General features: G+C 39.2%; 57 protein-coding genes and 2 pseudogenes (1 of these 59 cut by a window edge). 36 read left to right on the forward strand and 23 right to left on the reverse strand.

Annotated elements, in window-relative coordinates:
• Positions 1-257 precede the first annotated feature (257 nt).
• Both nadC and argS read left to right on the forward strand, forming a co-directional pair.
• Positions 258-1,139 (forward strand): carboxylating nicotinate-nucleotide diphosphorylase, encoded by an 882-nt coding sequence (gene nadC, locus ACE1CC_RS35450; RefSeq protein WP_413275136.1) that lies wholly within the window; start codon positions 258-260, stop codon positions 1,137-1,139.
• Positions 1,140-1,173: 34 nt separating this feature from the next.
• On the forward strand, positions 1,174-2,931 hold the full coding sequence (argS, locus tag ACE1CC_RS35455) for an arginine--tRNA ligase (RefSeq protein ID WP_413275137.1): 1,758 nt from the start codon (positions 1,174-1,176) through the stop codon (positions 2,929-2,931).
• A 38-nt stretch (positions 2,932-2,969) separates the two neighbouring features.
• Here the strand turns inward: argS and def are convergent, their stop codons facing one another.
• Together def and ACE1CC_RS35465 are read right to left on the reverse strand one after the other, a co-directional pair.
• Positions 2,970-3,494, reverse strand: coding sequence for a peptide deformylase (gene def, locus ACE1CC_RS35460; protein WP_413275138.1), 525 nt, complete (start codon positions 3,492-3,494; stop codon positions 2,970-2,972).
• 59 nt (positions 3,495-3,553) lie between these two features.
• Positions 3,554-4,759 (reverse strand): HhoA/HhoB/HtrA family serine endopeptidase, encoded by a 1,206-nt coding sequence (locus ACE1CC_RS35465; protein WP_413275139.1) that lies wholly within the window; start codon positions 4,757-4,759, stop codon positions 3,554-3,556.
• Between the two features lie 248 nt (positions 4,760-5,007).
• Here ACE1CC_RS35465 and dnaA point away from each other — a divergent pair, with 248 nt between their 5' ends.
• Both dnaA and ACE1CC_RS35475 read left to right on the forward strand, forming a co-directional pair.
• The gene (gene dnaA, locus ACE1CC_RS35470; protein ID WP_413275140.1) at positions 5,008-6,378 is read left to right on the forward strand and encodes a chromosomal replication initiator protein DnaA; all 1,371 of its coding nucleotides are present in this window, start codon (positions 5,008-5,010) and stop codon (positions 6,376-6,378) included.
• 327 nt (positions 6,379-6,705) lie between these two features.
• Positions 6,706-7,422 (forward strand): Uma2 family endonuclease, encoded by a 717-nt coding sequence (locus ACE1CC_RS35475; protein WP_413275141.1) that lies wholly within the window; start codon positions 6,706-6,708, stop codon positions 7,420-7,422.
• A gap of 130 nt (positions 7,423-7,552) precedes the next feature.
• On the opposite strand, the gene ACE1CC_RS35480 is transcribed toward ACE1CC_RS35475, so the two are convergent.
• The 4 genes from ACE1CC_RS35480 to ACE1CC_RS35495 all read right to left on the reverse strand — a co-directional run bounded on the left by ACE1CC_RS35480 (position 7,553) and on the right by ACE1CC_RS35495 (position 11,450).
• Positions 7,553-7,840 (reverse strand): CHAT domain-containing protein, encoded by a 288-nt coding sequence (locus tag ACE1CC_RS35480; protein WP_413275142.1) that lies wholly within the window; start codon positions 7,838-7,840, stop codon positions 7,553-7,555.
• Entirely contained in the window at positions 7,827-9,425 is a 1,599-nt protein-coding gene (locus tag ACE1CC_RS35485; RefSeq protein ID WP_413275143.1) for a tetratricopeptide repeat protein, read from the reverse strand. Before ACE1CC_RS35485 ends, ACE1CC_RS35480 begins: the two co-directional genes overlap by 14 nt.
• Before the next feature lie 302 nt (positions 9,426-9,727).
• Positions 9,728-9,949: a hypothetical protein gene (locus ACE1CC_RS35490; protein WP_413275144.1), complete on the reverse strand. Its 222-nt coding sequence runs from the start codon at positions 9,947-9,949 to the stop codon at positions 9,728-9,730.
• Positions 9,950-10,256: 307 nt separating this feature from the next.
• Entirely contained in the window at positions 10,257-11,450 is a 1,194-nt protein-coding gene (locus ACE1CC_RS35495) for a caspase family protein (protein ID WP_413275145.1), read from the reverse strand.
• 625 nt (positions 11,451-12,075) lie between these two features.
• Here ACE1CC_RS35495 and dnaN point away from each other — a divergent pair.
• From dnaN to sppA, 4 genes are all read left to right on the forward strand, one after another.
• Complete coding sequence (gene dnaN, locus ACE1CC_RS35500) at positions 12,076-13,242, forward strand: DNA polymerase III subunit beta (RefSeq protein ID WP_413275146.1); 1,167 nt, start codon at positions 12,076-12,078, stop codon at positions 13,240-13,242.
• A gap of 118 nt (positions 13,243-13,360) precedes the next feature.
• A complete protein-coding gene (pyrR, locus tag ACE1CC_RS35505; RefSeq protein WP_413275147.1) occupies positions 13,361-13,897 on the forward strand; it encodes a bifunctional pyr operon transcriptional regulator/uracil phosphoribosyltransferase PyrR in 537 nt (178 codons plus the stop codon).
• 83 nt (positions 13,898-13,980) lie between these two features.
• Complete coding sequence (fni, locus tag ACE1CC_RS35510; protein ID WP_413275148.1) at positions 13,981-15,009, forward strand: type 2 isopentenyl-diphosphate Delta-isomerase; 1,029 nt, start codon at positions 13,981-13,983, stop codon at positions 15,007-15,009.
• A gap of 86 nt (positions 15,010-15,095) precedes the next feature.
• Positions 15,096-16,931 carry a signal peptide peptidase SppA gene (gene sppA / locus ACE1CC_RS35515; protein ID WP_413275198.1) on the forward strand — a complete coding sequence of 612 codons (1,836 nt, stop codon included), beginning with the start codon at positions 15,096-15,098 and terminating at the stop codon, positions 16,929-16,931.
• Between the two features lie 52 nt (positions 16,932-16,983).
• Here sppA and ACE1CC_RS35520 read toward each other — a convergent pair whose 3' ends face one another.
• Entirely contained in the window at positions 16,984-17,676 is a 693-nt protein-coding gene (locus tag ACE1CC_RS35520; protein WP_413275149.1) for a helix-turn-helix transcriptional regulator, read from the reverse strand.
• Between the two features lie 108 nt (positions 17,677-17,784).
• On the opposite strand from ACE1CC_RS35520, the gene ACE1CC_RS35525 reads away from it, so the two are divergent.
• Positions 17,785-18,048: a hypothetical protein gene (locus ACE1CC_RS35525; RefSeq protein WP_413275150.1), complete on the forward strand. Its 264-nt coding sequence runs from the start codon at positions 17,785-17,787 to the stop codon at positions 18,046-18,048.
• Between the two features lie 2 nt (positions 18,049-18,050).
• Here the strand turns inward: ACE1CC_RS35525 and ACE1CC_RS35530 are convergent, their stop codons facing one another.
• Entirely contained in the window at positions 18,051-18,674 is a 624-nt protein-coding gene (locus tag ACE1CC_RS35530; RefSeq protein ID WP_413275151.1) for a GDYXXLXY domain-containing protein, read from the reverse strand.
• A 113-nt stretch (positions 18,675-18,787) separates the two neighbouring features.
• A complete protein-coding gene (locus tag ACE1CC_RS35535) occupies positions 18,788-20,161 on the reverse strand; it encodes a DUF2157 domain-containing protein (RefSeq protein WP_413275152.1) in 1,374 nt (457 codons plus the stop codon).
• A 289-nt stretch (positions 20,162-20,450) separates the two neighbouring features.
• Between ACE1CC_RS35535 and ACE1CC_RS35540 the strand changes: the two genes are divergently transcribed.
• A complete protein-coding gene (locus ACE1CC_RS35540) occupies positions 20,451-21,416 on the forward strand; it encodes an RsmB/NOP family class I SAM-dependent RNA methyltransferase (protein ID WP_413275153.1) in 966 nt (321 codons plus the stop codon).
• Here ACE1CC_RS35540 and ACE1CC_RS35545 read toward each other — a convergent pair whose 3' ends face one another.
• Positions 21,417-23,111 (reverse strand): mechanosensitive ion channel family protein, encoded by a 1,695-nt coding sequence (locus tag ACE1CC_RS35545; protein WP_413275154.1) that lies wholly within the window; start codon positions 23,109-23,111, stop codon positions 21,417-21,419.
• Positions 23,112-23,281: 170 nt separating this feature from the next.
• Here ACE1CC_RS35545 and ACE1CC_RS35550 point away from each other — a divergent pair, with 170 nt between their 5' ends.
• The 7 genes from ACE1CC_RS35550 (at position 23,282) to ACE1CC_RS35580 (ending at position 31,750) form a co-directional block, all read left to right on the forward strand.
• Positions 23,282-25,708, forward strand: coding sequence for a dynamin family protein (locus ACE1CC_RS35550; protein ID WP_413275155.1), 2,427 nt, complete (start codon positions 23,282-23,284; stop codon positions 25,706-25,708).
• Between the two features lie 192 nt (positions 25,709-25,900).
• Positions 25,901-26,413 carry a KGK domain-containing protein gene (locus ACE1CC_RS35555; RefSeq protein ID WP_413275156.1) on the forward strand — a complete coding sequence of 171 codons (513 nt, stop codon included), beginning with the start codon at positions 25,901-25,903 and terminating at the stop codon, positions 26,411-26,413.
• A 26-nt stretch (positions 26,414-26,439) separates the two neighbouring features.
• On the forward strand, positions 26,440-26,805 hold the full coding sequence (locus ACE1CC_RS35560; RefSeq protein WP_413275157.1) for a KGK domain-containing protein: 366 nt from the start codon (positions 26,440-26,442) through the stop codon (positions 26,803-26,805).
• 265 nt (positions 26,806-27,070) lie between these two features.
• On the forward strand, positions 27,071-28,270 hold the full coding sequence (locus ACE1CC_RS35565; protein ID WP_413275158.1) for a DUF2252 domain-containing protein: 1,200 nt from the start codon (positions 27,071-27,073) through the stop codon (positions 28,268-28,270).
• Positions 28,271-28,351: 81 nt separating this feature from the next.
• Complete coding sequence (locus tag ACE1CC_RS35570) at positions 28,352-28,597, forward strand: HNH endonuclease (RefSeq protein WP_413275159.1); 246 nt, start codon at positions 28,352-28,354, stop codon at positions 28,595-28,597.
• Positions 28,598-28,719: 122 nt separating this feature from the next.
• Positions 28,720-29,595, forward strand: coding sequence for a PhnD/SsuA/transferrin family substrate-binding protein (locus tag ACE1CC_RS35575; RefSeq protein WP_413275160.1), 876 nt, complete (start codon positions 28,720-28,722; stop codon positions 29,593-29,595).
• A gap of 253 nt (positions 29,596-29,848) precedes the next feature.
• A complete protein-coding gene (locus ACE1CC_RS35580) occupies positions 29,849-31,750 on the forward strand; it encodes a sensor histidine kinase (protein ID WP_413275161.1) in 1,902 nt (633 codons plus the stop codon).
• A gap of 168 nt (positions 31,751-31,918) precedes the next feature.
• Here ACE1CC_RS35580 and ACE1CC_RS35585 read toward each other — a convergent pair whose 3' ends face one another.
• From ACE1CC_RS35585 to ACE1CC_RS35600, 4 genes are all read right to left on the reverse strand, one after another.
• A complete protein-coding gene (locus tag ACE1CC_RS35585; protein WP_413275162.1) occupies positions 31,919-32,281 on the reverse strand; it encodes a BON domain-containing protein in 363 nt (120 codons plus the stop codon).
• A 392-nt stretch (positions 32,282-32,673) separates the two neighbouring features.
• Positions 32,674-33,033: a phage holin family protein gene (locus ACE1CC_RS35590; RefSeq protein ID WP_413275163.1), complete on the reverse strand. Its 360-nt coding sequence runs from the start codon at positions 33,031-33,033 to the stop codon at positions 32,674-32,676.
• A 72-nt stretch (positions 33,034-33,105) separates the two neighbouring features.
• Positions 33,106-33,630: a hypothetical protein gene (locus ACE1CC_RS35595; RefSeq protein WP_413275164.1), complete on the reverse strand. Its 525-nt coding sequence runs from the start codon at positions 33,628-33,630 to the stop codon at positions 33,106-33,108.
• A 304-nt stretch (positions 33,631-33,934) separates the two neighbouring features.
• Positions 33,935-34,915, reverse strand: a complete 981-nt coding sequence (locus ACE1CC_RS35600) for an aldo/keto reductase (protein ID WP_413275165.1) — start codon at positions 34,913-34,915, stop codon at positions 33,935-33,937.
• Between the two features lie 100 nt (positions 34,916-35,015).
• Between ACE1CC_RS35600 and ACE1CC_RS35605 the strand changes: the two genes are divergently transcribed.
• From ACE1CC_RS35605 to ACE1CC_RS35615, 3 genes and pseudogenes are all read left to right on the forward strand, one after another.
• The gene (locus ACE1CC_RS35605; RefSeq protein WP_413275166.1) at positions 35,016-36,470 is read left to right on the forward strand and encodes a Rieske 2Fe-2S domain-containing protein; all 1,455 of its coding nucleotides are present in this window, start codon (positions 35,016-35,018) and stop codon (positions 36,468-36,470) included.
• A 42-nt stretch (positions 36,471-36,512) separates the two neighbouring features.
• Complete coding sequence (locus ACE1CC_RS35610) at positions 36,513-37,115, forward strand: 2OG-Fe(II) oxygenase (protein ID WP_413275167.1); 603 nt, start codon at positions 36,513-36,515, stop codon at positions 37,113-37,115.
• Between the two features lie 55 nt (positions 37,116-37,170).
• Positions 37,171-37,732: pseudogene (locus tag ACE1CC_RS35615) on the forward strand (Uma2 family endonuclease).
• A 1-nt stretch (position 37,733) separates the two neighbouring features.
• Here ACE1CC_RS35615 and ACE1CC_RS35620 read toward each other — a convergent pair.
• Together ACE1CC_RS35620 and ACE1CC_RS35625 are read right to left on the reverse strand one after the other, a co-directional pair.
• Positions 37,734-38,066, reverse strand: a complete 333-nt coding sequence (locus tag ACE1CC_RS35620) for a hypothetical protein (RefSeq protein ID WP_413275168.1) — start codon at positions 38,064-38,066, stop codon at positions 37,734-37,736.
• 377 nt (positions 38,067-38,443) lie between these two features.
• Positions 38,444-38,617 carry a hypothetical protein gene (locus tag ACE1CC_RS35625; RefSeq protein ID WP_413275169.1) on the reverse strand — a complete coding sequence of 58 codons (174 nt, stop codon included), beginning with the start codon at positions 38,615-38,617 and terminating at the stop codon, positions 38,444-38,446.
• A 27-nt stretch (positions 38,618-38,644) separates the two neighbouring features.
• Between ACE1CC_RS35625 and ACE1CC_RS35630 the strand changes: the two genes are divergently transcribed.
• Positions 38,645-38,848 carry a hypothetical protein gene (locus ACE1CC_RS35630; RefSeq protein ID WP_413275170.1) on the forward strand — a complete coding sequence of 68 codons (204 nt, stop codon included), beginning with the start codon at positions 38,645-38,647 and terminating at the stop codon, positions 38,846-38,848.
• Between the two features lie 2 nt (positions 38,849-38,850).
• Complete coding sequence (locus ACE1CC_RS35635; protein WP_413275171.1) at positions 38,851-39,117, forward strand: type II toxin-antitoxin system RelE family toxin; 267 nt, start codon at positions 38,851-38,853, stop codon at positions 39,115-39,117.
• Positions 39,118-39,400: 283 nt separating this feature from the next.
• Here ACE1CC_RS35635 and ACE1CC_RS35640 read toward each other — a convergent pair whose 3' ends face one another.
• The 3 genes from ACE1CC_RS35640 to ACE1CC_RS35650 all read right to left on the reverse strand — a co-directional run bounded on the left by ACE1CC_RS35640 (position 39,401) and on the right by ACE1CC_RS35650 (position 41,336).
• Positions 39,401-40,069, reverse strand: a complete 669-nt coding sequence (locus ACE1CC_RS35640) for an HAD family hydrolase (protein ID WP_413275172.1) — start codon at positions 40,067-40,069, stop codon at positions 39,401-39,403.
• 315 nt (positions 40,070-40,384) lie between these two features.
• Positions 40,385-40,660 (reverse strand): hypothetical protein, encoded by a 276-nt coding sequence (locus tag ACE1CC_RS35645; RefSeq protein ID WP_413275173.1) that lies wholly within the window; start codon positions 40,658-40,660, stop codon positions 40,385-40,387.
• A gap of 34 nt (positions 40,661-40,694) precedes the next feature.
• Positions 40,695-41,336: a Uma2 family endonuclease gene (locus tag ACE1CC_RS35650; protein ID WP_413275174.1), complete on the reverse strand. Its 642-nt coding sequence runs from the start codon at positions 41,334-41,336 to the stop codon at positions 40,695-40,697.
• Between the two features lie 88 nt (positions 41,337-41,424).
• Between ACE1CC_RS35650 and ACE1CC_RS35655 the strand changes: the two genes are divergently transcribed.
• The 3 genes from ACE1CC_RS35655 to ACE1CC_RS35665 all read left to right on the forward strand — a co-directional run bounded on the left by ACE1CC_RS35655 (position 41,425) and on the right by ACE1CC_RS35665 (position 43,088).
• Entirely contained in the window at positions 41,425-42,003 is a 579-nt protein-coding gene (locus tag ACE1CC_RS35655; RefSeq protein ID WP_459563960.1) for a hypothetical protein, read from the forward strand.
• 134 nt (positions 42,004-42,137) lie between these two features.
• Entirely contained in the window at positions 42,138-42,380 is a 243-nt protein-coding gene (locus ACE1CC_RS35660) for an acetyltransferase (protein WP_413275176.1), read from the forward strand.
• Between the two features lie 108 nt (positions 42,381-42,488).
• Complete coding sequence (locus tag ACE1CC_RS35665; RefSeq protein ID WP_459563959.1) at positions 42,489-43,088, forward strand: Uma2 family endonuclease; 600 nt, start codon at positions 42,489-42,491, stop codon at positions 43,086-43,088.
• 164 nt (positions 43,089-43,252) lie between these two features.
• Here the strand turns inward: ACE1CC_RS35665 and ACE1CC_RS35670 are convergent, their stop codons facing one another.
• Positions 43,253-44,341: a peptidoglycan-binding protein gene (locus ACE1CC_RS35670; RefSeq protein ID WP_413275177.1), complete on the reverse strand. Its 1,089-nt coding sequence runs from the start codon at positions 44,339-44,341 to the stop codon at positions 43,253-43,255.
• Positions 44,342-44,717: 376 nt separating this feature from the next.
• On the opposite strand from ACE1CC_RS35670, the gene ilvA reads away from it, so the two are divergent.
• Both ilvA and ACE1CC_RS37065 read left to right on the forward strand, forming a co-directional pair.
• Positions 44,718-46,229, forward strand: a complete 1,512-nt coding sequence (gene ilvA / locus ACE1CC_RS35675) for a threonine ammonia-lyase, biosynthetic (protein WP_413275178.1) — start codon at positions 44,718-44,720, stop codon at positions 46,227-46,229.
• 58 nt (positions 46,230-46,287) lie between these two features.
• Positions 46,288-46,377 (forward strand): annotated as a pseudogene (locus tag ACE1CC_RS37065) (type II toxin-antitoxin system RelE/ParE family toxin); the annotation flags it as partial.
• 132 nt (positions 46,378-46,509) lie between these two features.
• Here the strand turns inward: ACE1CC_RS37065 and ACE1CC_RS35680 are convergent.
• Positions 46,510-47,265 carry a CCDC34 family protein gene (locus ACE1CC_RS35680; protein ID WP_413275179.1) on the reverse strand — a complete coding sequence of 252 codons (756 nt, stop codon included), beginning with the start codon at positions 47,263-47,265 and terminating at the stop codon, positions 46,510-46,512.
• A 212-nt stretch (positions 47,266-47,477) separates the two neighbouring features.
• Between ACE1CC_RS35680 and ACE1CC_RS35685 the strand changes: the two genes are divergently transcribed.
• The 7 genes from ACE1CC_RS35685 (at position 47,478) to ACE1CC_RS35715 (ending at position 51,756) form a co-directional block, all read left to right on the forward strand.
• A complete protein-coding gene (locus ACE1CC_RS35685; protein WP_413275180.1) occupies positions 47,478-47,999 on the forward strand; it encodes a hypothetical protein in 522 nt (173 codons plus the stop codon).
• 77 nt (positions 48,000-48,076) lie between these two features.
• Positions 48,077-48,418 (forward strand): type II toxin-antitoxin system RelE/ParE family toxin, encoded by a 342-nt coding sequence (locus ACE1CC_RS35690; RefSeq protein WP_413275181.1) that lies wholly within the window; start codon positions 48,077-48,079, stop codon positions 48,416-48,418.
• 4 nt (positions 48,419-48,422) lie between these two features.
• Positions 48,423-48,737, forward strand: coding sequence for a helix-turn-helix domain-containing protein (locus ACE1CC_RS35695; RefSeq protein ID WP_413275182.1), 315 nt, complete (start codon positions 48,423-48,425; stop codon positions 48,735-48,737).
• A gap of 431 nt (positions 48,738-49,168) precedes the next feature.
• The gene (psb28, locus tag ACE1CC_RS35700; RefSeq protein WP_413267593.1) at positions 49,169-49,510 is read left to right on the forward strand and encodes a photosystem II reaction center protein Psb28; all 342 of its coding nucleotides are present in this window, start codon (positions 49,169-49,171) and stop codon (positions 49,508-49,510) included.
• Positions 49,511-49,575: 65 nt separating this feature from the next.
• Positions 49,576-50,127 (forward strand): MogA/MoaB family molybdenum cofactor biosynthesis protein, encoded by a 552-nt coding sequence (locus ACE1CC_RS35705; RefSeq protein ID WP_413275183.1) that lies wholly within the window; start codon positions 49,576-49,578, stop codon positions 50,125-50,127.
• A complete protein-coding gene (locus ACE1CC_RS35710; RefSeq protein WP_413275184.1) occupies positions 50,099-50,797 on the forward strand; it encodes a YdcF family protein in 699 nt (232 codons plus the stop codon). The genes ACE1CC_RS35705 and ACE1CC_RS35710 overlap by 29 nt, the downstream gene beginning before the upstream one ends.
• 14 nt (positions 50,798-50,811) lie before the next feature.
• Positions 50,812-51,756 carry a glycosyltransferase family A protein gene (locus ACE1CC_RS35715; RefSeq protein WP_413275185.1) on the forward strand — a complete coding sequence of 315 codons (945 nt, stop codon included), beginning with the start codon at positions 50,812-50,814 and terminating at the stop codon, positions 51,754-51,756.
• A gap of 59 nt (positions 51,757-51,815) precedes the next feature.
• Here ACE1CC_RS35715 and recJ read toward each other — a convergent pair whose 3' ends face one another.
• On the reverse strand, positions 51,816-54,176 hold the full coding sequence (recJ, locus tag ACE1CC_RS35720) for a single-stranded-DNA-specific exonuclease RecJ (RefSeq protein WP_413275186.1): 2,361 nt from the start codon (positions 54,174-54,176) through the stop codon (positions 51,816-51,818).
• A gap of 30 nt (positions 54,177-54,206) precedes the next feature.
• Positions 54,207-54,860, reverse strand: a complete 654-nt coding sequence (locus tag ACE1CC_RS35725; RefSeq protein ID WP_413275187.1) for a GNAT family N-acetyltransferase — start codon at positions 54,858-54,860, stop codon at positions 54,207-54,209.
• 87 nt (positions 54,861-54,947) lie between these two features.
• Here ACE1CC_RS35725 and ACE1CC_RS35730 point away from each other — a divergent pair, with 87 nt between their 5' ends.
• Together ACE1CC_RS35730 and ACE1CC_RS35735 are read left to right on the forward strand one after the other, a co-directional pair.
• Positions 54,948-55,610: a Uma2 family endonuclease gene (locus ACE1CC_RS35730; protein WP_413275188.1), complete on the forward strand. Its 663-nt coding sequence runs from the start codon at positions 54,948-54,950 to the stop codon at positions 55,608-55,610.
• 51 nt (positions 55,611-55,661) lie between these two features.
• Positions 55,662-56,254: the 5' portion of a Uma2 family endonuclease gene (locus tag ACE1CC_RS35735; RefSeq protein ID WP_413275189.1), read on the forward strand. The gene runs 64 nt beyond the window's last position; the window shows 593 of its 657 coding nt (coding positions 1-593); the start codon lies at positions 55,662-55,664; the stop codon falls past the right edge of the window.

Below are 56,254 nucleotides of genomic sequence, written 5' to 3' on the forward strand. Positions count from 1 at the left end.
GAGAAACTTTATAAATTTCTTTGACGAGCTTGGCTTTTTTTGGCTTTCAAACTATACTTTTTTCTAGGTTCGGGCGCGTCTTGGAGTGCTTCGCTTGCGCTGGGCTTTCTCTCGACCGCTTTACTAATGTATCAATCCTATTCGGCTTTGTCAACACTTTTTCTAAACTTTTTTTGGCAGGTTCAAAAGTCGCTTTTGGAAAGGGTTTTGAGTTAAGTTAACTCTAGAAGAGTTAAAGTTAAAGAGGAAAAATTTAAGTGGTTAGTTCTACTGCTGTTTTGCCATCTTGGTTGGTTTTGGATTCTATCCTTCAGAATTGGTTGTTGGAGGATTTGGGTCGAGGCGATCGCACTACGCAAAGCCTATTATCAGGTCAGGTGCGAGTGGGTAGGGCAGAGTGGATTGCTAAAGAAGCAGGTATCATCGCTGGATTACCCATTGCTTCTAGGGTTTTTCAGTTTATGAGTCAGCAAGTGCGCTTTGTGCCAATAGTTGCGGAGGGAACTTGGTGCGAGAAAAGGGACGTGATTGCGCGGATACATGGCCCTGCTGATGCCTTGTTGATGGGAGAACGGGTGGCTTTAAATATAGTTATGCACTTGAGTGGGATTGCGACTCTGACTCGGCAGTATGTAGATAAAATTGCAGATTTACCTGTGAAATTAGTCGATACTCGCAAAACTAGGCCAGGTTTGCGATTATTGGAAAAGTACGCCTCGCAACTTGGGGGGGCGGTGAATCATCGCATGGGTTTGGATGATGCGGTGATGATTAAGGACAATCATATTCAGGCGGCTGGTGGAATTGCAAATGCGATCGCCCGGATCCGTGCTCAAATGCCTTTTCCACTGACAATCGAAGTGGAAACGGAAAACATTAATCAAATCAAAGAAGCTCTAGAACATGGCGCAGATATTATCATGTTGGATAATATGCCAATAGAAATGATGTACCAAGCGGTAGAGATTATCCGTCAGTGTAATCATCGAATCAAAATTGAAGCGTCAGGCAATATTACCTTGGAAACTATCCGTGCAGTAGCCGAAACTGGGATAGACTATATCTCCACCAGCGCACCGATTACTCGTTCTACTTGGTTAGATGTGAGTATGAAGCTGGATATGAATACCATGAATTAAAAGACAAGCTGCTTATTTTGTAGCAAAGACTCTCATGAATTCCACTATTGAACAACTAAAAACGCAGTTTCAGCAAGCCTTGATTGCAGCTTTTGGCTCGGATTATGCTGAAGTAGATCCGATGTTAGTAGCTGCTAGCAATCCGAAATTTGGTGATTATCAATCTAATGCTGCTTTGGGACTTTCCAAGCAGTTGAAACAAGCACCAAGGACGATCGCAGAAAAAATTACTCAGCATCTTGAAATAGCAGAAATTTGTCTGACTCCCGAAATAGCTGGGCCTGGTTTTATTAACTTGACAGTTAAACCAGAATATTTAGAAGGGCAAATAAATGCAATTCAAACAGATCCTGGGTTAGGAATTTCTCCAGCGAAAAATCCTCAACGAGTAATTGTTGATTTTTCCAGTCCTAATATTGCTAAAGAAATGCACGTTGGGCATTTACGTTCAACTATTATTGGTGATTGTATTGCCCGGATTTTAGAATTTCAAGGAGAAGATGTTCTCCGACTTAATCATCTGGGAGATTGGGGAACTCAATTTGGAATGTTGATTGCTTATTTGAGAGAAGTTTGCCCAGAAGCATTGACTACTGCTAATGCAGTTGATTTAGGGAATTTAGTCGAATTCTACCGTAAGGCTAAAAAGCGGTTTGATGAGGATGAAAATTTCCAAGAAACGGCGAGAGAAGAAGTTGTAAAACTCCAGTCTGGTGCGGAAGATTCGCGTCGCGCATGGCAGTTACTTTGCGAACAATCTCGGCGGGAATTTCAAGTAATTTACAATTTGCTGGATGTTAAACTAACGGAAAGGGGAGAGTCTTTTTATAATCCTTTGTTACCAGATGTTGTTGAGGATTTAGCAAAGACAGGATTACTGGAAGAAGATGCTGGTGCTCAGTGTGTTTTCCTCGAAGGATTTAGTAACAAAGAAGGTCAACCTTTGCCTTTGATTGTGCAAAAATCTGGGGGAGGTTATAACTACGCAACTACTGATTTAGCGGCGCTGCGTTATCGGATTTTTCAGGATCGTGCTGAAAGGATTATTTATGTTACTGATGCAGGACAAGCAAATCATTTTACACAAGTTTTTCAAGTGGCAAAACGGGCTGGTTGGATTCCTGATACTGTAGAATTGGTTCATGTTCCTTTTGGTTTGGTACTTGGTGAAGATAATAAGAAGTTAAAAACTCGTTCTGGGGAAACTGTACGGTTAAAAGATTTGTTGGATGAGGCGATCGATCGCGCCCGTGCAGATTTAGAATCTAGACTGAAAGATGAAAATCGCCAAGAATCTGAAGAGTTTATTGCTAATGTTGCTCAAGTAATTGGTATTAGTGCGGTTAAATATGCTGACTTAAGCCAAAATCGTAATAGCAATTATGTCTTCAGTTTCGATAAAATGCTTTCTCTTCAAGGGAATACGGCACCTTATTTACTTTACGTTTATGCGCGGATTTGTAGCATTGGACGTAAGGGTAATATAGACTTTGAGCAACTGGAAAAAGATGCTAAAGTGTTATTACAAGAAGATGAGGAGTTGGTATTAGCAAAACATTTGCTACAACTTAGCGAAGTTCTCAAAAATATCGAGCAAGACTTGTTACCTAATCGTCTTTGTGAGTACTTGTATGAACTGAGCAAAAAATTTAACAAGTTTTATGAAGAATGTGAGGTTTTGAAAGCAGAAGAACCGCAAAGAAGTTCTCGGTTAATTCTTTGCGATATTACTGCTAGAACTCTTAAGTTGGGATTGTCTTTGTTGGGGATTCAAGTGTTGGAAAGAATGTAGTTAATTGGTGCGTTAACGCAGTGTAACGCACCCTACGGTTAGATAATGATTTTTTGGTATTCTTGTTCGGTGATGATATCTTTGGTGGTTTCTAGACGATCTAAAAATACCATACCTTCTAAATGATCGTATTCATGTTGGAAAATTCTGGCGACGAAATCGGTTAATTCTTGTTTTTCTAATTTGCCATCTCTGGTGGTATATTCAACTTCAATTGTCTGATATCTGGGAACTAAACCGCGAATTCCCGGAACGCTTAAACAACCTTCCCAATCTTTTACTACCTCTGTTGAATGTCCAATGATCCGGGGATTAATCATTGCTGTTGGGGATATTGAGGGGGCGTTGGGATATCTGAGAGTAGGACGAGACGCAACAATAAATAGACGATACGATCGCGCTACTTGGGGTGCAGCTATCCCAACGCCGTTTTGAGCAACAGCAGTATCGATCAAATCATCAATTAGTTTTTGAATTCGTTCATCATGAACATCGTGAATAGGTTGGGCTTGTTGGCGTAAGATGGGATTACCAAGTTGGGAGATTTGCAAAATTTCAGACATGGTGATTCCAGATTTGGGATTAATGCAAACTGCAAGTAATATAGTAACTAACTACTAGTTTAAGGTTCTTCATTCATTGTTGCGGTAGTGGGGAGAGTGCCAAGTTGGACTTGTAAATTTTCGGTTTTGTTGTCGCGTTGGACTTGGATGGGTAAACGATCGCCAACCTTGTATTTCTCAATTTCGTCCTGTACTTGGTCGGATTTGGTGACGGTGCGATCGCCAACTTTTTGAATTATATCTCCAGGTTTAATTCCTGCCTTAGTTGCGGGAGAATTGCGTACAGTGCGAACAACTAAAACTCCTCGATCGGCAGTAATATTAATTTCGCCATTGCTAGCAGCTTTCAACCTTTCTTTAACTTCAGGAGTTAAACTTACCATTTGTACACCGATGAAAGGATGATCGACTTTTCCTTTAGTAATTAATTGTTGCGCGATTTGTTGGGCTCGATTAATTGGAATTGCAAAACCTAAACCTTGAGCACCTCCAATAATTGCTGTATTAATGCCAATTACCTCACCACGAGAGTTTAACAAAGGCCCTCCAGAATTACCTGGATTAATAGCTGCATCTGTTTGAATAAAACCAATGCGTTTGTCAGGAACACCTACTTGAGAACTGCTTCTATCAGTAGCACTAATTACACCCACAGTAACAGTTTTATCTAAACCTAGAGGATTGCCAATTGCGATCGCCCATTCTCCTGGTTGTAACCTTTCCGAATTACCTAAAGCAACCGTAGGCAACTTATTAGCATTAATTTTTACTACTGCAATATCAGTTACTTTGTCTTCACCTAAAACTTTACCTGCAAAACTACGACCATCACTAAGCGTTACCTTAACTGTATCCGCACCATCAATCACATGAGCATTAGTCAGAACTTGTCCTTCAGCATTAATCAAAAAACCAGATCCAGTTCCTTGTCGTACTCTGGGAGAAGGTGGAGGTGCGCCGAAAAATCTGCGAGAAAATGGATCTCCGTATCCTTCAGCTATATCTCTCCTAACGCTGCGGGAAGAGTCAATTCTTACCACTGCTGGGCCAACTTTTTCCACCGCTTCTACAATAAAGTTAGAAGTTCTGGAATTTGTTTGGGAAACTGGAAGGGGAGAGTTTTGGTTTTGATTGTCTGGTGGATCACTTTCTCTTTTTAAAGCGGAAGGTTGAGAACAGCCTGATAAAAATGCTATCCCAGCTGCTAGCACTAGCAACACTCGCTCAATAGTTAGTTTTCTTCCCGGAAAATTGACCAATATCATGGTTTTGTCAAATCAAGCATCTAATCTTATCTTGCACGAACAACGATTAACTGAGATCTTGCACTCCTGAGCGGAGCCTCTATTTCTCGTTCCCCGGTTCAACCGGGGAACGAGGTGAAAGGAGGTAGAAACTCCATTCCATTGCTGCAAGATCTCAGTTAACGTTGCTTAGTTTAGCTCTACAACTGTAGAGTTGTTAAGCTGATGGCATAATTGATTTTTGCCTGTTAGCACTAGGGGAAAAGTTTGTGGACGTTCGTCTTGAGAGTCTCTGGAGTCAAGTATTGGAACGGTTGCAGGTACAATTAAGCCGCCCCACTTTTGAAACTTGGATTAAAACCGCAGCGGCTGAACAGCTGGAAAATAATTGTTTGGTGATTCGGACACCTAATCCATTTGCGCGGAATTGGCTTCAGAAGTACTATATCAAGACGATCGCAGATGTGGTACAGGAAATTTTAGGTCATCCAGTAGAAATTTACTTCACTGTTGACCAAGGTGAGGAAACTTCTCCTAATGCTGACACACAAATTTTTTGGCCTTTACCAGATCAGGCGAAAACTTCGGAAAATCTGGAGAGACATCGACCAAAACCAAGTACACTTAATCCTAAGCACGTTTTTTCTCGGTTTGTAGTTGGGCCAAATAATCGTATGGCGCACGCCGCATCTTTAGCCGTTGCGGAATCTCCGGGAAGAGAGTTTAATCCTTTATTTCTTTGTGGTGGAGTTGGGTTAGGAAAAACTCATTTAATGCAAGCGATCGGTCATTACCGTTTAGAAATTGCCCCTGATTCTAAAATATTTTACGTTTCCACTGAGCAATTTACTAATGATTTAATTGCAGCGATTCGTAAAGATAGTATGCAGAGTTTTCGGGAACATTATCGGGCTGCTGATGTAATTTTGGTTGATGATATTCAATTTATTGAAGGTAAGGAATACACGCAAGAAGAGTTTTTTCATACTTTTAATACTTTACACGAAGCTGGTAAACAGGTGGTTCTAGCGTCCGATCGCCCCCCAAACCAAATCCCCCGTTTACAAGAACGGCTTTGTTCCCGCTTTTCGATGGGCTTAATTGCTGATATTCAACCACCGGATTTAGAAACGAGGATGGCAATTTTGCAAAAGAAAGCCGAATATGAAAATATGCGGCTGCCTCGTGATGTAATTGAATATATTGCTAGTAATTACACTTCTAACATTCGCGAATTAGAGGGTGCATTAATTCGGGCTGTGGCTTATATGTCAATTTCTGGATTACCCATGACAGTGGAAAATATTGCGCCAATTTTAAATCCACCAACTGAGAAAGTAATGGTAACTCCAGAAGCAGTTTTGTTGGTAATTGCTGATGCTTTTAATGTGCCAATTGAGGATTTAAAAGGCAATTCTCGCAGAAGGGAAATTAGCGTAGCCAGACAAATTGGAATGTATTTAATGCGCCAACATACTGATTTGAGTTTACCTCGAATTGGCGAAGAATTTGGAGGAAAAGATCATACAACAGTGATGTATAGTTGTGACAAAATTGCCCAATTGCGAGATAGCGATCCGAGTATGGCACAAACTTTGCGGCAGTTGAGCGATCGCATAAACCTAGCAAGTCGCGGATAAAACTTATATCGAATATATCGAAATATTGAAATATCGAAATTTTGTAGGGGCGAAGCATTCGGGCGACAATTTATGAAACCCAACCAAAATATAACAATCCGAATGCTTCGCCCAGCCCCACAGATAAGCTATATCTACAATTTCCCACCAAGACAGGGCGAAGCATTTGGGTAAAAAAATCTTTTGTTGGTTGCATAAATTATCGCCCAAATGCTTCGCCCCTACAGTAATTTACCTGCACTGTAAACGCCACCCAAAAATAAAGCGATCGCACAACCCAAAAATTCCAGCTAAACTGAGGGCAGGATTGCTCAACTATCTCTAGTCATGACTGTTGCCAAAGACTTAGAAATCTTAAATGACGATCTCGAAGCTGATGTCCTAGAGGATGTTATATTTCCTCCAGGTGACTTGCTCAGTGATGAACCACCCTTGGAAAACGAACTGCATTTACGACAGTTAATATTGTTAATTCAATGCCTGGAGTGGTTATGGCGCGACAGGCAAGACTTTTATGCCTTTGGTAATCTGACAATTTATTATAGTCCCCGTCAACGCAAATCAGAGAACTTCCGGGGTCCCGACTTTTTCGTGGTTTTAGGGACCGATCGCAAATCACGCAAAAGTTGGGTAGTTTGGGAAGAAGATGGCAAGTATCCCAATGTAATTGTAGAGGTGCTTTCTCCCAAAACAGCAAAGATCGATCGGGGTTTGAAGAAGCAGCTGTACCAGGATACGTTTCGGACACCCGATTATTTTTGGTTTGACCCTAAAACGCTTGAATTCAAAGGGTTTCATCTGGTTGATGGACGATATCAAGAACTCGTCCCAAACGAACAAGGGTGGTTGTGGAGCGAGCAGTTAGGATTGTGGTTAGGGATTCATGAGTCAATGCTGCGCTTGTTTACACGAGAAGGAGAATTAATCCCTGCACCAGAAGAAGCTGTAGAGCAAGAACGCCAGCTTAAGGAACAGGAACAGCAACGAGCCGAACGGATGGCTCAGAAGTTACGAGAATTGGGTATCGATCCGACGAATTTGTAGGTTGGCGATCGCATAAGACATCTCCAAAAAAAGCTCTATTTGTAGGGTGCGTTAACGCCAGTGTAACGCACCATTCCACCATATTTAGTGCCAGTGCGTAAGTCATAATTAATCTGAAAATAGCGATCGCTCACCGCCAATCACCCTGTACAGTAAAAGCAGCCCAATAATAAGGCGATCGCCGATCCTGAGAATTCCACATTTCCAATTGTGCCTCTCGCAAAGCCTGAACCGGATTTTTTCCCCCTTGCAAAATCTTCTGATAAAATTTCGCCATTAACTCCGAAGTCGCCGCATCATTCACACTCCACAAACTGACAACCACCCGCCTTGACCCAGCATACATAAAGCCTCTTGTCAAGCCCACCAAACCTTCACCTTTGACATTTTCACCCAATCCAGTTTCAGTAGTACACACCTCCAATATTGTTGAGAGTAGAGGCTTCTCCTGTGCGATCGCCCACCGCCCGTGATAGGGGTAAAGCTTGGTTGTAGTAGTCAAGGGCTTTCTGCTTTTCTCCCAGTGAGTTGTACACTAGACCTATATTGTGGAGAGTTATGGCTTCCGTTCTGCGATCGCCCACCGCCCGTGATAGGGGTAAAGCTTGGTTGTAGTAGTCAAGGGCTTGCTGCTTTTTTCCCAGTGAGTCGTACATTAAGCCAATATTGTTGAGAGTTTTGGCTTCTCCTGTGCGATCGCCCACTGCCCGTAACAAAGGTAAAGCTTGGTTGTAGTAGTCCAGGGCTTGCTGCTTTTCTCCCAGTGAGTCGTACACACTGCCAATATTGTTGAGAGTAGCGGCTTCCCCCCCGCAATCGCCCACCGCCCGTGATAGGGGTAAAGCTTGGTTGTAGTAGTCCAGGGCTTGCTGCTTTTCTCCCAGTGAGTTGTACACTAAGCCAATATTGTGGAGAGTAGAGGCTTCTCCTGAGCGATCGCCCACCGCCCGTGATAGGGGTAAAGCTTGGTTGTAGTAGTCTAGGGCTTTCTGCTTTTCTCCCAGTGAGTCGTACACTAAGCCAATATTGTGGAGAGTAGAGGCTTCTCCTGAGCGATCGCCCACTGCCCGATGTAGAGGTAAAGCTTGGTTGTAGTAGTCTAAAGCTTTCTGTTTTTCTCCCAGTGAGTTGTACACTAAGCCAATACTGCCGAGAGTAGTGGCTTCTCCCCGGCGATCGCCCACTGCCCGATATAGAGGTAAAGCTTGGTTGTAGTAGTCTAAAGCTCTCTGCTTTTCTCCCAAGTCATCGTATACACTGCCAATATTGTTGAGAGTAGTGGCTTCCGTTCTGCGATCGCCCACTGCCTGTAACAAAGGTAAAGCTTGGTTGTAGTAGTCTAGGGATTTCTGCTTTTGTCCTAGTGAGTTGTACACAGTGCCAATATTGTTGAGAGTAGTGGCTTCTCCCCCTCTGTTCCCCACTGCCCGATATAGAGGTAAAGCTTGGTTGTAGTAGTTTAGGGCTTTCTGCTTTTCTCCCAGTGAGTCGTATACACTGCCAATATTGTTGAGAGTAGTGGCTTCTCCCCCTCTGTTCCCCACTGCCCGATATAGAGGTAAAGCTTGGTTGTAGTAGTCTAGGGCTTTCTGCTTTTCTCCCAGGTCACTATTAATTCTGCCCATACCCATTAGCATTAAGGCTTCCTTTCCTTTATCCCCAGCCGCGCGATAGAGTTGGCGGGCGGCTTCCCACTTTTCCAATGCTGCTCGTAATGATTCTGCTGTTCCTTGCTGAAATAGTTGATATCCCTCTTGCGACAGTCTATCCGCTTCTGAGTTGCTGTTATTTTGGGCAATGATGGTGTTTTGATGTAGTAAGAAATCAGGTTTCTTGAATTCAGTAGGTTGCTTATTAGATATGCCCAGAAGAAACCCAATTTCTGAGGGTTTGGGGGTGGCTATTACCGACTCCGATAACAACGCCACAAGGATAATTCCTGATACTGAAACGCTCTTGAGAAAAGCAAAAACCAATTTGTTCTGACTTGTTTTTCTGTTCATTTTTTACCCATTACCCTGAGCAAGCATTAACATCATCCTGCTAATAACTTAAGTTGTTAGTTACAGCTTTGATCCCCCCTAACCCCCCTTAATAAGGGGGGAACCGGAATTCAAAGTCCCCTTAATAAGGGGGGAACAGAAATTCAAAGTCCCCCTTATTAAGGGGGATTTAGGGGGATCAAAAGCCAAACTTGCAGCTAAAAGATTTTCATCCCTGACCCCTAAACTGCCACCATGCTGCCGAATTTAATCCTGATGAATGACTCGCACAATTTCTTCAGAAATCCATAACGGTTCATTCACTAAGCTAATTCCCTTAACGCATTTTTATACTTTTCACTCCCTTGTTTATAAATTTGCATTGCTTTGTCAAATTCAGACTGTTCAATGGTTGCCGAATTATCCGGTTGAGTTTTCTGTGCTTCTTGTGTGAGAGTCTGTAAAAATACCAAAGCTTCTGCCAACAGTTCATCAGGCAATTCTCTGGCTAACTTAACGATTTCTTGACGCATTTCTTGAGTCATAACATTTAGAAACAAAAACTACTATGAGACATTTCCAGAAATTAAAGGTGCGTTACCACCGATTCCAATACTGCTCGGTTAAGGGTAGGGGCGAAGCATTCGGACAGAAAATATAGGGTTTAAACCGATAAATTGTCGCCCGAATGCTTCGCCCCTACAAAGGCAAAAAATACTTAACCGAGAAGTATTGCCACCGATTCCTTGTAGAGACGTTGTATACAACGTCTCTACAATATTTTGTTGTATACAACGTCTCTACAATATTTTGTTGTATACAACGTCTCTACAATATTGTATCGATGCCAATTTAACTTATCAAACGCAAAGGCGTTCCTTCTGTTACTGCTTTCTCAATTTTTGCCTGTGCAACTACCCCATTGCGAGACAAAACTTTCACTTGTCCAGTCCCCTTAACCGCAGTAAAAACCGTTCCCTCATTTACCTTTCGCAAATCAACTCCTCCTAACCACAAATTGGCAGTATCTCCACTAATTCGCGTTACCACCGCCTGTGCTGTCGAATTAGGAGAATTAACAAAATACAAAGGTTGCTGCTGATAGCTAGTCCCCGGTTTTACTTCATAACGAGGCATCTGATTAAAATGTTTCGGTATTTCTGGGAGAATCTTCTGAAATACCTGTTCAATATTACTATCTGATTGCCAAAGATAATGGGTGAGTAAATAACTAAAAATTCCCGATATAAAGCCATTAATATTTAATTCCCTTGCCAGTTGATCCGGTGCAGTTGCAGCTACCACAACACCTTTAGCAACGCCTGTGCGATAGCCTCTAACAAATTCTTCTGGTGACATTTTTAACTGAGATAACCACTTTTGTTGGAAGGTTTTTTCATCAGCAGAAACTAACACATTCTTACCACCATCGCGAGAACGTACCCGCGACTCTCTGGTAGCGCCACCAGAAAAACAACTATCTAAAACAACCGTGACATTTTCAGTTTTCAGGGCAGACATTAGCAAGAATAAGGTATGCCCCATAATGTCTTTTACTGCTCCGCCTACTTCGGGATAACCACGTGGTAAGGTACTATCAACTGGCACAAAAGTTCCATTCAATCCTGCTTTATTTGGCTCAACAACAATGGGGTTAGGGTCAAAGATAAGTGAACCATGTCCAGAATAGTGATAAACTACCACATCTCCGGGTTTAGCTTGTTTAATTAAATGTTCTTCAAAGGCGGTTAAAATTCCTTGTCTTGTGGCTGCTCCATCAGTTAAAACGAGAATATCTTTTGGATTAAATTTAAAACGATGAATTAGTAGATTTCGTTGCAATTCTACATCATTGAGACAACCTTCTAAAGGTTGGGAGGGATATTCATTAATGCCAACTAGTAATGCTAGTTTACGGGAGGTAGTTTGAGCAAGAGCTTGTCCATAGCGGTGCGCCTGTTGTTGGAATAATAACTGATTAATTCCAAGGGCTGCCAATGCTGAACTAGCTGATTGTAAGAGATGACGACGAGTAATGCGAGTCATAGCGAGATGGTGGGAAGGTTGAAGTTAATCAGGGATGGATAGGTTGATTTGATATGATGTCCGTTTGACTACCCATGCTGTAGAGACGTTGTATACAACGTCTCTACAGCATGGGTATAAAGTCTCTACAAGTTGCATATAGCGTCTCTACAAGGTTTTGGATTTAAGGATGCCGCTCATTAGCCGGACATCATATCAATTTTATTCCTGGGCTGTTAAAAATAAGGCTAAACTCGCCCGTATTTTATTCAGGAGAAAATTTGGGAAAAAGTCGGGATGTTAGAGTAAAAAGCTTTAAGTACAAATACTCTGTGGAAAACTTAGGGGTTTTTTCCACAAGTTTTCCACAGAATGATAAATATGAAAAACAGAGATGACAGTTATTTTCCAAGTTTTCCACATTTTCCACAGGTTTGTTAACTTAAACGTTATTAAAGTATATAAAAATACAAAAATCTTTAGAGGTGCGTTATTGCGCTCGACTCGCCTTTCTTTCGCGCCCAAGCGCAACAACGTACCTCCAGATGGTGCGTTACACTGGCGTTAACGCACCCTACAAATAGAAGCGGCAACGATCGGCTAAAAGTGATACGATCTCGTTCTGAGCAAAGTTTCCCGAACGGCAATGAAATTCATTTGTTCTCAAAATGACCTTAACACCCACCTTTCCTTAGTCAGTCGTGCAGTTCCCTCGCGCCCGACACATCCAGTGCTGGCAAATGTTTTGTTGACAGCAGACAAGGAAACGCAGCGAGTTAGCTTGACTGGATTTGATTTGACTTTGGGGATTAAAACTAGCTTTGGGGCCCAAGTGGCGGAAGATGGAATTATTACGCTACCCGCTAAGTTGCTGAATGATATTGTTTCCCGTTTACCTGATGGGGAGATTATAGTAAGTGATGATGAGACTGTTGCGATCGCAACTCTAACCTGTGCTTCTGGAAGTTACCAAGTCCGAGGAATGAGTGCAGAAGAATTTCCCGAATTACCCTCTATTGAAGATGCCCAAACTGTTAGTTTATCCGGGGAAACTTTAATCGAAGGATTACATGGTACTCTCTTTGCTACTAGTGGCGATGAAACTAAACAAGTATTAACCGGAGTTCATCTGAAGTTTGACGATGAAGGTTTAGAATTTGCTGCTACTGATGGTCATAGATTAGCAATGGTGGAAACTTTTAATCAGTCGGAAGAAGCAGCAGATATAGATGATGAAGGTTTAGATTTAAATGCTACTGTTCCCGCTAGAGCTTTGGGAGAGTTAGAAAGAATTTTACGGATGAAACAATCAGGAAATACTGAAACTCCCGAACAACTTGTTTCTCTGCATTTTGGTCTGGGTCAAGTAGTTTTTGAATGGTCAGAACAACGAATTACTTCTCGCTTGCTTGAGGGACAATATCCAGCTTATCGTCAGTTGTTACCTCAAGGTTTTAGTAAGTCTTTGACTGTGGAAAGAAAGCAGTTTTTAAGCGTTTTGGAACGGATTTCGGTTTTAACTGATCCGAAAAACCAAATTGTGAAAGCTACTTTGGATGGGGATAATCAAAAGATGACTTTATCTATTGAAGCTAAGGATGTGGGTAGTGGGAGAGAAACTATTCCAATTCAGTTTTCTGGGGACAGTATGGAGATTGCTTTCAATGTGAAATATTTGATGGAAAGCTTGCGAAATATTAGTACTCAGGAGGTGCAAATGCAGTTAAATACTGCTACTAGTCCGGTGGTTTTACAGCCTTTGGGTGGTGCGAAGGCTACTCATTTGATTATGCCTGTACAATTGCGGAATTAGTGAAAGGTTAGGTACGTTGTTGCGCTTGGGCGCTCTTAGCGATAGATAATAAGAGCGCTAAAGCGCAACAACATACCATTTTTTGAACCGCAGGGAAGAGAAGGAGGAGAAGTACTAGATGAGTGGTAAGGTGATTGAAATTCTTTCGGCAGAAGAGGTAAGACGCACTGTTAACCGCATGACTTCTCAGGTGGTGGAAAGGTGTCTTGATTTGTCTAAGTTGGCTTTGTTGGGGATTCAAACTGGGGGTGTGCCTTTGGCACGTTTGATGGCAAAGCAAATTAATTTGTTGGAACAAATAGAAGTGCCTGTGGGTGCTTTGGATATTACTTTTTATCGGGATGATTTGGATCGCATTGGGATGCGAGCTCCTTTAAAAAGTGATATTCCTTTTGATGTTTCGGGAAAGACGATCGTCCTTGTAGATGATGTAATTTACAAGGGTCGAACTGTTCGTGCTGCACTAAATGCTGTGATTGAATATGGTAGGCCAGAATCAATTTTTTTGGCTGTGTTGGTCGATCGGGGACACCGAGAATTACCTATCCAACCAGATTTTACTGGGAAACAATTACCAACTGCTAAAGATGAACAGGTAAAAGTTTATTTGCAAGATTTGGATGGTAAGGATGGTGTAGACTTAATTAAACCTTAAAGATTGAGTAAAAATTTTCACATAAATAATGAATTATAATTAGTAAGGCTACTGTCTCATATAAACATAGATTAAATAGATTTATGGCGGAAACTCAGGTGCGGAAAGCAGACCATTTGCGAATCTGTCTGGAAGAATCTGTACAATTTCAGCAAACTACTAACGGTCTGGAAAATTATAAGTTTACTCACTGTTGTTTACCAGAAATTAATCGGGATGAAATAGATTTAACAACTAGTTTTTTCGGTAAAAAGTTAGCTGCGCCTTTGCTAATATCTTCGATGACTGGAGGTACGGAATTTGCAGGAGAAATTAATCAGAGGTTGGCAAAAATAGCGCAACATTATAATATTGCAATGGGGGTAGGTTCCCAAAGGGTAGCGGTGGAAGATCCGCAGGTGGGGAAAACTTTTGCGGTCCGATCGCACGCCCCCAACGCTCTCTTATTCGCTAACTTGGGCGCTGTTCAATTAAACTATGAATATGGCATCGATCAATGTGAAAAAGTTATCGATTTATTAGCAGCAGATGCCTTAATTTTACATTTGAATCCATTGCAAGAATGCGTACAAACCAAAGGAGATACTAATTTTCGGGGATTGTTAGCCAAAATTGCTAAGTTGTGTAAAAAATTGCCTGTACCTGTAATTGCCAAAGAAGTGGGTAATGGGATTTCTGGGGAAATGGCGCAAAAGTTAATTGATGCGGGTGTAGCGGGAATTGATGTGGCTGGCGCGGGTGGTACTTCTTGGGCGAAAGTGGAAAGCGAAAGGGCGCAAGATCCCATGCAGCGACGCTTGGGGCGAACTTTTACCGATTGGGGCATTCCTACGGCAGAATGTATTGTGAGCGTTCGGGATGTTGCGCCTGATGTGCCTTTGATTGCTTCTGGAGGCTTGCGGGATGGCTTGGAGGTGGCGAAGGCGATCGCACTCGGCGCAGATCTCGCAGGTCTAGCAATGCCGTTTTTGCAAGCTGCGGCTGTCTCGGAAGCAGCATTACACGAACTGGTGCAGGTATTAATGGCAGAAATTACCACTGTGTTATTTTGCACAGGTAATGCCACTCTCAAAGATTTGAAACACTCAAAAGCCTTAAAAAGATTAGGATAGTGGTTAGTAGCTAGTCGTTGGTAGCAAAACAACTAACAACTAACAACTAACAACTAACAATTAATGGCTAAGAATTGATGGCTAAAATGCGTGATTTTCTCAAATATACCTTTGCCAGTTTTCTCGGTATTCTGATTTTCTTTGGTTTGTGTACTGGCGGTTTAATTTTCTTGCTAATTTCAGCTGCAATGAAAGATACAGGGCCACAAGTTAAAGATAAATCAGTATTAGTATTTGACTTATCTACGAGAATTACTGATACTAACCCCGGCTCAGGTACAGGAGAATTGTTACAAAAAGCTGTATCGGGAGAAAGAGACAATGCACTGACTCTCCGCACAGTTTTAGAAACAATTAATAGGGCAGCAGCAGATGAGCGAATTGTTGCTATCTATTTAGATGGAAGTGGGGAATCAGAAGGGGGAATTTCTGGTTTTGCGATTCTCAAAGAAGTGAGAAGAGCGCTAGAAAACTTTAAAGCTACTGGGAAAAAGATTATTGCTTATGATGTAGATTGGGATGAACCAAATTATTATTTAGGCTCAGTAGCAAACACCATCATAGTTAATCCTATGGGTGCTGTAGAAATCAATGGCTTACGTTCAGAAACTATATTTTTGAGTGGTGCTTTAGAAAAGTATGGTATTGGAGTACAGATACTTCGGGTTGGTAAGTATAAGTCAGCTGTGGAACCATTAATTCTTAAAGCATTTAGTTCCGAGAATCGCCAACAAACTCAAAGATTATTGAATGATCTTTGGGGTGATTTCCGCGCCACAATTGGTAAAAGTCGCCAATTAAGTCCACAACAAATTCAGACGATCGCAGACAATCAAGGCTTGCTAATGGCGAATGACGCAAAAAAAAGCCGCCTAGTAGATAAAGTAGCCTATTTCGATCAGGTAGTAACTGACTTAAAAAAACTGACTGGTAGTGATAATGAAGATGACAAAACTTTCCGCCAAATTAACCTAAGTACTTATGCCAGAGTTCCTGATTCCGAAGTAGGTAAAGAACGCTCATCAAGAAATAAAATTGCTATGGTTTATGCGGAAGGAGAAATTGTCAGTGGAGAAGGCAGTTTAAGGCAGGTCGGAGGCGATCGCATTGCCAGACAACTACGCCAACTGCGACAGAATAAAGATGTGAAAGCAGTAATTTTAAGGGTGAATAGCCCAGGCGGTAGTGCGACTGCTTCGGAAGTGATTCAAAGAGAAGTAAAACTAACTCGTCAGGTTAAACCAGTTATAGTTTCAATGGGAAATTATGCTGCTTCTGGTGGTTATTGGATTTCCACTTATGCCAACCGAATTTTTGCTGAACCAAACACCATTACTGGTTCTATAGGCGTGTTTGGAGTCTTACCAAATCTGCAAAAATTAGCTAATAATAATGGAGTTAATTGGGATGTGGTAAAAACTGGTCGGTTTGCTGATTCCCAAACGGTTTCTCGCCCAAAAAGCCCAGAAGAATTGGCAATTTATCAAAAGACAGTTGACCAGATTTACTACCAATTTGTTGGGAAAGTTGCTGATTCCCGTAAGCTAACAGCTAGGAAAGTTCAAGAAATAGCCCAAGGAAGAGTTTGGTCAGGTTTAGCAGCCAAACAAATTGGGTTAGTTGATGAGATTGGCGGCATCAATGAAGCAGTGAAATATGCTGCTAAAGAAGCTAAACTAGGCGATGATTGGGAACTAAAACAATTTAGTCGAAGTGGTTCTTTGGAAGAACGGATATTGAAAAATTTGTTTAGCTATCTCCCAGCTATTTCTAGTGAAGAACAGCCAGTAAATACAGCGATGAAGTTTGGCCCTTTTGCGGAAACTTATCAGCATTTAACAGAGGAATTGCAAATGTTAGCTAACTTCAACGATCCGCTGAATGTTTATGCTCGATTACCTTATAATATGCGGATTGATTAGTTAATGCTTCCCAGATCCCCGAGGAAAGCAGAAGTTGTCGGGGATCTAGTTTTTATACTTTTTTGATTAAATAGGCACAACGGCGATCGCCCTGCAAAATATGTTCTACTCGTTGAATAGAAACTTCTGCGCCTAATAAAGTGCGAAAAACTTCTAATTCGGAACGGCATAATAATTGACAACTACTCGCTGCCGATCGCACAGGACAGTGATTTTCTACTAACAATAAGGCATCATCGGGTTGAGCAACTACCTCTGCCATGTAGCCTTCTTGATCTCGCAAATGGGCGATCGCTTTTACCTTTTGGGCCCAATCTTTACCTTTAGCAATCTCAGCACTTCTGGCAGTATAAGCTTGAATTTGCCGCCCAGTCCGTTCCGCCAAAAGTTTTTCTAATCCCGAACTACCAAAAACTGTTTCCACTCCCCGCAATAAATCAACCATTAAATCAGCGTGACTATCGGGGAACTGACTGGTACAATGTTCGGTCAAATGCCAAAGCTTGACGGGACGACCTTGGGGGCGGCGTTCTTGGTAGTATGTTACCCATTTTTCGCCTCGGAGTACTTGTAAATGTTGACGAACAGCCATTGCTGATACTCCAAGCTGCTTGGCAATGTTAGTAGCGGTTTGGGCTCCCTGCATTTTTAATAAGTAAAGGATTTGATCTTTGGATTTTTGTCGTTCCTCCACATTCTCAACCGGGGATTTATCAGTTTTGCTTATATTAAAATGGTTTTTCACGGTGTTTACTTTAGATTTGCTAATCAAAAAACGATAACATTTATCGGTTTTAAGGGCAGAATATATTAAGCCGGATTAGACAAGTAGTTTTAAAAATTACATCTTTCTATGGATAGAAAACAGCAAAGTCCCCAAACTAAAAAAGTTAATCGTTTCTTCTTATATATTTTGGCTTGTAGTGCTGTTGGTGTGGTGCTGGGGGGGACTGCTAGCTGGGCGGAAAGCAATCGCTGTTGGTTAGCTGAATCACCCAGCAAACAGTGCATAACTCAAACTCCCCTGATGTCAACTATCCAAGGTATGAGTACCGGGTTAATTGCGGGACTTGGTGCGGGACTCGGTGCGACTTGGCAAATGAAGCGTGATGACTAGTGTTAGAAACGGTAGTTGCGATCGCGCACCCACAAACTCACGGGAACTGAATTACCTTGGGAGTCTATTTTGACTTCCACGACGAAGGGTAACGGTTTTCCTTGCGATCGCTCAACTCCTGTTTGCGCTTGACTAATATCTTTGTTGAACTGTTCCCGTTGATTTTCTGGAAAATAATAACTTTCCAGTCCATAAGTAACTGTACCGTAACGTAATCGACCTTTCAGAGCAACTTGGTTTTTTGGCAGATCTACAGGACGAGAAGTGCTCAGTGCAATAGGTTTCCAAGGTTTAGGACGACCTGAAGAGGTTTGTTCTTTGGGTGCTTCCAGAATTACATATAAGTTTAAAGAGTCTCTTTTTTGGTTGTTTAACTCTTTCCAACCTGGTAACTTTTCTAAACTTTGTTGTCGGGAAATATCATAACTAAGAGTTTGAGAATAACCTCGTAATAAGTCATAAGGATCGACTGGTATAGTTTGGAGAATGGCAGTTTTTCCAGTTAAGTGAACCAGAATAGCTTGAGCAGGAATAGCAACAATTAAAGCTGTTTGAAAAGCTAAAGGTAGCCAAAATCTCCAAGAACGAATGGTAGGGGAATTTTCGGAATTATTATTAGTATTCATCTGTGTTTATCTGTGGTAAAAGAATCCTAAGTTTGTCAGGTGCGTCAGAAAAGTTAAAACTTGCCTTAATGTAAAGATTATAGGTCTGACGCACCCTACGATTGTGCTAGTTGCTATTGAGGATTAAAGTTTCTGAGATAGCGTTCAAACCAGAGTCCGGCGACAATAATACCAACACCGCAAAGGAATAAAACCAAGGCTTTAAATAACAAATTTGTGTCATATTCTAACATTCGGCTAGCAATTTGTAAGGTTAGTAATATTATGCCACCCCAAAATCCGCGTCTTTCGCCTATTGTTAATGCTTCCCGGATCAAACCTGCGGCGAGAACAAATAGAACAGCGTTGAAAATAAAGATGGCAAATGCGGGAATGAGAGCAAAGTTAAGATGAAAGAAAACGGTAATTCCAGTAATGATAATCAAGCCAGCGACAACGGCGGTATTGCGATCGATCCTTTGTCCTAAGCGTAACCATTCCCAAAGTGTGAATAAACCCAGAACTACTACATTTACTAGTAATAAAATGCTGTCCCAGGTAAGTTTATTGTCTGAATTATCTGGTGTTGAAGTCCAAAAATACTGAAAGGAGAACAGGTAATATAAAACTGCCAAAAACGCTAAAGCTAAGTTTCTGGCTATTACTTGAAACGGCTTACTTGCAGAATCAGCAGTTAATCTGAATTGCCAAAAATTATCATCATATCCCCATAATAATGCTGGGGGCATGACAAACGCCATTGTAGTAATTAATGATTGTAAAAATGTTCCAGGAAGCTGGATTTGGTTTAAGTTTACTTCTAGGGAGGTGATGACTGCGATCGCGCTGATACCGAATAACCATTGCGATCGACACCAATATGCTAAAGGAATAAACATCAAACTTGCTAACAGTGGCATATTTTGTAAAACTAACTTCAACCAAGAAAAATCTTCTATTGAATAGGATTGAAAAAATCCCGTCCAATAGCCAATTACGATCAACAAAATTGACAGTATTCCCAACAAAGTGAGACGTAAACTATAAGCCATTGCCAACACACCAATTCCCCAAACTATATATAATCCAGCAGGGGAACCACTTTGATGAAACATTTGCGCCATTAGTGCCATATTTGCACCTAATATTAGCGCCCCTAATAATAGTAATCCCCGACCCAAACGATTTTGCCATTGTTCAGTAGGATATCGCCATAAATAGAACCCAGCAATATTCACCCCAATAAATACACTCAGCAATAACAAAACCCGAAATTCTCTTGACCAATCTTGCCAATTTGCTGCAACAAAAGTAATAACAGCCAACCCTAACAGGAGACTTCCTAAACCAATCAGAATTACAATAAAACGATTACGGGCAGAAGTATCAAGCGTATTAAATTGATAGCGTTGGGATAATGATTCATATTGGGACTGATTAATTAACCCCTCAGCTTGCCATTTTTCAACTTCTTGACGTAACTGATGACGAAACTTATCTGAAACCATATAACCATCCTAAATAAATACTAAACTTATGGAACTATTGCGATCGTAAGGTGCGTCAGACTTAAAATATTTAAATTAAGGGAATTTTTAGCTTGTTTGACGCACCCTACAAACTAAAATCTTCTCTGCGTCCTCTGCGTCCTCTGCGGTTCAAAAAAATTAATCATTCCAACTAAAAGAAGATTTTTATAGACAGATCTCAGTCTAAAATGTAACTGGCATAGATTTAGTTTAACTAGCTAATCCGTGTTTTCGACTTAAATATGACAGTTTGTGTAACCGTCCCTATATGGAAAAAGCTTCTAACTTACTAATTAAACTCAGCCGTCGTTTATTTACAGATCCTACTTCACAGGAAAAATTTATTACAGCATTAACTCAGCCTCAACCTTTTAACCCTGGCATTCTTTGGTGTCGAGAAAAACCGGATGAATTGCCTTTTTTAGTTGAAACTCCGACAGCTTGGCAACCAAACTTTATTGATAGATTAGCTTTAGATAGCAAACCAGGGCAATATTCTTTACACAATCAAGGCTTTTATTACTGCTTAGACTTTTCTTCGGTGTTTGCTGCTTCTATTCTGTTAACAATTACCTCTCCAGTCAAGGTAGTTTTTGATATGTGTGCTGCACCGGGAGGGAAGGGAATTTTTGCTTGGCGACTTTTCCAACCAGAATTATTAATTAGTAATGAGGTGATTGGTAAAAGGTTGGGGATGTTAATTTCTAATTTAAAACGTTGCCAAATTCAGCCATCTATTGTAATTAATAGAGATTCAAGTGTTTTAGCAGAAAGCTTTGCTCAAATTAGTGATTTGGTGATTGTTGATGCTCCTTGTACGGGACAATCTTTGTTAGCGAAAGGTGAAAAAGCGGTGGGATGTTTTCACCCTGCTAATATTAATCAATGTGCGAATAGGCAAAAGAGAATTATTGCTAATTCTGCGAAAATTGTCGCACCACAGGGGTATTTAGCTTATATGACTTGTACTTATTCGCCGGAAGAAAATGAGGAAGTTTGTCAATGGTTGATGAAGAAGTTTCCGCAATTTGAGGCGATCGAAGTTGAGCATTTACGGGATTATCGATCGCACTTAACCCACCTCCCCTGTTACCGAATGCTACCGCAAGATAAATTAGGTGCTGGTGCATTTACAGCATTGTTTAAAAATACAGAAACCGGAACCAAAAATCAGCTTGATTCCGAAATTTTAGAAAATTTTGCTGTAATTAAACTTCCTGTTAAAGAGGTTTAATTAATGACCATTTTGACTACTAATGCCAAAAGTTGGTGGAGTGTAATCATCAGGTAAATAATCAGCTGGCATAGTTGAATGATTACCGTCACGAATCGAAGTATAAGCAGGAGAGAGAATTTCAATTCCGGCTTGATTGCAATAGTCTTGAATATTTTGATGCAAATCAGAATAAATTTCTGGCATTAATTCCGGGTGATCGGTAAAGGCATTTATTTCATAACTGATGTGGTAATCATTTAAACTTGTTTGTAATACAAACGGACGCGGTTCTGCCATTATATATTTTGTAGCTCCAGCTGCTTTAATTAACACTTCATGCACTTTTCGCCAAGGCACATCATATCCTAAAGTAATGGTTGTATATAATACTAAACCCTGATGTGATTCCCGCTGAACAACACTGAAATTTCTTACATCACTACCGAGAATTTTCGCGTTAGGCATGGTAATTACTTCTTTTTTAGGGTTGATAATTCGGGTAACGAAAAGAGACTTTTCAATTACTGAACCTCTGGTATCTCCAATAGCAACAAAATCGCCGATTTGAAAAGAACGAGTATAAATTAAAATTATTCCAGAAACGGCATTGGCTACGGCGGATGAAGAACCCAAGGTGAATATTGCGCCTAAAAATAGGGAAACACCTTGAAATGCGGGTGAACCAAATCCGGGTAAAAAAGGGCCAGCAACTACTACGGCGATCGCTACAATTAAAAATGTAACTAAACGATTGGTAGGCTGTATCCACTCTGGATAAAACCAGGGATAGGCATCATCTCTCCCCAATTCAGAAATTACCAATTTAGCGAATTCAATTACATAAATAGTGAGCAGAGCAATAATTCCAATAGTCAGCAAGTTTGGCAGGTATTTACTAAAACCTTCTACTAGTTGCTCAATTTGAACAGCAATATCTTTGAGAATGCTATCACCTAAAGGTTTGGTTACGGGAAATTGACTTAAAACAAAAGGTAAATAAACATAAAGGCTGAGCAAAATTATTGCTAATCTACCTAAACGAACAAATCCGCTCAGCAAATAACTCATAGCATTGGAACCCAAGACTTGAATATTTTTAATTCTTAACTCTAGTGCATCTGCGTTCCGCGCATATCTAATTTTAGCTAGTAATTTGGTGACTATTTTTTGCAGAAATCTGAAGAAAAGCAGTAATGCAATAGTGGTGATAACTGCTAAAACTGCACCCTTAACTAAATTTTCAGCCTTGCGTTCTTCTCGGTACTTAACTATCGAAGCTTGAATAAATTTAGTGGCTTCTTGGGCGAGAATTTCCCGGCTTTTATTATAGATAACTGCATCTTCCTTAATAATCGTAAATAAAACCTTATCTCCGGCTTTTACGAATAAGTCGTTTCCCCGCTTTTCGGCTTGAATAGCTTCTGGTAAAATAGTAGAATCATTGGCAACTGTAAGCAATCTTTGTTTAATAATAGCTGCCCTTTCTTCAGCCGTAGCAATCCCAGGAATTCCTTGTTTAACTCGGAAAAGTTCTTTACCATCCAAAACTACAGGAAAACCGTCTACTGCATTCCCAGTAGTACTAGTAGTAGTTGTTTGTTGGGCATAAACTGGTACTGCAACAACCAAAAGCAGAGTTGTGACGAGTAGAATTAACCAAGTTTTGAACCTCTGGGAGAGGGAGAGAGAGGGATAGTTCTTATCAAGTTTCATTTTTTTCTAAGAGGAAAGTTTTTTAATTTACTTAGTTTACAACCTTTGAGATGCAAAGTTGTTTGGCGATCGCTAAAATTAAACCAAAAACTAACCAGTTATGGTGTGAGTTTTTGGCAGTAGTCTGGGAATACTGAAAGGAGAAGTAAGAAATTTCTCAAAAAGTTACCATGACTCAATTATTGCCACAGTGTCAAAACTTACAAAAACAAGTTGAACTAATATTACAACTGTTGCATCAGGAAGCATCTTTGCGATCGCAGGATACCACATCTGTACAAGCTTCCTTGAGAAAGGCGATTTCTCCCAAGTTTGAAATTGTCTTTGCGGGTGCGTTTAGTGCGGGGAAATCCATGCTAATCAACGCTTTGCTGGAAAGGGAGTTGCTTTACAGTGCGGAAGGGCACGCTACCGGAACCGAATGTTATATCGAATATGCGGAAACTGAGGATGAAGAACGAGTTGTTTTAACCTTTTTAAGTGAGGCGGAAATTCGCGAACAAGCACTAACTTTATGTAAAAAATTAGGTTTATCAGCACCACAAAACATCAATCAACCAGAAGTAATTGATTTGCTTTGTCAAGGATGCGAAGCAATAGTTCAGCATGAAGGTGGCGAGAGTAAATCGGAACGGGCGAAACAGGCGAAGGCACTGTTATTGTTATTAGAAGGATATGTGGCAAATCGAGAACATATTCATACTTTGAATAACGCGACTTATTCAATGGAACAATTTAATTTTTCTAATCTCAAAGAAGCGGCGAGTTATGCGCGACGGGGGAGTAATAGTGCAGTTTTAAAACGCATTGAATATCACTGTTATCATCCGTTATTGCAAGATGGTAATGTGTTAATTGATATGCCAGGAATTGATGCGCCAGTTAAGAAAGATGCAGAATTAACTTATCGGAAAATTGAAGATCCCGAAACATCAGCGGTTGTCTGTGTTTTGAAACCTGCATCGGCGGGTGATATGACAACAGAAGAAACGGAATTATTAGAAAAAATGCGGGCAAATCTGGGGATTCGCGATCGCGTTTTCTACATTTTCAATCGCATCGATGAAACTTGGTACAATAGCCAATTAAGACAACGCTTAGAAGAGTTGATTCATTCGCAATTCCGGGATACACCAAAGGTTTATAAAACTAGCGGTTTGTTGGGATTTTATGGCAGTCAAATTAAGGGTACTAGTGGGCGCGATCGCTATGGTTTAGATACCGTCTTTGTGGAAAGTGTCAAAGGTTTAAATGGACAAGAAGAAACACCACAATTTGTCTATGCTTTTAATAACTATTGTGGCACTTCCCGTAAGTTACCCAGTAATTTTCGGGTTTCGATTAATGGCTATGAGTCACCAAATGAAAATTATGTGCGTATCCTTTCCGAATGGGGAACACCGTTAATTAATCAACTAATTCAAGATAGCGGGATTGATGAATTTCGGGAAGCAATTACTCGTTACTTGACTTTAGAAAAACGTCCCCAACTCTTTGCTAGCTTGGCTGATGACTTACAACCTTTGTGTATTACTCTGCGGAAACACTATTTATCAATATACCGAGAATTGGATAGTCAACCTCGTGAAATCGAAGCGATGAAAGCGCAGGAGTTGAGTAGATTAAATCAGCAATTGCAACAAATTGGACAGGAATTTCGCCAACATATAGCGGATGAGATTAACCAAGTGGTGACAAATACTTGCCAATATTTTGAGGAGGATTTTAACAAGTTGCAATCGCGGATGATTCGCCGTTTAGATGAGTTGTTAGATGGTTTTTCTGTGAGAGCAGCTTATCAACGTGCAACTTTGAGTCATCCTCGCAATGCTACTGCGCCTTTGTTAGCAGTTTTGGTGGAAGCACTTTACTCTTTATCTAATCAATTAGAAGATATTTTAGTGGAGTCTTCCCAGGAAGTAATTGCTAGTTTTTTCCAACGTTTAATTGAGCGAATTCGGAAGTCGGATTATTATCGGAGTTTGTACCGACTTTTAGGGAATGATGGTGGGATTGAGCAACAGTTGAAAGGGTTGGAAAAACAGATAACTCAAGCTTTGATTAGTGAGGCTAAGGTGGAGTGCGATCGCTACGTGCGAGAAAGTCCTCGTTTTTACGATGAAGGAACTTTTTCAATTTATCAATTCCGCCAAACTTTACTACAAACTTCTCAAGGTTACGACTGCGAAAGCATGGTAGAAGCAGAACCAGCAATTCGCCAACTTTTAAAGTTAGACTTTGAGCCCAAAGTTTCCACCACAATTAAACGCAACTTCCGCCAAACCATCAACCAAACAATTAACACCCAATTGTTACCAATGGCGACTCACCAAGCAGATGAAATCCTGCAACAATACAATCAAGCGCGTGCTTATTTAGAGAAAGCCTTAGCAAAAGAAGCTGCTGAAAAAATTGCCCGAAACGATCGCTTTTTGCAAGAAGTTAAACAAAAAATGGAGGAATACAATCAAGCAATTTCGGGAATCAATGCTTGTTTACAAGCAATGCAACTGTATGAAAAAGTTCTCCCAGAAATCCGCGAAGCTGATTTTATTCCCGTTGTTCTGAACGAAGAAGTCGCAGAAACTTCCGAGTAAACAGTATGTAGGGTGCGTTAACTGAGATCTTGCACCAGGAGGCGGAGCCTCTATTTCTCGTTACCAGGTTGAACCTGGTAACGAGGGTTGGGAGGTTCTACCTCCATACTCTGCAAGATCTGAGTTAACGCAGTGTAACGCACCAAAACTCTAAAATAATGACCTTTTCACTAAGACAATGCGATCGTGATTATGAGTAATAAATTTCAGCTACTAGACAGGGATGATGATGTACTGTCCTTTGAGCAAAACAGAATGTTGAAAGTTGGTCAACTTAAAGAGGAAATTTGGAAAAACTTTTCTCTATTTGCCAAAGATTCTTTCAATTACGGTCGAATGCAATTACGTTTGGAGGATTATTCAAAACTCATAATACTTAATGGTTTGTTCAATGAAATTAACTGGCAATGTTCGCCTAGTGAGGGAATAGATTGTGAAGTTTTAAGGCTTGGTGCTCAAAATTGGCAAAAGGGCAAACTTACAATACAGGTTGTTTTAAAATTTCTGCCTCCACTAAAACAACAATCATTGAAATACGTAGAGGCTGAAAAGATGTATGACAGACTGAGGGAAAAAAACCTCACAATTTCTGAGATTATGGACATAAAAGTTATCTTAGAATTTTGTCCAGATACTCCAGAAATAATCGAACCAGAATCACCGCTTGACGATTTAAGACGGATGATGAATGAAAATAGTAAATAGTACACTTACAACTTCAGGAGATTAACATGGAATACAATTACTATTTGCAAAATTGTAGCAATGATGATGTTATACAATTTTCAAATGCTATACACAAAGTTGGTCAATTAAAAACGGCTATCGAGTTTGCAGCCAATGACCAAAACAAGCTACCTTATACACTACTTTACGCTTTACAAGAAAAAGGAGTAAAACTGGAAAATTTAGTTGCAATGCAAAAGTTGTTGGGTGATGGCTTAGATGCAGAAGTTTTAAAAATCGGTGCTAAAGGTTGGCAAAAGGGAAAAATTCGAGTAAGAGTTACTTTAGAATTTGAACCTGAAGAACCAGAAATAATCGAAACAGAATCGCCACTTGACGATCTAAGACGGATGATGAATAATAATACTTAATAACAAAAAAAGGGTCAACTAAACATTTTGTTGACTCACATATTGCACCTTAATGAATGAAGGTGAAGAAGCTGGATTTATAAATTTAAATCCAAAAATTTAGGTTTATCACTAATGAATAAACCTAAATTTTTGCTGTTTTTAAATATATAAATTAGGCAAAAATCTAAAGTTAAATTAAGTTTAAAAGAAAGTTAATTTTAGGATTGATAACTCAGAGTAAGTTTGATATATTAATGATGTTCGCGCTTAAAATCACATAAAAATGAACAGAAACGTAGTTGAAAGAATAGCTGCTTTTAATCAAGGCCGCAATCCAGAATTATTGCAAAAAAAATATCAAGCAATGCAGCGAGATCCCTTTGTATTCTTTCGGGGAACTTGCCATTTATTTTATGAAGATTGGCCTAAAGATTCGCCCTTAAACCAAGCCCCAGGTGTTTGGAACTGCGGAGATTTACACTTACAAAATTTCGGTAGTTACAAAGGCGATAATCGCTTAGTTTACTTTGATATTAATGATTTTGATGAAGGAATACTCGCTCCTTGTACATGGGATGTCACCCGTTTTGTCACTAGTATTTTAGTGGGTGCTAGCACCATAGGAGTAAAAGAATCTGAAGCAATGGCTATTTGCTATGAATATTTAGATAGCTATAGTAATACCTTAGCCAAAGGTCAAGCGCGAACTGTGGAAAAAGAAACATCGCAAGGCATGGTAAAAGAACATTTAGAGGCTTTAAAGCTGCGAAAACGGAAAGACTTTTTAGATGGAAGGACAGAAATAAAAAATGGTAAGCGTCGCTTCAAGGTCGATGGCAGACGCTTCCGTGAATGTCCCAAAGACAAGCAAGATAAAATCAAAGAGTTGATTGATAAATGGTCTTCTAAGCGGGAAGATAAAAGCTTTTTTCAAGTATTGGATGTTGCCGAAAGGATAGCTGGTACAGGTAGCTTAGGCGTGGCGCGTTATGGGATTTTAGTAGAAGGAACAGGTTCTCCCAACGATAACTATATTTTGGATCTCAAACAAGCGAGTCGATCGGCCTTAGAACCTTATGTTACTTTGCCTCAACCTAACTGGGATAATGAAGCGCAAAGAATAGTAAGGATTCAACAAAAGATGCAAGGAACACCACCTGCTTTATTATCAGAAATTGATTTTGCAGGGAGTCATTTTATCTTACGAGAATTACAACCAACTCAAGATAAAATTGATTTGATTGAATGGAATGGTAAGCTGAGTCGTTTAGCGAAAGTCCTGAAAACAATGGGACAAATTACAGCTTGGGATCAATTACGCAGTACAGGAAGAAAAGGCTCTACGATTACGGATCATTTAATCGCTTTTGCTACTGAAAATCCTTTGAATTGGCGCAATGCTGTGTTGGATTATGCCAGACATTACTCTGAGCAGGTAAAAGAAGATTTTGCTGCTTTGTGTGACAGTAGTTTAGGCAAGTAATCTCTATTAGTTAGTTGTAAGTGCTTTAGCACTTAAGCACTGAAGTGCTTACAACGAACGTTTATTGTGATGGTTGGTAAGATGAGTAAAACTCCTAGAATTCGGATTCCTCCAGAAGTTAGAAAATATGTTTTTCAACGGGATAAATATCAATGTCAAAGTTGTGGCAAAACTAGTGCGGAGACTGAATTAAACATCGATCACATTATTCCCCTTGCTAGTGGTGGATCTAATGATATCAGTAATTTACAAACGTTGTGTCGTGATTGTAACCAGCAAAAAAAACATCATTTTGATCCTCGCTTTCGCCGTCGTTTTAGCAGTTAAAAATTTAACTTAATCTTAACGTACATTTATGCGATCGCTTCTCCGTAAAATCCCGGTTTTAATTAAATTTAAAAGGGGATAAAATTTTCAATAAATAGCCCTAAAGTTGGAAAATTAGCAATATGAAACGACGGAATTTTTTCTGGTTTTCTTTGTTGTTCCTTGCTAATTGTACCGCAGCAACAAGTAAAGGCAACAATACAAAAATTACCTCCGAAAAGCTAAGATTCTCAGTAACAGACACATTAACCTTAGAAGATTTACAGCGAGATTACGGGGCATTAAGAACTGCATTAGAAGAGATACTGGAGAAGAAAGTTGAGTTTGTTCCTCTTGGCAGTTATACAGCAGCAGCAGCAGCTTTACAGTTAGATCAAGTGGATTTTGTACTCACAGGACCTTCTGAATATGTAGTGATGCGTGCCAGAACAAATGCAGTTCCCGTAATTGCACTTACTCGACCAAATTACTACACTGTTATTTCTGTTTCTGCTAATAGTGGTATCAAGTCAGTAGCTGAGTTAAAAGGCAAAAAAGTTGCTATGTGGGAGGTAGGTTCTACCAGTGGACATTTAGGCCCTACAAAAATGTTAATGGATGCGGGATTAGATCCTAAATCTGATGTGAAAATTCTGTTGTTAAAAGGTGATGGACTTCCGGCTTTAAGAAAAGGTAATGTTGATGCTTGGGGAGGTTCTGCGGTGAAGTATGAAAAGTTTCTCCAAGATCAAGGTTTATCGGAAAAGGACTTACCTTTAATTGCCAAAGGGCCACTTCTTCCAGATGATTTATTTGTTGCCAATAGTAAGTTTGATGATAATTTTATTAAAGATATAAGTTCCAAATTGTTAGCTAATCAAGATAAATTGTTGACCAGTCTTTTGTCAGTTGAAGAGGGCAAATATAAAGGTTCTCGGTTAATTTCAACAGTTGATTCTAATTATGATATGATCCGTGAGGTTTATCAAGCGATCGGGCAAGGTAGTTTTGTACAATAGCCAAGGGTTAGGAAAGCTATAATTATTAAGGGGAACATGATAATCGCCTAAGTTTAAATTTAGGTTAATTAATGATGAAAAATAAATTAAATTTACTAAGTAAATTTAATTTAGTTAACTGATTGCTGAAATAATCTTAAAGTCAGTATTGAATGGTAAAAAAGGGCAATTATTAGGGCAATATATAGATATAAAGTTTGTAAATAACTGAAGCTGCTATATCCAACTATCTCAGAATTAAAGTGTTTTGCACATGACATTTGAAAAGCCGATAAATATCTCGGAAAATGGGGAAAAAAGCCAGGTTGTTTTTCCACTGCATTTAGTTAAGCAAAAAAGCTCTGATGATATTTTATTTCTCATGTGGGTAAGGCGCTTTATCTCTCGTTTAAGCATTGCCAAAAAGATTAGTTATGGTTACGCTTTGGTAATTGGAGTAGCCGTTTGTGGCACAACTATTGGGTTATTAATTGGAGATTACTACCAAAAACAAGCACAAAAACAGCTAGCCGTTACCGATCAGCAGCAATATTTAATTAGCGAATTAGAGAATGGGGTGAGTCAAATTCGATCGCATCCCCAAAGATTAGTTAGTGTATTGGGAGAGTCGATTTGGTTTGACTATGAATCTGCTAATTTTTTTGGTTCGGTTAATCGAGTGAAAAACACCTTATTGGAATTCGATCAGTTCGGAGAAACTAACAAAGATAAATTAGTAATTAGCAGTAAGGAATTAAAAAAAATTTTGCAGGATTATCAATCGAACACAGAAGCATATACGCAGCTGATTCAACAACTTTGGCAGCAAATTGATCCCGCTAACTTAAAAGTAACAGAAATTTCTAATGCCAAGCAAGAGATATTAACTTTTATGAGTGGAAAATCAACTGATAAAGTTAATGTGCAATTCGATCGCCTTGGGGAGAGCTTAACACGAATTAAGAAAGCAGCCGAAGCTCAACAAATTCAAGCAAATCAAAGGTTAATTGAAGCAGAAAATTGGCGGCTATTGATTATTATTACGAGTATGTTGTTATCAGTAGCGATCGCGATCGTCCTGGGATATTATACTAGTCGTCAAATCGCCAATCCTGTAGAAACTCTTAATCAAGTAGCGCAGCGAGTTACCAAACAATCAAATTTTCAACTGATGGCTCCCGTAGCTACTGAAGATGAAATTGGCTCCCTAGCTACCTCGATCAATCAGTTAGTTAAATGGGTAGGAGAGTACACTCATGAATTAGAATTAGCTCGTCAAACATTAGAGCAAAGAGTACAAGAACGCACAGAAGAACTTCAACAAGCATTACATCAACTAAAACATACCCAATCGCAACTGATTCAAAGTGAAAAAATGTCTAGTTTGGGACAGTTAGTTGCTGGTGTTGCTCATGAAATAAATAATCCAGTTAACTTTATTTACGGTAATATTCAATATGCCAATACTTATGCTGAAGAGCTACTACAATTAATCGAACTATATCAGCAAGAGTATCCCCAGCCAACTGCGGTGATTCAAGATGAAATTGCCGCAATTGATTTGCAATTTTTAAAAGAAGATTTTCCGAAAGTCTTGTCCTCTATGAAAATGGGAACTGAGCGAATTCGGCAAATCATCCTATCTTTGCGAAACTTTTCTCGTTTAGATGAAGCTGAAATTAAAGCAGTCGATATTCATGAGGGAATTGAAAACACACTACTAATTTTAAATAATCGCCTGAAGCGAGATATTGAAGTTGTGAAAAATTATGGAAGTTTGCCTTTAATCGAATGTTATCCAGCACAGCTAAATCAAGTTTTTATGAATATTATGACTAATGCAATTGATGCGTTAGAAGAAGTAAAGAATTCACAATTTTCAGGAGCAAATAAGTTTTTGGCTCAAATTGTGATTCAAACTAAAAAGGTAAACAATTTGGCTATTCAAATCAGCATTAAAGATAACGGTTCGGGAATTTCACCGGAAATTAAAAGCAAACTATTTGATCCGTTTTTTACAACCAAACCAATCGGTAAAGGTACGGGTTTAGGATTGTCTATTTGCTATCAAATATTGCAAAAGCACAAGGGAAAAATAGAAGTTATTTCTGCACCAGGAGCCGGGACAGAATTTCTGATTACATTACCTGAGAAATTAAGCTCTGTTGAAATTTGATTGGTAGACTAATAATAAATTCGTTTAAGATGTTGAAGATTTCCCTAAACATCATTTCAGCAATTAGAATTTTAATTTAATGGATTGACGATCGCCAACTCAAAATTTACCTAGATCATCAAGGTGAAAGGGTAATTTATCAACAACCTCTCACCTTAGAACTGTTAATTATCCGATCGTCACTTGATTAGTCTCTACAGCAGTTGCTCCATTTACTTGACGAGCTACACTAATCATTTTGTTGAGAATTTCTTGAGAAGGAACTTTCCCTTTGAGAACAACAGTACCTCCAGTTTGCGCCACGTAAAGAGTATTGATGTCATCTAATTGTGGGTCTTGGTCAAAAGCTAAAGCTACTCGCTTAGCTAAACCGCTTTGGTCATATTCTCCATTTAAGCCAACACGCTCAGGAGGAATGCTTTCGGTAGCAGTCGAGCTTGCTACGTTTGGTGCTTCGGCTGGGGTTCCTTGTACAGCTTGTTGGGGATTGTTGGGTTTTTCTAGTCCAAAAAGTCTTTTTAACCAACCCATAATTAAACTCCTAGTAAATAACGAAAGTTTTAGTTGATTTGTCTTGGTTTTTCCAGCTTAAAAACAAAAAGCGATCGCAGCATCTTTCTACTGGAATATCAACATTTATATCTTTAGACGTAGTAATTAAACTAAGTAAAATTAACTGTAAAAAGCGATTTTTTACTCAGCATTTCATGGCATATTGCTTAAAGAATATGCCATGAGATAGTAGCCTAGTTAAAAATTTTTGACATAATTGGTTTCCACACATTCTGCATAACTTTGAACTGAACGTTAAAGGTAGAGGTTTGGTAGTTCCATAACCCTGTGCATATAAAAAAATTGATAAAGGGAACAGTTAATTTTCCCCATTATGGTTTCCTGTTCCCTGACAATATTGCCGGATTGGATTAGGCAACAACTCCGACTGAGCGCAAAATGAACCAGAGAATTGAGTTAACAATGCTCAATGCGATCGCACCCAGAATCGCACTACCAATTCCCCAACGTAAGCGAAATCCCTCAACTAACCAAGCAGCTAGACCAAAGACAATGATACTGCCAATTAAAGGAATTAACCCTAAACTCAGAATGGCATTTGCGGTTCTAAACCAATTTGGGAATATACCCCAAATTCCGCTGAATGCGCCAATAATTGCTCCGGCAATTAAAGCAATCCAAGGGTTGTCTACCTCAACGCCAGTAGGTAGCTTTGAGATAATTAATAAGCTAACCGCAAGCACTACGACCGAAATCAAAAATCCAATCATTAAACACTCCTTTTTATCAGCAATCGGAATCAATCATGTAAACACGATCGACAATTTTGGTAACACCTATATCTATACCTTAATTGTCAACGTTTCTTCCAACTTTCTCAGCATAGACTTTTCTTCATTGCTAGTGCCCACGCCGAATAAACCTTTTTCTCGAACTGCTTCTGCAACTCGACGTGCGATCGAAAGTATCCAGCTTTTGAATTCTCCTGCTTGCATCGGTGTCACTTTAGCTGCTAAAATTTTCGCTACCTCCTCAAAATATGTCAAAGCTTGCTGACGACCTTGGGAAGCGCTATTCAAATTCTGAAGGTATGACAGCAATTCATTCTGTTTATGCAACATTAATGCTTCACCTTCGATCGATCTCTTAGCGTCAGCTTGATTTAAAGAAGCAACTAATGATTTCACTAAATCATTTGTAATATCTTCCCGTTGCTGTTCTGCAACCATAATCTCCAACGCCGCCCGGAGTTCTTTAAGAAAAGAAACTGGATCTGTTTTATCAGCTAAAATCAACGCCGCAATTGCTTGCCAAGGTGCTTGCATCAGCATTGACCATTCACTATCAGTAAAATATTGTTGTGCCATTGTTGACTACCTCAAACTGAAGATGAACTATTAGACCTCTCCAGAAATTAAATGTGCGTTACTTGGAACCCTTGTAGAGACGTTGTATACAACGTCTCTACATTCTTTTTTGGAGAGGTCTATTTGAGACAACTAAACAAAACTTAAATTTATGTTGTCCAAAGCAAAAACTATCACTTATTCTACAGCCAACCAAGTCTAATAACTTGCAGTAGTTTCACTACCTAGTTGAGAAGAGGCAGAAAATATCAGAAAAAAATCAAGAAAAGGTAAAAAATGAATGGTGATAATCAGCATGATAAATTTACTTGGTTTGAAAGATGTTTTGTACCATTTTTTTATCTGTACTAGCAGCAGCTTTGTCAAGTTCTGCAACTTCATTAGCATCAAGTTGCCAACCCAAAGCCCCAAGATTATCCTTTGCTTGTTCCACAGACTTTGCCCCAGGAATGGGAATAGTCCCTTTACAGATACACCAATTAAGTGCTACTTGGGACATCGTTTTATTTCTGTTTTCAGCAATTTCTCTTAAACAACCTAAAAGCGGTTGAATTCCTGGTAATATTTGGCTAAAAGCTAACTTGCGAATTCCTTTAGGTAAAGCCGTTTTTTCGGAATATTTCCCTGTCAATAAACCCAAAGCTAAAGGGCTATAAGCAATTAACTTAATTCCCAACTCATCACAAACATCTTTTAATCCCAATTCAGTAATAGGATAAGTAGATAATAATGAATATTGCACTTGTAAACTAGTAATTGGGGCACCCCGTTCAGCAAATCGTTGATGTACCTTTTTCAATCGTTTCGATCCATAATTAGATAAGCCAACTCCTTTAACTAATCCCTGTTGATAAAGATCAGCTAACCCATCCAAAAGTGCCCATTCTTGCCAAGGAAAATAATTAGCTGTAGACCAGTGCATTTGCACCAAATCTATATTTATTCCCAAACGTTTTGCCGAAGCTTTACCAGCATTAACCATTGACTGGCGAGTTAATCTCCAAGGATAAGCAGCTAATTTAGTAGCAATACAAATATTTTCTTGATTGCTGCCAGAATAGGCTTGAGAAAACTTTCCTAAAAGTGTCTCACTGCGACCATTTAATTTGCCAGTTCCGTAAGAATCTCCGGTATCAAATAAAGTCACACCGTTACTAACACAAAGGTTAAAAACTTCTTGCAATTGATAATCCATGCTAGGATCGTATCCCCAAAGTAGGCGATTTCCCCAAGCCCAAGTTCCACAGCCCATAATCGGAAGAGAGAGTTTTTGATTAGTTGGCATATTGACCCGCTATTGCACTTATTTAAACTTTAACTGCGATCGCTACTATATTAGAAAAAGTTGCCAACTAAACTGATAAAATCAAAAAGAGGTAATAGCTATGGTGACAGAAGCTAATCTGCAAAAGGCGATCGAACAACATCAACAGCAAGAAGACGCAACCTTTCAATGGACAAAGCAATGGTATCCAGTTGCAGTGGTAGATTTTCTCGACCCCACACGCCCCCATGCAATGCAATTATTGGGCAAAGATGTAGTTTTATGGCGAGATGGCGCAGGTAAATGGCGTTGCTTTGCAGATGCTTGTCCCCATCGACTCGCGCCACTTTCGGAAGGTCGCGTTGAGTCTGATGGTACGCTGTTATGTGCATACCACGCTTGGCGTTTTGATTCAGAGGGAAAATGTGTCAGCATTCCTCAATCTAAAGACAAGGAAACTGAAGCGAAACATTGCACAAATCCTCAATCTTGTGCGATCGCCTATCCCACCCAAGAACTTCAAGGTTTATTATGGGTATGGGCAGAATCAGGTGTTCAAGCAGAAGTAGAAAGTCAACAGAGAAATCCGCGAATCATTCCCGAACTGGAAGAGAATAGCGATCGGGCTAAAAAGCTATTTTGGAATATCCGTGACTTGCCTTATGGTTGGGATTTCTTCATAGAAAATATCTCAGACCCCGCCCATGTTCCCGTTTCCCATCACGGCATTATTGGAAATCGCTACCAAGATGCTAAATACTATGACATGATCAGTATTCGAGATATGTCCACCCAAGAAGGTTTCGCTTATCAAATAACACCAACTGCACCGAACATTGCCCAAGCAATCCATGATTTTCAACCGCCTTCTCACATGAGGATTGTTACTAATAACACCGATGGTGGACAAATGATTCTCGCTTTATATGCTACTCCAACTCGTCCCGGATGGTGTCGTCATATTGGCTGTCAAGTATTAGTAAAAAATCAGGCGGGAAAGCAAAGCCAAGGTTTAGGATTCTTTGCCTTACCAATGCCAATTTGGTTAGGTCATGTGTTAGCTTCCCTATTTTTGCATCAAGATATGGTGTTTCTCCATTATCAAGAAAAGATATTAGCAAAACAGCAAAAAGATCGATGGTTAGATGCTGTTTTTACACCAAATCCCCAAGATAAAATGGTAATAGCCTTTCGTCAGTGGTGGGAAAAAAGGGCTGGTGGTGGTATTCCTTGGGCAGAAGGATGCAATGCCGAACTCCCACCCCCAGAACGAGATAAACAAAAGTTATTTGATGTTTGGACAACCCACACTCAAAACTGTCGAGTTTGTCAAGATGCTTTAAAAAATATTAATCGCCTGACTGTGTTGGCTTATATCTTAGCAGCAATTTCATTGTTTTTAGCTGTAATGATTGATGCCAGAAGTTTGGCAATTTCCGGGGAAATTTTCTTACCTCCTTTAGGATTTTGGTTAGCCCTTGGAAGTGGAATTATTTTAGCAATAGGTGGCTATTTGCTGAAAAAATTGAGTCGGCTGTTTTATGTTTATGAGTTTGAACACGCTCATAATGATTAATCTGTTTAACTTTAACTTTTCAACTCTTTTCCTGAAATCTTTGTGAATTACTATCAACAACATCCCAACGCTTTCCCACTGAATTACCTCAACGACTTGCGAGGAGAAATTCTCGCTTGTCCTTATTTCGCCGTCAACAATCTTAACCGCGATTTTGTTGGTACTAAAGGTTTTTCAGTGGTGTTTCATCGCTCAGAAATCCCCGAAGTTGAGCGAAAGTTTCCCTTTTTTAAACCTTATTTAGACCGAGCATTAGAGCCTTCATGTAATGCTTTTTACCTAAATCCGTTGCTACTTCAGGAAGGTTCGCGTGTCGATCCGCATATCGATCGCTCTCTCCGCTCCTACTGCAAAACCATTGAACCGCCAATGTGTGTCAGCGTACTTTACGTGCAAGTACCAGAAAATTTGCAAGGAGGAGAGTTAGTACTACGAAATCATAAACAACAAGTCGGACAAATTAAACCACAAATCAACACATTAGTTTATTTTCAAGGAGACTTAACCCATTCTGTAAATGCGGTAAAAACCTCTGGAACTCGTTTAAGTTTGGTTTGTGAGCAATATAGTTTGAGTGATAAAGAATTGCGAGACATTCCAGAATTTACAGTAGAATCAAGAGCAATGAAAGTGAAAAAGAAGTAATCAACAAATAACGCTAAAACTTAGTCATACTCACAATAATACCAAACCCAAGGCGATGACAACAACACTTCCTTCATCCCTTAGCCTCGAAGAATTCCTCAAACTGCCAGAAACTAAACCTGCCAGTGAATTTATCAATGGAAAAATCCATCAAAAAGCTCTGCTGTCAAGGCAAACATTCCCGCCTCCAACTTAAATTTTGTGATGCTGTCAATGGAGTTGCAGAAACATCTCGAATTGCCTTAGCTTTTCCTGAACTACGCTGTACTTTTGGCGGGCGTTCCATTGTTCCTGATGCTAGCGTATTCCGTTGGGAAAGAATCCCTTTTGAAGCAGATGGCGAAGTACCAAACGCTTTTGCAATTTTCCCTGATTGGACAGTAGAAATTCTTTCACCTGAACAGAAAGCTACTAAAGTTATTAGTAACATTTTGCACTGTCTTAAATATGGTACTGAATTAGGTTGGTTAATCGATCCAGAAGAAAGGTTAATTTTGGCATTTTTGGCAGGAGAAGAACCTGTTGAGTTAACAGGTAATGATAAATTGCCGATACCACAATTCCTTAGTTTAGATTTAACTGTTGAGCAGGTTTTTGGATGGTTGAAAGTTGGTTGAGTTAGAACCCACTCATGATTATGCCATCCTTGGCTCGCATATAAAGAACTGGTGTAGCAAAGTCGGGTTTATCCTGTCCGACTTCGATAGAAATGGCGTTGCGAGTTGTTTGAATGGCTGCATCTACAGGCCAACCTAGCGCCAAGGTACGATAGAATTCATCAGCGAAAAGCTTGGCGGTCTTGTCATATTTACCGAGAATCAATTTTTTAAGTTGAGTCAACTTGCCAATCTCTCGCGGTAAAACCGTCAAATCCTTGCCAGAGAGGTCGAGTTCCGTCCATCCCTCCCTCGCCGCCTGTTCAATTACCCCCAGCAATTCTTCCTCAGTCATCGCCGATCGCTAAACCATCATTAAAGACTACATATATACACTTCAGGATGAACAACCAGCAGCCCGGACAGTTCACAAATTTTTAAGTTTTGGGGATGGGGCACTAGAGCGCCAGTCCAGTAAAAGAGGTTGACAAAAGCAACATAATGTGGGCTTGGCTTTAGACCCCGGCAGGGCGAAGCATTTGGACAGAAAATCTTGGGTTCTGTGCAATAAATTGTCGCCCAAATGCTTCGCCCCTACATAACCCATATTTCGTTCTTTTTGTCAATTTATTCTACTGGACTGGCGCTCTAGGGACTAGGGACAGGGATTCCTTATGGGGTAAGCAGTTTATTAATTAATCAGGTTTATTTATCACTTTATTTACGCCAGAGCTACGCAAAGCGACTGTTTTTAATGTTATCAAGCTTTTTTAGCCAAGGGAGATCGATCGCACTATCACCACCAATTAACTGGATCATCGTAAATTGCGATCGCCCCGTCACATCTCTGATTCTACCTATGCTAAAAATGGAAGTAGAACTGGCAGTTAAGTATTGACTTAACAAATAAAACTCAATAAATACGGAGGAAAAATGACTGAAATAACCCTTCATTCAGACCAATTCAAGGAAGTACTAAAAGCTACGATTATTGAACTATTTCAAGAGAATCGAGAAGAATTTTATCAACTGTTTTCAGAAATTATCGAAGATATTGCTATGGAAAGAGCAATACAAGAAGGAGAAGAAACCGAAACTGTTAGCAGAGAAGCTATTTTTAAGATTCTGGAGCCTTAGCTATGGAGGTTGAATTTAGAAAAAGTTTTGAAAAAGACTTAAGCAAGCTTCGAGATGAGGCTTTGCTCACAAGAATTAAAGCGGTAATCTTGGAAATTGAAGCGGCTGAAAACTTAGAAAATGTGAGCAATATTAAAAAACTCAAAGCAGAAGGAGACTACTACCGCATTCGAGTTGGAGACTACAGAATTGGTATTGTTATTAGCCAGAATGTTGTTGTCTTTGTAAGAGTTCTCCATCGGAAAGAAGCCTACAGGTACTTTCCTTGATTTTAGAAATGGCTAAGAAGCCATTTTAGCCAAGGGAGATCGATCGCACTATCACCACCAATTAACTGGATCGTTGTAAATAGCGATCGCCCTTTTCCTCCATTTCTAAACTGGGTATGAATTTGGTATAACTAAATTACTAACAATTTGAGGAATCGAGTTATGAAAACAGCTGAAATTAAAAGCTTTCAGTCCACTTCAGTGGAGTTAAGCTATTAGCCTGCGAATTGATTCGCAGGCGGGCTAAAACGACAGGTGCAAGATCTGAGTTTATCAATAACTATCAAGCCATTTTAGCCAAGGGAGATCGATCGTACTGTCGCAGCAAATCAGCAGGATCATTGTAAATTGCGATCGCACCAGATAATTCCTCATCACTAAAACCACCAGTGCGAAAAGCAATCACTCCTACACCCGCTTTTCCAGCAGATTCAATATCGTAGGGAGTATCAGCTAACATTACCGCTTTATCAGGTTCTAAATCAGCTTTTTGCAAAGCAACTTCCACAATATCCGGTGCAGGTTTTGAATTTTCCGCATCGCTAGAAGTTGTATGTTCTGGAATTAAATCATCCACACGAGCAATTTTTAACAAAACATCCATTTCTTGTGAAGTAGCTGAACTAGCAATAATTAAATGTAACCCATCTTCTTTCATTTTTTGCACCAATTCTCGCGAACCATTGGTAGCAACTAACTCAGAAGAAAATTTATTAATAATCAACTCCTTGCGGCGATCGGAAAGTTTTTTGCAAATCTCTTCCTTACCATTGAGTTCTGATATCAACTTGGGAATTAATTGATCGCTACCCATACCAATTAAAGGGCGCACTTCTGCAAATTTTATTTCATAACCATAGTCAGCAAATGCTTCTACCCAAGCTTGGGCGTGAGCATCATTGCTTAAAACCAGAGTTCCATCTACGTCTAAAATTACACCCTCTAACGGCATGATTTTCTCCTATAACTTTAATGACTTGATGTTGACTTATAGATCCGCAAAGTTCATCTGTCTTTAAGAAGAGGAGAAAATAAGTTAAAGGCGATCGCTTACTGACTTAAACTGAGATCTTGAACCTGCGATTTTAGCCCGCCCAGAAATCAATTTCCGGGCTAATAGCTCAACTCCATTAAAATGGACTAAATACTTACGTTTCAGTCCTATGATAGAGGACTTTAGCTATAAGAAAAGCGAATTGATAAGGCAGGCGGATTTTGGGAGTGGTGGAAGATTTGAGTTAAACTGAATGTATTTCCCAAATGTTACTTACTTAGAAGGTTGATCTACCTGAGTCGGAACATCAAACAGATTATAGCGATTGAGAAAAGTAATCACACCTACAGCTAAAATTGCTCCCAAAGTAACACCAATAGCAATCAAAATTAAGGTGAGACGTTTTAAACTCTGTTTCGCTGTTTTTACTTCTTTACTCTGCGTATTCGTTGGTTCTACTTCTTGATTAATCGGCTGTTGAGTCTTATTTATCTTACCCAAGCCGTTAGAGTCATCATCTTCGGAATTGTTAAATGGATGCTGGTTCATAATTTTATACTAAATTTTGTTTCTGCTGACATCATCAACTTTGCCACTGCGTCAACAACCAAGCACTAACTTTACCATGATTCATTTCTCGACTGCGCCGCAAAGCTGTTTCTAAAAGTGCAATTTCCAAACCAGTAATTACCTGAGATCGATCGATCCTTCGACTACCCCTATCCAAAATTTCAAAGGCAATTATTTCCACATTTTGAACATCAATAATCCAATATTCCCGCACTCCCAAAGATTCGTAAAGTAACCGTTTCTCACCTTTATCATCAGCTAAAGAAGTATAGGCAACTTCAATCACTAAATCAGGCGGTGGATAAATATCAAGATCGATGATAGTTGTTTCCCAAGGTACAATTTCTGCATTTTCTCCCACATAAAATGAGACATCCGGTTGTGCTTCCTCGTAGCCTGTTTTGCGATAAGTGCAGTTATCATGACTATCTAGGTTAATCTCGTTCAGTCCTGCAAAAAGGCAAATAGCATAAATAATAATGGCATGATCGCGAGAATGGGGATTACCAAGTGCAGACATTTCCAACCTCATGCGTCCTTTGTAATAATAGCTTTTGGCTTTTTCGTAAGTGCGATCGCAAACTACCTGCAAATATTCTTCCCAAGTCGCATTTAGCCAAGTATCCGTTAGCAGTTGCGTTGGTAGCTGACTCATAAACAGTACCATTAATGTGCGACCATCACATTTTAAACGAATCGCCCAACCTACGGCACAATATAGAGAAGTCAACAATGGAGTATTTATGGCTAAGAAAGGTAAAAAGCACAATCTCCAATGGATCAAAGAAACTCTAGAGTTAAAAGAAGACCACAACTGGAAATCAACCCCAGGAACTCGCATCTTTGTTGCTGGAAGAGGGGCGGTACGCTTCGATGTGCCCCAAGATTGGCATTTTGAACCAGATACCAAGTCATTTCGGTTTTTAGACAAAAAACCACCAAATGATGATTGTCGCTTAGAAGCTTCTTATAATTTACTTCCCCAAGGCGATTGGTCAGAATTTCCCTTAGTTCCCCTATTAAAGCAGATCGTTCGAGATGATGAACGCAACCCGATCGCACAAGGAGAAATCATCCAATTTAAACGTCAAACCGCCCGTGTCGTTTGGACAGAAATTAAATTTATTGACCCCAACGAAAACCGTGAAGCATTTTCCCGAATTTGCATTGGTTTAGGTTCTGGCGTGCAATGTTTAATTACCTTCGATTTTTGGGCAGATCAAGCAGAAAAGCTAACACCAGTATGGGATACAGTTATGAATTCTTTAGTTCTCGGTTTGTATATCCGCGATCCTCGCACAGGATTTGCCTTACCTGATTAACTCAGTGTAAACCCTTAATAAAACTCAATTGATTTGTTCTCTTTTCATCATTTTTACCATTGACAAAATTTAACATCTTTGCTAATGAAAATGTGCTATCTAATAATTAGAGGCGTATTTAACCTGGAGGCGTTATGTTTCTCAAACAGAAGCAAACCGGGGATTTGATTGAAGTATTGACGATCGTAGATCTTTATAACCCTTGTAAAACTGAGGTTACAGGTCAATCTCACGCAGGGGAAGAAATGCAAGACCCGGAAATGTTCCCTAAATCAGAATTGATGTTTCCTTCCGGCGAACCTTTACCGATTTGCTGGATAAACTCCCACTATAATGAAATTCCTCCGCGACCCGTTGCGATCGTGGCAACCCCATAAATTATCGGGTGCGTTAAACTGCATTAACGCATCATAAATTGTTAATTGAAGGTGCGTTATGGCTTAACTTAACGCACCTTACAATGTTGGTTAAAAGGAGAAAATTATATGCTTATGCAAGCTGAAGAAAAAAAATATTACACTGCTGAAGAATATCTCAATTTAGAGGTGAATTCAGAACAACGTCATGAATATATTAATGGAGAAATAGTTCCTATGGCTGGTGGGATGCCAAATCATAATACAATTGCTGGCAATTTTTATGCTGCATTAAATTTTGCACTCAAGCGTCAACCCTATAGGGCTTTTGTTACAGATCAACGAATTTGGATTCCTGAAAAACGCATCTATACTTATCCTGATGTAATGGTAGTTCAAGGTGAATTGCAATTGCAAGAAGGGCGAAAAGATACTGTTACTAATCCTTTATTTATTGCTGAAGTTTTGTCAGATTCTACCAGAAATTATGATAAGGATGAAAAATTTGCCGCTTATCGCACTATTCCCAGCTTTCAGGAATATCTTTTAATTGACCAGTACAAAATGCACATTGAGCAGTATTTTAGGACCGATCGCAAAACCTGGATATTTTCCGAATATGACGAGCTAAATGAAACCATCTCGTTAAATACCCTTTCCTTAGAAATAACCTTAGCAGATATTTATGATAAAGTTGAGTTTGAAGTAACAGAAACTAGTGAGAGTTAGGAATATTGTTAACCGGGCTCTCCTGTACTTGTGGTGATAACGTAAGCTTATTATTTAGCTGCATCAAGGTTTTCAGCCTTCATTGTCCGGGAAAAATGTATCAACAACTACTTTTTGCACCAAACATCCGGGAGAGCCATAAAGATTAGATTAGTGATCGCTCATTACTTCAACAATACAGTCCAAGTATCAGAGCCGACAATGCCATTAGGATTAAGACCATAGTGGCGTTGAGCATTCCTGACAGCCTCTTGAGTGATTGAGTCGAACATTCCATCTAATATATTACCTTTGAAAAAGCCGAGTTTTTGTAGCCGCTCTTTCAATCTATACACCTGCCCTCCATACGAGCCAATCTTCAGCACTGGCAAATTAACTACCTCTGTTTTATGCTTTTCCTGTACTGAAGGTGGAATTATTCTATACCTAAATACCTCTGTTTTATGCTTTTCTTGCACTGAAGGTGGAATTATTCTATACCTAAATACCTCTGTTTTATGCTTTTCCTGCACTGAAGGTGGAGTGCTTGTATTGGGATACCCTTTTTGTTTGGATGGAGGTTTTAAAGTAGGAGCTAGAGGCGTAAAGACAGTTGATGGTGGTTTCGCAACAGTTGATTTTGAAAGTTTTTGCTTACAAATATTTAGGTTAGTTTTAGCTTCTTGATTATTAGGATTGAATTTGAGAACTTCATTATATGACTTGATTGCTTTTTCAAACTCTTGCAACTCCTGTAGGCTTTTTGCTTGGATGTACCAACTCCTAGTGTCATAGCGATTAAGTTCAATAGCTTTAGTACATGAAACAACAGCTTCTTCATATTGCCCCAGCTCAAGCAATACCATACTATAAGCTTGCCTAGTTTCGGAAAATTTTAGCTTATGATCGATTCTAAGATTTCGGGCTTTTTTAAAAAGCCTCACGAAGTATTTAAGCGATATTTCATATTCCTTTAGTTGAATTAATACCTTAACCATTAAATCTAATGCTGGATAGCATTCATTGTCCCTCGAAAGTACCTCCACTAAAACATTCTTTGCTTCACTATAGTTTTCAATGTAAAAATATTCCTTCGCTAAACTTACTCCTCTTTCATTTGCCTGCTCTAATTCTGTCTTTGATGTTTCTGGCTGTGTATTTCTTGGTTTTTCTGGAAAAAGCTTTTTTGTATCTATATAAACCCTGAACAAATCCAAGATGAACCTGGCTATAGGTAAAAATAAAGATTTAAGAAGTTCAATAACTATATCCATACATTTTCTTGCGAGTAGTATGAGGCTTTCCTTGCCCATATTTCTAACACGCAATCTCTGCCTGCGTCAACAGACCTTCTACTTGCTACCTACTATACTTATCTTTCCTAGAATAATCTTTCACAACACCGCTTTACAATCTGCATCAAGTTCTCTCCCGCTTGCAAGAATGCCACGATCAATATCTATTGCAAGCTTAATCTTGATAAAGATTAGCTTCGGGCGTTTCATTCGATTTGCTGTTCATTCCAAGACCATTAAAGAAAGTCTCTCCGTCTATAATTATATCAAGTAAGTGCCATAAAACTCCTTACAAAAGTAGCTACTAGTAAAGTAAAATTATAGTCCATCCCTCCTTTGCTAACCAATCAATCCCATGTTTTGCGATTACCTCCAACTTATTCTCACCGCCCGTGTCTATGATGTAGCCCAAGAAACTCCTTTAGAATACGCCCCTAATCTTTCTCAAAGACTAAACAATAAAATCCTGCTAAAGCGGGAAGATATGCAGTCTGTCTTCTCTTTTAAATTGCGGGGTGCTTATAACAAAATGGCACAATTACCGCCAGATATTTTAGCCCAAGGTGTAATTGCAGCATCAGCGGGAAATCATGCTCAAGGTGTTGCTCTTGGTGCTAGTAAATTGGGAACAAAAGCAATTATTGTCATGCCAGTAACTACGCCGCAAGTAAAAGTTGATGCGGTGAAAGCTAGAGGCGGCGAAGTTGTTTTGTATGGTGATACTTTTGATGAAGCTTGTGCTTATGCGCGTCAGTTGGAAAGAGAAAAAGGGTTAACTTTTATTCATCCTTTTGATGACCCTCATGTGATTGCTGGACAGGGTACGATCGGCATGGAAATTCTGCGACAATATCAGAAACCAATTCATGCTATTTTTGTGGCAATTGGTGGTGGTGGTTTAATTTCTGGTATTGGCGCTTATGTAAAACGCATTCGTCCAGATATTAAAATTATTGGTGTGGAACCTGTGGATGCTGATGCTATGTATCAGTCTTTGAAAGCAGGAGAAAGGGTAAAGTTACCGCAGGTTGGTTTATTTGCTGATGGTGTAGCAGTGCGAGAAGTGGGAGAGGAAACTTTTCGCCTGTGCCAGGAATATTTGGATGATATTATTTTGGTGGATACTGATGATACTTGTGCGGCAATTAAAGATGTTTTTGAGGATACAAGGTCAATTTTAGAACCAGCTGGTGCATTAGCGATCGCAGGTGCTAAAGCTTACGTCGAAAGAGAACAAATCCAAGGGCAAACTTTAGTTGCTGTCGCTTGTGGTGCTAACATGAATTTCGATCGTCTACGTTTTGTTGCCGAAAGAGCAGAATTAGGCGAACACCGAGAAGCAATTTTTGCTGTCACAATTCCCGAAACTCCAGGTAGTCTCCGCAAATTTTGCGAATGTATGGGGAGACGCAGTTTAACTGAATTCAACTATCGCATTGCAGATGAAAAAATCGCCCATATTTTTGTCGGCGTGCAAGTCCAAAATCGTGCCGATGCTGTCAAAATGGTAGAAGCTTTTGAAGCTCACGGATTGAAAACAATTGATTTAACAGATGATGAATTAACAAAATTACATTTGCGTCACATGGTAGGCGGACGTTCTCCACTTGCACACAATGAATTACTTTACCGTTTTGAATTTCCTGAACGTCCCGGCGCATTAATGAAATTCGTTAATTCCATGAGTCCAAATTGGAATATCAGTGTATTTCACTATCGCAATAATGGCTCAGATTACGGCAGAATTGTTGTCGGAATTCAAGTACCACCTAATGAGATGGCAGAGTGGCAAGCATTTCTTGATACCTTGGGTTATCGCTATTGGGATGAAAGCCAAAATCCTGCTTATAAGTTATTTTTGGGATAGAGTTTACTGTTAAGCTTCATATTTGCAATAATATGCCATAACTAACCATATTGCAGATATGAGTTTATCGCTAAAACCCGTTGAGTGGGTTGGAAGTTCCCTGGAAGATTTGAGGGAGTTCCCAGAAGAGGTTCGACAAGTTGTAGGGACACGGCATAATTAACTTTATCTGTTTGTCCAAAATATTTATGATGCCGTGTCCCTACGCAACAACGTGGTGAGTTTTTACTGTGGGTAATTCAACAGACATGATATAACTTATGTTTGGCACTAAATTTCATCATTTTTTTGGTGTTAGATAGGTTATAAATACCAAAATTCCTACTATTAAACCTATGATATTTCCTACAGAACCCAAGCCAATGCTTGCAAAAAATATTGCAACAAATAATCCACAAAATCCACTAAAAAGTAAGAGCATTGGTAATCCAAACACGACAAAACTAGACAAGTTTGCTATTGTGTAATTCATTTTTTCTCTTTCTCTTATTTTTCTTGCTTTTTCAGCTTCTGCTTCCTCTAACCGCTTTTTATTCTGCTCTGCTTCTTTTCTTTTTTGCTGTCTTTGGTTCTCTTCTATTTCCCAATTTGGATAGGCTTTATTAGCACACAACTTATGATAAATGTTATAATTATAATTAACTTCAAAACCTTTTAATACCGTATTTCTACAATGTTTACATTTGCCAGCATAATATTCGTTCACAGAGAAAGAATGCCCACAGTTGTGACAATTTGTATCTTTTAAAGAATGTGAAATTGTTACGCTTGTTCGACAAACTGGACATTGGTATACAATTTTTTGGTTTCCAACTACTTCTTGCTGAACCCAATTGAGGCATTCTTCGTGAGCGGAATATATAGGATCACCATCAGAATCTAAAACTTGTTTAGCTTTTGACTTTCGCAATTTCTTGTTACAGATGTGACAAGTAATACCAAAAGGCGATGTTGTTTGGCAATGGGGACATTTGTAGGCAGAAGAACTTATTTGTTTTTCGCATTCAATACAGCGGGTTAAATAAGGCTGGTTCATACTAATGACTTTGTGTTAACTCTTAAATAAAGGAAAAATTTGGATTCAATAGAATACAAATGAAATACTCCATCTTATACTAGACCGATCGCACCAAACTGAACAGGATAAAAAGACAAATTTTGGTTAATTTTTTTGAAAAAGACGGATTAAGACTGAAAAAGACAGATTAAGACAGCTATAATAACAAAGTTGCTTTCACACCCCAGATTATGCAGGTTGATGAAGTAGTGGAATTTGTCGATCGATCTGTATACGCGAAAACAGGCATACATCTCAATGACTTGCAACGAGAAATTATTGAGGGAATACTGAAGCGCCAAAAGTATTCGGAAATTGCAGAAAATAATGGTTGTTCAGCAGGTTATACTAAGGATGTCGGTTACAAGTTGCTACAAATGTTATCTGAGGTCTTTGATGAACCAGTTACTAAAAGAAACTTGAAATCAGTGCTAGAACGACAAGGCAATATAAAGATTATTTTTAATAAAAATACTACAGTTAATGATAAGCAAAATAACATGATTGGCTATATCAATATTTGTTCAGATAAAGCCAATGCAACTCTTGATAAAAGTCAACCAGAGAAGGCTGATTTTCAACAGGAAAGTAACAACCAAGCTAATGTGGAAACAATCAATAAATTACGGGAGTTTGGCTTAAGTGACGAACAAATTGCAACAGCGTTAAACTTACCATTGGATGTGGTTAAGCAGAGAAATTGGGAAGTGTGAATTTACTAATTCAAATGTTGCGTTGGATGGGACGCTATTTCAGAGTACATAATATATTAATATAATTAATAGCGAACATGGATGATGATAATAAACCTCTAGTGTGGTTACACGGTGAAGTTAAAACACCGCCCTTTAGTCAGGAGGCACGTATCGAGACGGGCGTACTGCTGAGGCGATTACAACAGGGTGAAAACTTAGGATTGCCACATTCAAGACCAATGCCAAGTATTGGCAGCCATTGTCATGAATTAAGAGTTCGGGATGCGGACAAGAATTGGAGAATTATTTACCGAATTGATGATGATGCAATTGTCATTGTGGAGGTTTTCCATAAAACGACAAGAGCAACACCTGCTAGCGTAATTGAGAATTGCCAAAAACGACTGAGTAAGTACGATAGTAATTTAGAGGAATAGTGATATGGATCGAGCTAAGAGAGAACGTCTAAAAGCACAGGGCTGGAAAGTTGGAACGGTTTCTGAATTTTTAGAACTTACTCCAGAGGAAACAGCCTTAATTGAAATTAAATTAGCTCTCAGTCGCAGCTTAAAAGAGCGGCGACAAAAGCTAATGAATCAAGATGAATTGGCAGAAAAAATTTCAGCCAGTCAGTCAAGTATTGCATTAGCTGAAAATGCTGATGATTCCGTTTCGATCGAATCACTGATCCGAGCTATGCTGGCTACAGGTGCAACTCCTAAAGAAATAGGAGAAGCTATCTCTAGTGTGGGATAAAAGCGATCGCTTTTATTCTGGTGAACCTGCAACGGATGATTTGATGGAATAAAGTACCTGTACCAAGATGCAAAAAGCAACTTGGTAACAGGACAAACGCAAATTGACACTTCAAACGCTACCTATATAATCTCGCTGAGCGATGCTCCAACAAGTAAAGGTTATGCGTAGTTATGCGTACCAATTAATAATTATACGAAATTGATAACAAACAAAGGATAGAAAAAAGGCTATCTTTATCAACATTTTATACTGGAAAGAAAACTGTGTTAATTGAGTGAAGTTATGTTAATAACTTTACGAAAAATCCTCTAGGGTATACGTGCTTATTTATACAGTTATTCCCTATTCTCAAAAGATCTAGAACTTTGGGTTCTAAATAATGAGAAAATACTAAAATGGCTGATCATAAAATTGTCTATTAAGGTATCATGGCTCAAATTCAGTTTTCTAGAGGCATCAATGAAGAGGTTATTCCCGATGTACGAATTACCCGATCGCGGGATGGGAGTAATGGCACAGCGACATTCTATTTTGAAAAACCGAAAGCACTCAGCAGTACCAGTACAGACGAAATTACTGGAATGTATTTAGTTGATGAAGAAGGGGAATTAGTAACAAGGGAAGTAAAAGCTAAGTTTATTAACGGTCAACCTGAAGCATTAGAAGCACTTTACATTATTAGATCTGCTGAACAATGGGAGCGGTTTAAACGGTTTATGGAGCGGTATGCTGAAGAACATGGTTTAGCTTTGAACAAGCCAAAAGAATGAAATAAATAAACTGGAGGATGAGGTTAATTTTACTACTTCATCCTTCTTTTAGTTCAGTAAAATTTATGAGCGACTTACCACATCCCGACAAATCTAAACTCATAGTTAATTGTGCAGTAATTACAGTTAGCGATACTCGTACTGAAGAAACCGATCGCAGCGGCAATTTAATTAAAAATTTATTACTAAATGCTGGTCATACAGTAGGGGCTTACGCTATCGTCAAAGATGAACCAGTGCAAATTGGAGAGCAAATGCAGGTTTTGAGTCAACGCTCAGATTTGCAAGCTTTGATTTTCAATGGTGGTACTGGGATTGCGCCAAGGGATACAACTTATGACGCGATCGAACAGTTACTCGAAAAAACATTACCTGGTTTTGGGGAATTGTTTCGCTTTTTGAGTTATCAGGAAATTGGATCGAGGGCGATCGCATCTAGAGCAGTAGCGGGGATTTACCAAAATCAACTAATATTTTCTGTTCCTGGTTCTAGTAATGCTGTGAAACTCGCAATGGAAAAATTGATTTTGCCAGAATTGGTGCATTTAGTAACTCAACTTAACCCTGACTTCGCCAAAAATAGTAGCAATGAAACCCAAGAAAAAGCAGAAAAATAAATTTAGGTTTGGGTTGCGGTTTTTGGGTAAGCGATCGCTACTCATCGGTTTATTCAGTTTATGCTTAATCTTAGGTGTTTGTTTACTATATAACAGCGCCATTTTATATGCAGCCTCCCAAAAACCAGTAGGCGCGATTCTCGTATTAGGAGGAAGTATAACCAGAGAAATTCACGTTGCCCAGTTAGCTAAACAATCACCCGAAATCCCAATTTTAATCTCTCACGGTTCCTTAGATCCATGTGTTTTACTAATATTTCAAAGAGCCGCTGCTCCCATTGACAAAGTTTGGCTAGAAAACTGTGCCAATTCCACTTTTGGAAACTTCTATTTTAGTTTACCAATTCTCAAACAATGGCAAGTAAAAAAAGTTAAAATAGTTACTTCAGCAACCCATTTACCAAGAGCAATTTGGTTAGCACAAATTATGTTAGGTTCTCACGGAATTTGGGTAGAATTAGAAGTAGCAGCAGAAACTAAAGGTGTTCCCGCCAATCGCGAATCATTTTTTGTGACTACAGCAGATGTAACTCGCGGATTAATTTGGGCTTTTGTCAGCCAATTTTATGAACCAAAGTGTAATGATTTAATCCCGCTTTCCCAAGTTGATTTAACTGTTTGGAAAATGAAAGGGTTTAAATGTGAAAGACAAGCTAATTTAGGTTATTAACTAGGATAAATGATATGAAAGACAAGCCAACTCTGACAATTGTAACTCCGACGACTGGAAAATTTTCTGATTATTGGTTAGAACAGTTATTGAAAATTAAAGGAAATGTTGAATTTGTCTTAGTTTATTACCCTAGTGTGCCGATTCGTCCATTAGACGATCCGAGAGTTAAAATATTAACCAGTCCCTACAAAGGGGAAATGATGCAAAGATTTGTTGGCTTACTTAATGCTACTGGTGAATATGTTTTAGCGTTAGATGATGATGATTTTGTGCATCCTGATGTAGTGGATTTAACAATTCAGTATTTTGAGAGATTCCCCGAAAGTTGGATTTTAAGGTTAAAGAAAGAAAACATTGATTTTAAAGATCAAGAACGGATAAAACAAGATTGGGGAGAAATTCCTGATGTTCGACAATTAGAGATTTGTAAGAAAACTCCAGAAAACCCTTATCCTTATCAGCAAGGTAACTTCAAAGGTTTGTTAGAAGTTCCGGTTATTCCTTTAGACAAGAAGTTAGATTTAAAATTTGCATTATTGCCTTTTACTGGAAGAAAAGATAATTTAGGCTATCATTTTGAAAATTTCAATAATGTAGTTTGGCGCAATAAATTAGTGCAACAAGCACTTGTAGACCTTTCCCAAACTACAAAAGTATTGGGTGCAATTACCTGGATACCTACATCAGGTTTTGACAGGTTATTAGGCGTATTTGTGCAGGCTAAATACTTTCAAAAAGATGCCATAATTGGTCATTGGATGCCTAGTCCAGAACAAATTCGCTATATTGATAAACCTCCCGAATTGAAACCGCCCAGATTTCATGTAATTTCTGATGCGTTGTTAGTTAAAAGATACCCGCAATATGGGTATTTATGGAATCTATTTTTAGAGAAATTCTATAACGTACCTAGAACTGTAGCAAAATTTGTCAAATGGAATTACTTCAAGAAATAAAGTTGCCATCTCCAAGCGAGATCCCCGACTTCTCCAAGAAGTCGGGGATCTAAGGGGATTTATGTGCGAGAAACTACTGATTGAATAGTTGCTAAAGGAACTTCATAGAAATACTGGCGACGGAATTGTTCTTCTTGGACAGCTGCTAAAAATTGCGCGATCGCCTCACCAACTTCACCATCCAAATTTGATGAGGGCAATTTCTGATTATTAGTAATTTGAAATTGTCCATCCCAATTTGTTACTTGAAAGCCCAACTTAGCTAAGGTTTCTAATCCCAAATATAAGCAAGTATCACTAATGCCTAATTTTTGTTGTAATTGATCCGGTGTCGCGCTTTTTCCAGTACGGCTAAGATATTTTGCAATTCCTATTAAGTCTTCCCAAAGTTGATTAGGCGATATTTGTTTAGGAGGTGGATAAGCAATAGCTAACTTTTTGTTACTTTGCAAAGCTTGGCGAAACCATAATTGTAAATCATCCCAATTACTTGGACACTCTCTGACAATTAATGGTTGATAATTAGAATCTTTTGATGGCGAAACTTCTGCATCTCGCCAATCTAAAATTTCCTCTAATTGAGGTTGATTAACGTTATTAAATAAATCAACCTTTTCTGCACAAGAACGCACGGCAATTAATCGCACTTCATAGCGTTTTTGGTAGGTGTTGAAATCTAGTTCTGCGATCGCATCACAACGCCCTTCAGGAATTTCATCTTTATAATGTCCCCACCAAATCCCCGGAAAAGCAACTTTACTTGATGAATCTTTAATTAAAAAATTAGTTTTGATGTAGGCAACTTTATTCCCAATTGCATCTTTGATATTGTAATTTTCTAGATTCTCAAACCAGCAATTTTTAATCATTAATTGCGGTACAGGGTTGCCCATACCACAAGGTTCTAAAACTTTCATTTCCCGAAACAAATCTTGACCTAAATCTGCCACTTTTACCTCTAAATCTGCTGTGATTATTCGGTTTAATTTACTAGGATCTGCTGCGATTTGTTGTCGTAATTGATGATTAATTGCTTCCGTAAATAAGGGAAGATTTTCAACGGGAAGACTTAAACCTGCGGCGAAAGGATGCCCGCCAAATCTATGTAACAAATGTGCTTGATCTTTCACTAATTGATAAAGGTCAATTTGATTAACTGAACGCGCCGAACCTCTGGCAAAATTAATATTTTCTGAGGATTCTTCTGCTGTTTCTACGCTTAATAAAATAGTTGGGCGACCTGTTTCTTGGGCAACTTGACCTGCAACTAAACCTAAAACTCCTACAGGCCAACCAACTTCTGTCAAGACAATTATACTAGTAGTTGATAGGTCTGATTGCGCTAATTTTTGCCAGACTTGTTTTTCCACATCTTTCTGCAATGCTTTGCGGCGAGAGTTAGCTAATTCGGTTTCCGCAGCTAACTTTTCCACCAGTTTTAAATCGCGACTAGTCAACAATTCTACGCAAAAAGTTGCATCTCCTTGAATGCGACTAACGGCGTTAATTCTTGGGCCAATTCCAAAGGAAATATCCGTTGGTCGATCGCCACTTTTCTTGCAAAGTTCCAGCAGTCTACCTATCCCCGGATGTCGCCTTAATTTTGGTGGTTTTTGTAAATCTGTTTGCAGTTTTTCAATGCCTAATTTTGCTAAATATCGACAATCACCATTTAATTGAACTAAATCAGCAATTAACCCGATCGCCACTAAGTCTAACAAATCTTCTAATGGTTCTTGAGGCACATTTGGCAGAGTTTGATAAAGCGCTTCTACCACTTTGTAAGCAACAGCAACACCCGAAAGATTAAATAATTGATGATCGGTTGGTAAATTGCGGGGATTAATAATTGCAATTACTGGAGGTCTTTCTGGCAGTAGAGTATGATGATCGGTGATAATTACATCAATTCCTAACTTTTGGGCAAATTCAATTTCAGTTAAATTAGTGCTACCAGTATCACAAGTAACTATTAACTTAACTCCCTGTTTAGCCAGTTTTTCAATTCCCTGACAGTTCAATCCGTGAGATTCAGTAAACCGATTCGGAACGTAATAAAATAATTGCGTATTTTGCCCAAAAAACTGCCCTAAACCTTCCCATAAAACAGTAGTAGAAGTGATGCCATCAGCATCAAAATCTCCCCAAATGGCAACAATTTCTTGGTCATTTCTTGCTTTAAGCAATCTTTCCATTGCCCAAGACATTTCCTCACCAAAAGCAAAGGGGCTATCAGGTTTGTAAAGGTCAGGATTTAAATATTCTGCTAATTGTTCAGGATTACGAATTCCTCTTTGCCATAACAATTGAGCAGCATAATTACCAGATAATTCTGGTGCTTGTTGCTTAACTGCATTAATTAACCATTCTGGCGGTTGAACTGTTGGCTGAATTTGCCATTGTGGTTGCTGCTGAGGCATCTTTATTTCCTTAAATTAGGCTTGGATCTGTTAAGAAATAGGAGAAATATCAGGATTATTGTTATCGGGTAATTCTGAGTCTGTTACCATTACTTTAGTAGCGACTTCATTCACCACTTCCGAGGTTTTGGTAGATGGACGACGGCGCGATCGCTTATATGCAGCCCTCTCCGCTTTTTCCCGTTCATAAGCAATTAGTCTGCCATAATATTCATGTTTACTCAAATTCATAGACAAGAAAATGTGCTGACGGGTATTACCAAAACCTTTGCGCGTAAAAAATTTAACTGCTGGCGTATTAGCTGGATCGGTATCCACCAACATAAAACGCACCCCATCTTCAATCATCCGTTCCACCAGTTTATCAACTAATTTGTCTCCGACACCTCGACGTTGAAAATTAGAATTAACTCCCAGCCAAATAATGTAACCATAAGTCCAGGTTGCTTTGTTAATAATTGTACCTAAAACAAAGCCTGCTAATTGTTCATCTATTTCCGCAACTAAACAATATTCTGGATCGGTATTGTAAAGTCCGATTACCTCCCATTCATCCCAAGTGCGATATAAATAGGGATACAAATCGCTAGTAAAAACAGATTCTCCCAAATGATATACTGGAGCGATGTCATCTATTTCCATGTTGCGGATATAGATCGAGTTATAGTTTTCCGCTTGACTCATAAATCAATGATTATCTTTTCTATTACTTAGCTTAAATCTATAATAGATTTAATTGCCTACTTTACTATCATATACTGCTGCTCAATTATGAATAGCCTAACTTCATTATTAGATAATCCCACAATTTCCCAATGGCAACCCACTACATGGGAAGATTATCTAGCTGCTTGCGAAGATCCAACGTTGGAATCAGCTAGAATATTTTTTTATGAAGGCTATCTTTTAATTGAAATGGGTAACGAAGGAATTAACCACGCTAGATTTAACTCGTTACTAACAATGATATTTGCTTTCTGGTTTAGTAGCAAAGGTGGACAAGCTTTTGATGATCTTGGAGGTTGCGTAATTGAGAAGCCAAATGTGGGTGGAGGTGCGCCCGATCGCGTTTTATATGTCGGTAAAGATTTCCCCCAATGGCAAAGAGGAGAACCGCGAAAAATCAACCTAGATAAATGGCGAACACCCGATTTAGTTTGCGAGATTGCTGATACAACTTTAGCCAATGATTTAGATGAGAAAAAACGTTTATATGCAGCTTTAAAAATTCCTGAATATTGGGTTGTAGATATTCAAGGTGCAAGAGTATTAGCCTTTAGGTTACAAGATAATGGGAAATATCAAGAATGTGAATTTTCAGGAATAATGGAAGGATTACCAATTTCTTTGTTATCAGAAACTTTGAAAATGTTAGTCCAAGGAAATGGGATGGCGGCGATGTGGTTTGCTCAACAAATTGCTGCTTTGGAGTGAATTTAGCCTTGCTATAATTAGGAAAATGTCAGCTTTGCAGGTAATCAAAATATGGTTTTACCCACAATTACTGAAGATATCATTTCTCTAGCACCAGGGGATGAACTAATCCTTAGATTTAGAACTTGGGAAGATTATGAGACATTGTTAAAGCGTCGAGAAGATAAAGCTGGTTTGAGGATTCGCTATAACAGTAAAACCCAAGAAATTAGAATTATGTCACCATTGCCAAGACACGCTAAGAATGCAGATTTACTTGCAGATTTGGTCAAAGCTTTATTGCGACAAGCGGGGAAAGATTGGGACGCATTTACACCAGTAACGTTGAAGAGAATTAACCGCCAGGGAATCGAACCAGATTACTGTTTTTATATAGATAATCGCGATCGCATTTTAGGCAAAGAACACATCTACTTAGAAACAGATCTTAACCCAGATTTAGCCATTGAAATAGACTTAACTTCCACCACTAAACCAGAAGATTATCAAGCAATTTCACCTGTAGAACTTTGGGTTTACCGCCAAAATCAGTTATTAATTTATCATTTCGATTCCCAACAATATCAAGAATCTCAAATTAGCCGATGGTTCCCTAATTATGATTTGAAAACTTTAATTCCACAATACATCGATCGAGGTTGGCA

Source organism: Floridaenema aerugineum BLCC-F46 (genome assembly GCF_041929345.1).
In the GTDB taxonomy this organism is placed as follows: domain Bacteria; phylum Cyanobacteriota; class Cyanobacteriia; order Cyanobacteriales; family Aerosakkonemataceae; genus Floridanema; species Floridanema aerugineum.

What these genes read in the sequence shown, in the direction of transcription:
- ACE1CC_RS35620 (WP_413275168.1), bottom strand. Translation starts at nt 38,066, where the DNA reads ATGACTGAGGAAGAATTGCTGGGGGTAATTGAACAGGCGGCGAGGGAG.
- ACE1CC_RS35595 (WP_413275164.1), bottom strand. Translation starts at nt 33,630, where the DNA reads ATGGCACAACAATATTTTACTGATAGTGAATGGTCAATGCTGATGCAA.
- ACE1CC_RS35475 (WP_413275141.1), top strand. Translation starts at nt 6,706, where the DNA reads ATGACTGTTGCCAAAGACTTAGAAATCTTAAATGACGATCTCGAAGCT.
- ACE1CC_RS35530 (WP_413275151.1), bottom strand. Translation starts at nt 18,674, where the DNA reads ATGAATACTAATAATAATTCCGAAAATTCCCCTACCATTCGTTCTTGG.
- ACE1CC_RS35585 (WP_413275162.1), bottom strand. Translation starts at nt 32,281, where the DNA reads ATGGGTTGGTTAAAAAGACTTTTTGGACTAGAAAAACCCAACAATCCC.
- ACE1CC_RS35665 (WP_459563959.1), top strand. Translation starts at nt 42,489, where the DNA reads ATGCTTATGCAAGCTGAAGAAAAAAAATATTACACTGCTGAAGAATAT.
- ACE1CC_RS35680 (WP_413275179.1), bottom strand. Translation starts at nt 47,265, where the DNA reads ATGAACCAGCCTTATTTAACCCGCTGTATTGAATGCGAAAAACAAATA.
- argS (WP_413275137.1), top strand. Translation starts at nt 1,174, where the DNA reads ATGAATTCCACTATTGAACAACTAAAAACGCAGTTTCAGCAAGCCTTG.
- ilvA (WP_413275178.1), top strand. Translation starts at nt 44,718, where the DNA reads ATGTTTTGCGATTACCTCCAACTTATTCTCACCGCCCGTGTCTATGAT.
- ACE1CC_RS35690 (WP_413275181.1), top strand. Translation starts at nt 48,077, where the DNA reads ATGGATGATGATAATAAACCTCTAGTGTGGTTACACGGTGAAGTTAAA.
- ACE1CC_RS35660 (WP_413275176.1), top strand. Translation starts at nt 42,138, where the DNA reads ATGTTTCTCAAACAGAAGCAAACCGGGGATTTGATTGAAGTATTGACG.
- ACE1CC_RS35575 (WP_413275160.1), top strand. Translation starts at nt 28,720, where the DNA reads ATGAAACGACGGAATTTTTTCTGGTTTTCTTTGTTGTTCCTTGCTAAT.
- ACE1CC_RS35705 (WP_413275183.1), top strand. Translation starts at nt 49,576, where the DNA reads ATGAGCGACTTACCACATCCCGACAAATCTAAACTCATAGTTAATTGT.
- ACE1CC_RS35685 (WP_413275180.1), top strand. Translation starts at nt 47,478, where the DNA reads ATGCAGGTTGATGAAGTAGTGGAATTTGTCGATCGATCTGTATACGCG.
- ACE1CC_RS35495 (WP_413275145.1), bottom strand. Translation starts at nt 11,450, where the DNA reads ATGACTCGCATTACTCGTCGTCATCTCTTACAATCAGCTAGTTCAGCA.
- ACE1CC_RS35550 (WP_413275155.1), top strand. Translation starts at nt 23,282, where the DNA reads ATGACTCAATTATTGCCACAGTGTCAAAACTTACAAAAACAAGTTGAA.
- ACE1CC_RS35710 (WP_413275184.1), top strand. Translation starts at nt 50,099, where the DNA reads ATGAAACCCAAGAAAAAGCAGAAAAATAAATTTAGGTTTGGGTTGCGG.
- psb28 (WP_413267593.1), top strand. Translation starts at nt 49,169, where the DNA reads ATGGCTCAAATTCAGTTTTCTAGAGGCATCAATGAAGAGGTTATTCCC.
- ACE1CC_RS35465 (WP_413275139.1), bottom strand. Translation starts at nt 4,759, where the DNA reads ATGATATTGGTCAATTTTCCGGGAAGAAAACTAACTATTGAGCGAGTG.
- ACE1CC_RS35555 (WP_413275156.1), top strand. Translation starts at nt 25,901, where the DNA reads ATGAGTAATAAATTTCAGCTACTAGACAGGGATGATGATGTACTGTCC.
- ACE1CC_RS35580 (WP_413275161.1), top strand. Translation starts at nt 29,849, where the DNA reads ATGACATTTGAAAAGCCGATAAATATCTCGGAAAATGGGGAAAAAAGC.
- ACE1CC_RS35650 (WP_413275174.1), bottom strand. Translation starts at nt 41,336, where the DNA reads ATGAGTCAGCTACCAACGCAACTGCTAACGGATACTTGGCTAAATGCG.
- ACE1CC_RS35535 (WP_413275152.1), bottom strand. Translation starts at nt 20,161, where the DNA reads ATGGTTTCAGATAAGTTTCGTCATCAGTTACGTCAAGAAGTTGAAAAA.
- ACE1CC_RS35545 (WP_413275154.1), bottom strand. Translation starts at nt 23,111, where the DNA reads ATGAAACTTGATAAGAACTATCCCTCTCTCTCCCTCTCCCAGAGGTTC.
- ACE1CC_RS35640 (WP_413275172.1), bottom strand. Translation starts at nt 40,069, where the DNA reads ATGCCGTTAGAGGGTGTAATTTTAGACGTAGATGGAACTCTGGTTTTA.
- ACE1CC_RS35645 (WP_413275173.1), bottom strand. Translation starts at nt 40,660, where the DNA reads ATGAACCAGCATCCATTTAACAATTCCGAAGATGATGACTCTAACGGC.
- ACE1CC_RS35635 (WP_413275171.1), top strand. Translation starts at nt 38,851, where the DNA reads ATGGAGGTTGAATTTAGAAAAAGTTTTGAAAAAGACTTAAGCAAGCTT.
- ACE1CC_RS35695 (WP_413275182.1), top strand. Translation starts at nt 48,423, where the DNA reads ATGGATCGAGCTAAGAGAGAACGTCTAAAAGCACAGGGCTGGAAAGTT.
- ACE1CC_RS35630 (WP_413275170.1), top strand. Translation starts at nt 38,645, where the DNA reads ATGACTGAAATAACCCTTCATTCAGACCAATTCAAGGAAGTACTAAAA.
- recJ (WP_413275186.1), bottom strand. Translation starts at nt 54,176, where the DNA reads ATGCCTCAGCAGCAACCACAATGGCAAATTCAGCCAACAGTTCAACCG.
- ACE1CC_RS35600 (WP_413275165.1), bottom strand. Translation starts at nt 34,915, where the DNA reads ATGCCAACTAATCAAAAACTCTCTCTTCCGATTATGGGCTGTGGAACT.
- ACE1CC_RS35570 (WP_413275159.1), top strand. Translation starts at nt 28,352, where the DNA reads ATGAGTAAAACTCCTAGAATTCGGATTCCTCCAGAAGTTAGAAAATAT.
- ACE1CC_RS35605 (WP_413275166.1), top strand. Translation starts at nt 35,016, where the DNA reads ATGGTGACAGAAGCTAATCTGCAAAAGGCGATCGAACAACATCAACAG.
- dnaN (WP_413275146.1), top strand. Translation starts at nt 12,076, where the DNA reads ATGAAATTCATTTGTTCTCAAAATGACCTTAACACCCACCTTTCCTTA.
- ACE1CC_RS35590 (WP_413275163.1), bottom strand. Translation starts at nt 33,033, where the DNA reads ATGATTGGATTTTTGATTTCGGTCGTAGTGCTTGCGGTTAGCTTATTA.
- ACE1CC_RS35655 (WP_459563960.1), top strand. Translation starts at nt 41,425, where the DNA reads ATGGCTAAGAAAGGTAAAAAGCACAATCTCCAATGGATCAAAGAAACT.
- ACE1CC_RS35490 (WP_413275144.1), bottom strand. Translation starts at nt 9,949, where the DNA reads ATGACTCAAGAAATGCGTCAAGAAATCGTTAAGTTAGCCAGAGAATTG.
- ACE1CC_RS35730 (WP_413275188.1), top strand. Translation starts at nt 54,948, where the DNA reads ATGAATAGCCTAACTTCATTATTAGATAATCCCACAATTTCCCAATGG.
- ACE1CC_RS35565 (WP_413275158.1), top strand. Translation starts at nt 27,071, where the DNA reads ATGAACAGAAACGTAGTTGAAAGAATAGCTGCTTTTAATCAAGGCCGC.
- ACE1CC_RS35525 (WP_413275150.1), top strand. Translation starts at nt 17,785, where the DNA reads ATGGATAGAAAACAGCAAAGTCCCCAAACTAAAAAAGTTAATCGTTTC.
- pyrR (WP_413275147.1), top strand. Translation starts at nt 13,361, where the DNA reads ATGAGTGGTAAGGTGATTGAAATTCTTTCGGCAGAAGAGGTAAGACGC.
- fni (WP_413275148.1), top strand. Translation starts at nt 13,981, where the DNA reads ATGGCGGAAACTCAGGTGCGGAAAGCAGACCATTTGCGAATCTGTCTG.
- def (WP_413275138.1), bottom strand. Translation starts at nt 3,494, where the DNA reads ATGTCTGAAATTTTGCAAATCTCCCAACTTGGTAATCCCATCTTACGC.
- ACE1CC_RS35560 (WP_413275157.1), top strand. Translation starts at nt 26,440, where the DNA reads ATGGAATACAATTACTATTTGCAAAATTGTAGCAATGATGATGTTATA.
- ACE1CC_RS35485 (WP_413275143.1), bottom strand. Translation starts at nt 9,425, where the DNA reads ATGAACAGAAAAACAAGTCAGAACAAATTGGTTTTTGCTTTTCTCAAG.
- ACE1CC_RS35715 (WP_413275185.1), top strand. Translation starts at nt 50,812, where the DNA reads ATGAAAGACAAGCCAACTCTGACAATTGTAACTCCGACGACTGGAAAA.
- ACE1CC_RS35725 (WP_413275187.1), bottom strand. Translation starts at nt 54,860, where the DNA reads ATGAGTCAAGCGGAAAACTATAACTCGATCTATATCCGCAACATGGAA.
- sppA (WP_413275198.1), top strand. Translation starts at nt 15,096, where the DNA reads ATGCGTGATTTTCTCAAATATACCTTTGCCAGTTTTCTCGGTATTCTG.
- ACE1CC_RS35670 (WP_413275177.1), bottom strand. Translation starts at nt 44,341, where the DNA reads ATGGATATAGTTATTGAACTTCTTAAATCTTTATTTTTACCTATAGCC.
- ACE1CC_RS35540 (WP_413275153.1), top strand. Translation starts at nt 20,451, where the DNA reads ATGGAAAAAGCTTCTAACTTACTAATTAAACTCAGCCGTCGTTTATTT.